The sequence below is a fragment of the Pantoea sp. SGAir0418 genome, assembly GCF_043529865.1.
Window position 1 is genome coordinate 515,989 of the sequence record NZ_CP027911.1, and the last position, 57,123, is coordinate 573,111.

Annotated in this window: 52 protein-coding genes and 1 riboswitch (2 of these 53 cut by a window edge); of the genes, 27 read left to right on the top strand and 25 right to left on the bottom strand. The window is 57.9% G+C overall.

Annotation, left to right across the window (positions count from 1 at the left end; translation table 11 throughout):
- A protein-coding gene (locus C1N84_RS02425) for an SDR family NAD(P)-dependent oxidoreductase (protein ID WP_264441949.1) crosses the window boundary here: on the bottom strand, positions 1–48 show its beginning. It extends 735 nt beyond the left edge of the window; 48 of the gene's 783 nt are visible here — the first part of the coding sequence; it begins with the start codon at positions 46–48; its stop codon lies off the left edge, out of view.
- 137 nt (positions 49–185) lie between these two features.
- Here C1N84_RS02425 and C1N84_RS02430 point away from each other — a divergent pair, with 137 nt between their 5' ends.
- The 3 genes from C1N84_RS02430 to C1N84_RS02440 all read left to right on the top strand — a co-directional run bounded on the left by C1N84_RS02430 (position 186) and on the right by C1N84_RS02440 (position 2,135).
- Entirely contained in the window at positions 186–773 is a 588-nt protein-coding gene (locus tag C1N84_RS02430) for a TetR/AcrR family transcriptional regulator (protein WP_264441950.1), read from the top strand.
- On the top strand, positions 770–1,285 hold the full coding sequence (gene mug, locus C1N84_RS02435) for a G/U mismatch-specific DNA glycosylase (RefSeq protein WP_058771358.1): 516 nt from the start codon (positions 770–772) through the stop codon (positions 1,283–1,285). The genes C1N84_RS02430 and mug overlap by 4 nt, the downstream gene beginning before the upstream one ends.
- Positions 1,286–1,373: 88 nt before the next feature.
- Complete coding sequence (locus C1N84_RS02440; RefSeq protein WP_058759768.1) at positions 1,374–2,135, top strand: substrate-binding domain-containing protein; 762 nt, start codon at positions 1,374–1,376, stop codon at positions 2,133–2,135.
- Between the two features lie 48 nt (positions 2,136–2,183).
- On the opposite strand, the gene rpoD is transcribed toward C1N84_RS02440, so the two are convergent.
- The 3 genes from rpoD to rpsU form a co-directional block, all read right to left on the bottom strand.
- Positions 2,184–4,028, bottom strand: a complete 1,845-nt coding sequence (gene rpoD, locus C1N84_RS02445; RefSeq protein WP_058759769.1) for an RNA polymerase sigma factor RpoD — start codon at positions 4,026–4,028, stop codon at positions 2,184–2,186.
- Between the two features lie 379 nt (positions 4,029–4,407).
- Positions 4,408–6,153 (bottom strand): DNA primase, encoded by a 1,746-nt coding sequence (dnaG, locus tag C1N84_RS02450; protein WP_021509629.1) that lies wholly within the window; start codon positions 6,151–6,153, stop codon positions 4,408–4,410.
- A gap of 118 nt (positions 6,154–6,271) precedes the next feature.
- Entirely contained in the window at positions 6,272–6,487 is a 216-nt protein-coding gene (gene rpsU / locus C1N84_RS02455; protein WP_001144069.1) for a 30S ribosomal protein S21, read from the bottom strand.
- A gap of 281 nt (positions 6,488–6,768) precedes the next feature.
- On the opposite strand from rpsU, the gene tsaD reads away from it, so the two are divergent.
- Entirely contained in the window at positions 6,769–7,782 is a 1,014-nt protein-coding gene (gene tsaD / locus C1N84_RS02460; RefSeq protein ID WP_241798748.1) for a tRNA (adenosine(37)-N6)-threonylcarbamoyltransferase complex transferase subunit TsaD, read from the top strand.
- A 30-nt stretch (positions 7,783–7,812) separates the two neighbouring features.
- Here the strand turns inward: tsaD and plsY are convergent, their stop codons facing one another.
- The gene (gene plsY / locus C1N84_RS02465) at positions 7,813–8,412 is read right to left on the bottom strand and encodes a glycerol-3-phosphate 1-O-acyltransferase PlsY (RefSeq protein ID WP_021509626.1); all 600 of its coding nucleotides are present in this window, start codon (positions 8,410–8,412) and stop codon (positions 7,813–7,815) included.
- A 107-nt stretch (positions 8,413–8,519) separates the two neighbouring features.
- On the opposite strand from plsY, the gene folB reads away from it, so the two are divergent.
- Together folB and bacA are read left to right on the top strand one after the other, a co-directional pair.
- A complete protein-coding gene (folB, locus tag C1N84_RS02470; RefSeq protein WP_394541709.1) occupies positions 8,520–8,879 on the top strand; it encodes a bifunctional dihydroneopterin aldolase/7,8-dihydroneopterin epimerase in 360 nt (119 codons plus the stop codon).
- Positions 8,880–9,070: 191 nt separating this feature from the next.
- On the top strand, positions 9,071–9,889 hold the full coding sequence (gene bacA, locus C1N84_RS02475) for an undecaprenyl-diphosphate phosphatase (RefSeq protein ID WP_031280132.1): 819 nt from the start codon (positions 9,071–9,073) through the stop codon (positions 9,887–9,889).
- An 18-nt stretch (positions 9,890–9,907) separates the two neighbouring features.
- Here the strand turns inward: bacA and C1N84_RS02480 are convergent, their stop codons facing one another.
- Together C1N84_RS02480 and C1N84_RS02485 are read right to left on the bottom strand one after the other, a co-directional pair.
- On the bottom strand, positions 9,908–11,140 hold the full coding sequence (locus C1N84_RS02480) for a multifunctional CCA addition/repair protein (RefSeq protein ID WP_394541710.1): 1,233 nt from the start codon (positions 11,138–11,140) through the stop codon (positions 9,908–9,910).
- A gap of 141 nt (positions 11,141–11,281) precedes the next feature.
- Positions 11,282–11,905 carry a TIGR04211 family SH3 domain-containing protein gene (locus C1N84_RS02485; protein WP_010618709.1) on the bottom strand — a complete coding sequence of 208 codons (624 nt, stop codon included), beginning with the start codon at positions 11,903–11,905 and terminating at the stop codon, positions 11,282–11,284.
- Positions 11,906–12,110: 205 nt separating this feature from the next.
- Between C1N84_RS02485 and C1N84_RS02490 the strand changes: the two genes are divergently transcribed.
- The 3 genes from C1N84_RS02490 to hldE all read left to right on the top strand — a co-directional run bounded on the left by C1N84_RS02490 (position 12,111) and on the right by hldE (position 17,805).
- Positions 12,111–13,421, top strand: a complete 1,311-nt coding sequence (locus tag C1N84_RS02490; protein ID WP_264441952.1) for a CYTH domain-containing protein — start codon at positions 12,111–12,113, stop codon at positions 13,419–13,421.
- A 33-nt stretch (positions 13,422–13,454) separates the two neighbouring features.
- Complete coding sequence (glnE, locus tag C1N84_RS02495) at positions 13,455–16,313, top strand: bifunctional [glutamate--ammonia ligase]-adenylyl-L-tyrosine phosphorylase/[glutamate--ammonia-ligase] adenylyltransferase (protein ID WP_058780507.1); 2,859 nt, start codon at positions 13,455–13,457, stop codon at positions 16,311–16,313.
- Positions 16,314–16,380: 67 nt separating this feature from the next.
- On the top strand, positions 16,381–17,805 hold the full coding sequence (gene hldE, locus C1N84_RS02500; RefSeq protein ID WP_021509620.1) for a bifunctional D-glycero-beta-D-manno-heptose-7-phosphate kinase/D-glycero-beta-D-manno-heptose 1-phosphate adenylyltransferase HldE: 1,425 nt from the start codon (positions 16,381–16,383) through the stop codon (positions 17,803–17,805).
- 39 nt (positions 17,806–17,844) lie between these two features.
- On the opposite strand, the gene C1N84_RS02505 is transcribed toward hldE, so the two are convergent.
- A complete protein-coding gene (locus C1N84_RS02505) occupies positions 17,845–18,150 on the bottom strand; it encodes a ubiquinone biosynthesis accessory factor UbiK (RefSeq protein WP_010618705.1) in 306 nt (101 codons plus the stop codon).
- Between the two features lie 171 nt (positions 18,151–18,321).
- Positions 18,322–18,471, top strand: a riboswitch (FMN riboswitch).
- A 109-nt stretch (positions 18,472–18,580) separates the two neighbouring features.
- On the opposite strand from C1N84_RS02505, the gene ribB reads away from it, so the two are divergent.
- Positions 18,581–19,237 carry a 3,4-dihydroxy-2-butanone-4-phosphate synthase gene (gene ribB, locus C1N84_RS02510; RefSeq protein WP_010618704.1) on the top strand — a complete coding sequence of 219 codons (657 nt, stop codon included), beginning with the start codon at positions 18,581–18,583 and terminating at the stop codon, positions 19,235–19,237.
- 53 nt (positions 19,238–19,290) lie between these two features.
- Here the strand turns inward: ribB and C1N84_RS02515 are convergent, their stop codons facing one another.
- Entirely contained in the window at positions 19,291–19,674 is a 384-nt protein-coding gene (locus C1N84_RS02515; protein WP_021509619.1) for a cell wall hydrolase, read from the bottom strand.
- A gap of 144 nt (positions 19,675–19,818) precedes the next feature.
- On the bottom strand, positions 19,819–20,586 hold the full coding sequence (gene zupT / locus C1N84_RS02520; RefSeq protein ID WP_021509618.1) for a zinc transporter ZupT: 768 nt from the start codon (positions 20,584–20,586) through the stop codon (positions 19,819–19,821).
- A gap of 210 nt (positions 20,587–20,796) precedes the next feature.
- On the opposite strand from zupT, the gene ygiD reads away from it, so the two are divergent.
- Positions 20,797–21,567, top strand: coding sequence for a 4,5-DOPA-extradiol-dioxygenase (ygiD, locus tag C1N84_RS02525; RefSeq protein WP_371815509.1), 771 nt, complete (start codon positions 20,797–20,799; stop codon positions 21,565–21,567).
- A gap of 35 nt (positions 21,568–21,602) precedes the next feature.
- Here ygiD and C1N84_RS02530 read toward each other — a convergent pair whose 3' ends face one another.
- The 3 genes from C1N84_RS02530 to tolC form a co-directional block, all read right to left on the bottom strand.
- Positions 21,603–22,766 (bottom strand): glutathionylspermidine synthase family protein, encoded by a 1,164-nt coding sequence (locus C1N84_RS02530; RefSeq protein WP_166712094.1) that lies wholly within the window; start codon positions 22,764–22,766, stop codon positions 21,603–21,605.
- Positions 22,767–22,774: 8 nt separating this feature from the next.
- Positions 22,775–23,449 (bottom strand): DUF1190 family protein, encoded by a 675-nt coding sequence (locus C1N84_RS02535; RefSeq protein WP_021509614.1) that lies wholly within the window; start codon positions 23,447–23,449, stop codon positions 22,775–22,777.
- Positions 23,450–23,590: 141 nt separating this feature from the next.
- On the bottom strand, positions 23,591–25,063 hold the full coding sequence (tolC, locus tag C1N84_RS02540; RefSeq protein WP_264441953.1) for an outer membrane channel protein TolC: 1,473 nt from the start codon (positions 25,061–25,063) through the stop codon (positions 23,591–23,593).
- Positions 25,064–25,276: 213 nt separating this feature from the next.
- Here tolC and nudF point away from each other — a divergent pair, with 213 nt between their 5' ends.
- From nudF to C1N84_RS02585, 9 genes are all read left to right on the top strand, one after another.
- Positions 25,277–25,912, top strand: coding sequence for an ADP-ribose diphosphatase (nudF, locus tag C1N84_RS02545; protein ID WP_058776538.1), 636 nt, complete (start codon positions 25,277–25,279; stop codon positions 25,910–25,912).
- Positions 25,909–26,334 (top strand): DUF1249 family protein, encoded by a 426-nt coding sequence (locus tag C1N84_RS02550; RefSeq protein ID WP_021509611.1) that lies wholly within the window; start codon positions 25,909–25,911, stop codon positions 26,332–26,334. Before nudF ends, C1N84_RS02550 begins: the two co-directional genes overlap by 4 nt.
- A gap of 64 nt (positions 26,335–26,398) precedes the next feature.
- The gene (gene cpdA, locus C1N84_RS02555; RefSeq protein ID WP_150360394.1) at positions 26,399–27,226 is read left to right on the top strand and encodes a 3',5'-cyclic-AMP phosphodiesterase; all 828 of its coding nucleotides are present in this window, start codon (positions 26,399–26,401) and stop codon (positions 27,224–27,226) included.
- A 3-nt stretch (positions 27,227–27,229) separates the two neighbouring features.
- Positions 27,230–27,811 (top strand): esterase YqiA, encoded by a 582-nt coding sequence (yqiA, locus tag C1N84_RS02560; protein WP_058771368.1) that lies wholly within the window; start codon positions 27,230–27,232, stop codon positions 27,809–27,811.
- Positions 27,812–27,857: 46 nt separating this feature from the next.
- On the top strand, positions 27,858–29,753 hold the full coding sequence (parE, locus tag C1N84_RS02565; protein WP_021509608.1) for a DNA topoisomerase IV subunit B: 1,896 nt from the start codon (positions 27,858–27,860) through the stop codon (positions 29,751–29,753).
- A 263-nt stretch (positions 29,754–30,016) separates the two neighbouring features.
- The gene (locus tag C1N84_RS02570; RefSeq protein ID WP_059009799.1) at positions 30,017–30,916 is read left to right on the top strand and encodes a LysR substrate-binding domain-containing protein; all 900 of its coding nucleotides are present in this window, start codon (positions 30,017–30,019) and stop codon (positions 30,914–30,916) included.
- A gap of 258 nt (positions 30,917–31,174) precedes the next feature.
- Positions 31,175–33,298, top strand: coding sequence for an Ig-like domain-containing protein (locus tag C1N84_RS02575; RefSeq protein WP_058776527.1), 2,124 nt, complete (start codon positions 31,175–31,177; stop codon positions 33,296–33,298).
- Positions 33,299–33,480: 182 nt separating this feature from the next.
- A complete protein-coding gene (locus C1N84_RS02580; protein ID WP_394541711.1) occupies positions 33,481–34,224 on the top strand; it encodes an OmpA family protein in 744 nt (247 codons plus the stop codon).
- 205 nt (positions 34,225–34,429) lie between these two features.
- Positions 34,430–37,558, top strand: coding sequence for an Ig-like domain-containing protein (locus C1N84_RS02585; RefSeq protein ID WP_394541712.1), 3,129 nt, complete (start codon positions 34,430–34,432; stop codon positions 37,556–37,558).
- Positions 37,559–37,629: 71 nt separating this feature from the next.
- On the opposite strand, the gene C1N84_RS02590 is transcribed toward C1N84_RS02585, so the two are convergent.
- A complete protein-coding gene (locus C1N84_RS02590; RefSeq protein WP_021509602.1) occupies positions 37,630–37,938 on the bottom strand; it encodes a putative quinol monooxygenase in 309 nt (102 codons plus the stop codon).
- 36 nt (positions 37,939–37,974) lie between these two features.
- Positions 37,975–38,556 carry an NAD(P)H-dependent oxidoreductase gene (locus tag C1N84_RS02595; RefSeq protein ID WP_394541713.1) on the bottom strand — a complete coding sequence of 194 codons (582 nt, stop codon included), beginning with the start codon at positions 38,554–38,556 and terminating at the stop codon, positions 37,975–37,977.
- A 162-nt stretch (positions 38,557–38,718) separates the two neighbouring features.
- Between C1N84_RS02595 and C1N84_RS02600 the strand changes: the two genes are divergently transcribed.
- On the top strand, positions 38,719–39,483 hold the full coding sequence (locus tag C1N84_RS02600; RefSeq protein ID WP_394541714.1) for a transporter substrate-binding domain-containing protein: 765 nt from the start codon (positions 38,719–38,721) through the stop codon (positions 39,481–39,483).
- 169 nt (positions 39,484–39,652) lie between these two features.
- On the opposite strand, the gene C1N84_RS02605 is transcribed toward C1N84_RS02600, so the two are convergent.
- The 6 genes from C1N84_RS02605 to C1N84_RS02630 all read right to left on the bottom strand — a co-directional run bounded on the left by C1N84_RS02605 (position 39,653) and on the right by C1N84_RS02630 (position 44,974).
- On the bottom strand, positions 39,653–40,516 hold the full coding sequence (locus C1N84_RS02605; RefSeq protein ID WP_264441957.1) for a ketose-bisphosphate aldolase: 864 nt from the start codon (positions 40,514–40,516) through the stop codon (positions 39,653–39,655).
- A gap of 108 nt (positions 40,517–40,624) precedes the next feature.
- Positions 40,625–41,476 carry a class II fructose-bisphosphate aldolase gene (locus C1N84_RS02610; RefSeq protein ID WP_058771376.1) on the bottom strand — a complete coding sequence of 284 codons (852 nt, stop codon included), beginning with the start codon at positions 41,474–41,476 and terminating at the stop codon, positions 40,625–40,627.
- A 9-nt stretch (positions 41,477–41,485) separates the two neighbouring features.
- Positions 41,486–42,577 (bottom strand): PTS fructose transporter subunit IIC, encoded by a 1,092-nt coding sequence (locus C1N84_RS02615; RefSeq protein ID WP_058759786.1) that lies wholly within the window; start codon positions 42,575–42,577, stop codon positions 41,486–41,488.
- Positions 42,578–42,588: 11 nt separating this feature from the next.
- Entirely contained in the window at positions 42,589–42,903 is a 315-nt protein-coding gene (locus tag C1N84_RS02620) for a PTS fructose transporter subunit IIB (RefSeq protein WP_021313325.1), read from the bottom strand.
- 23 nt (positions 42,904–42,926) lie between these two features.
- On the bottom strand, positions 42,927–43,397 hold the full coding sequence (locus tag C1N84_RS02625) for a PTS sugar transporter subunit IIA (RefSeq protein WP_058771379.1): 471 nt from the start codon (positions 43,395–43,397) through the stop codon (positions 42,927–42,929).
- Between the two features lie 17 nt (positions 43,398–43,414).
- Complete coding sequence (locus C1N84_RS02630; RefSeq protein WP_264441958.1) at positions 43,415–44,974, bottom strand: BglG family transcription antiterminator; 1,560 nt, start codon at positions 44,972–44,974, stop codon at positions 43,415–43,417.
- A 408-nt stretch (positions 44,975–45,382) separates the two neighbouring features.
- On the opposite strand from C1N84_RS02630, the gene parC reads away from it, so the two are divergent.
- The 3 genes from parC to ftsP all read left to right on the top strand — a co-directional run bounded on the left by parC (position 45,383) and on the right by ftsP (position 50,125).
- A complete protein-coding gene (gene parC, locus C1N84_RS02635; protein ID WP_021509596.1) occupies positions 45,383–47,656 on the top strand; it encodes a DNA topoisomerase IV subunit A in 2,274 nt (757 codons plus the stop codon).
- A 38-nt stretch (positions 47,657–47,694) separates the two neighbouring features.
- Positions 47,695–48,432 (top strand): 1-acylglycerol-3-phosphate O-acyltransferase, encoded by a 738-nt coding sequence (locus C1N84_RS02640; RefSeq protein ID WP_021509595.1) that lies wholly within the window; start codon positions 47,695–47,697, stop codon positions 48,430–48,432.
- A gap of 265 nt (positions 48,433–48,697) precedes the next feature.
- Positions 48,698–50,125, top strand: coding sequence for a cell division protein FtsP (gene ftsP / locus C1N84_RS02645; protein WP_262257094.1), 1,428 nt, complete (start codon positions 48,698–48,700; stop codon positions 50,123–50,125).
- Between the two features lie 90 nt (positions 50,126–50,215).
- Here ftsP and C1N84_RS02650 read toward each other — a convergent pair whose 3' ends face one another.
- Positions 50,216–51,370: an IS481 family transposase gene (locus C1N84_RS02650; protein ID WP_238561055.1), complete on the bottom strand. Its 1,155-nt coding sequence runs from the start codon at positions 51,368–51,370 to the stop codon at positions 50,216–50,218.
- A 321-nt stretch (positions 51,371–51,691) separates the two neighbouring features.
- Entirely contained in the window at positions 51,692–52,519 is an 828-nt protein-coding gene (gene dkgA / locus C1N84_RS02655; RefSeq protein WP_021509593.1) for a 2,5-didehydrogluconate reductase DkgA, read from the bottom strand.
- 205 nt (positions 52,520–52,724) lie between these two features.
- Here dkgA and C1N84_RS02660 point away from each other — a divergent pair, with 205 nt between their 5' ends.
- Positions 52,725–53,642 carry an AraC family transcriptional regulator gene (locus tag C1N84_RS02660; protein WP_021509592.1) on the top strand — a complete coding sequence of 306 codons (918 nt, stop codon included), beginning with the start codon at positions 52,725–52,727 and terminating at the stop codon, positions 53,640–53,642.
- 21 nt (positions 53,643–53,663) lie between these two features.
- Here the strand turns inward: C1N84_RS02660 and C1N84_RS02665 are convergent, their stop codons facing one another.
- A complete protein-coding gene (locus C1N84_RS02665; RefSeq protein ID WP_021509591.1) occupies positions 53,664–54,323 on the bottom strand; it encodes a DedA family protein in 660 nt (219 codons plus the stop codon).
- A gap of 105 nt (positions 54,324–54,428) precedes the next feature.
- Positions 54,429–55,619: a cystathionine beta-lyase gene (metC, locus tag C1N84_RS02670; RefSeq protein WP_264441959.1), complete on the bottom strand. Its 1,191-nt coding sequence runs from the start codon at positions 55,617–55,619 to the stop codon at positions 54,429–54,431.
- A 466-nt stretch (positions 55,620–56,085) separates the two neighbouring features.
- Here metC and exbB point away from each other — a divergent pair, with 466 nt between their 5' ends.
- Positions 56,086–56,814 carry a tol-pal system-associated acyl-CoA thioesterase gene (exbB, locus tag C1N84_RS02675; RefSeq protein ID WP_031280126.1) on the top strand — a complete coding sequence of 243 codons (729 nt, stop codon included), beginning with the start codon at positions 56,086–56,088 and terminating at the stop codon, positions 56,812–56,814.
- A gap of 5 nt (positions 56,815–56,819) precedes the next feature.
- Positions 56,820–57,123, top strand: partial view of a TonB system transport protein ExbD gene (gene exbD / locus C1N84_RS02680; protein WP_021509588.1) — the 5' portion only. Its footprint extends 119 nt past the window's final position; the window shows 304 of its 423 coding nt (coding positions 1–304); its start codon is at positions 56,820–56,822; its stop codon lies off the right edge, out of view.

Genomic DNA, 57,123 nt, shown 5'->3' on the forward strand with positions numbered 1-57,123 from the left:
GCCGATACCGCTGGAAGCGCCGGTGATTAAAGCCAGTTGATGTGACATGGGAAAAGCCCTCTGTATGATGGTCGTCATATTGGTGTGCTGATAATATGACGACCATCATATCTATCGTCAAGCTGGAATATGACGATCGTAATAATTACACTGATTGCCATTAACGATGAGCAGGGTAACAACCGATGGAAAAGCTAAGCCATAAGGCGCGCACGCGGCAGCGCATTCTGGAAGAAGCGGCGGTAGTGATGCGCGAATGCGGCACCGAAGGCATTGGCGTGGCAGCGCTGATGAAGCGCGTTGGCCTGACGCACGGTGGGTTTTATGCGCACTTTGCCTCGCGTGAAGCGCTGGTCGAAGCGGTGATTAGCGAGATGTTTGCCGACTCGGCGCAGCGTTTTGCCGCCGTGCTGGCGATGGAGGATCCGGCTGAACGGCTGAACCAGTGGATCGATCGCTATCTGTCGGACCAGCACTGTGGCGCGCCGGGCGAGGGCTGTCCGATACCGGCGCTGGTCAGCGAAGTGGCGCATTTACCGCCGGATGCGCGGGCGCTGTTTTCGGCGAAGCGCGAAGCGGTGCGGCGCCAGCTGGTGCAGGCGCTACAGCAGCTGGGACATGCGCAGGCGGAAAGTATCGCCAGCAGCATGCAGGCCGAAATGGTCGGTGCGCTGGCGCTGGCGCGTGCCTGCACCGATGAAGCGGAAGCGCGCCAGATGCTGGAGGTGACGCGTCAGGCAGTCAAACTGCGCGCCGGGCTGGTGACAGCATGAGCGATCACGACATCCGCGACATTATCGCGCCCGATTTGCAGGTGCTGTTTTGCGGCATCAATCCGGGCAAATCCTCGGCGCATACCGGCTTTCACTTTGCGCATCCCGGCAACCGCTTCTGGAAGGTGATCCATCAGGCCGGATTTACCCGCGAACAGCTGCTGCCGGAGCAGGAACAGCGGCTGCTGGAGACCGGCTGCGGCATCACCATGCTGGTAGAGCGCCCCACCATTCAGGCCAGCGAGCTGGCGGGCGCGGAGCTGCGTGACGGCGGCGCGCGTCTGCAGGAAAAGGTGCTGCGCTTTCAGCCGCGGGCGCTGGCGGTGCTGGGTAAGGATGCGTTTCAGAAGGCGTTTCGTCAGCGCAATGTGGCATGGGGCGAGCAGCCGCAGCTGCTGGGCGAAACCCGTTTATGGGTGCTGCCCAATCCCAGCGGATTAAACCGCGCTTCGCTGGAAGAGATGGTCGCCGCTTATCGCCAGCTTCATGATTGGTTACAGAATAAGGCGTGAGCTGGCTCTGTTTCATCAGGTAATAACGTTGTTCATCGTTTTGTTTCTGGCTACACCGGATGCTCCACGCAAAAAAAGGAGCAGGGAGATGAAGCAACGCACCATGGTTCTGGCGGCACTGCTACTGGCGGCGCAACCGGGCGTCCAGGCCGCAACGCTGAAGGTATTCAGTTCCGGCGGTATGTACCCGGTGATTGAAAGCCTGAAGCAGGATTATCAGCAGCAGAGCGGTGACAGCATTGAGCTGGAAGCGGCGCCGTCGATGGGTGATACGCCGCAGGCGATTCCTAATCGCCTTAAACGCCATGAAAGCGCCGATGTGCTGGTAATGGTGGATTACGCCATCAAGCCGCTGGAGCAGGCCAAATGGGTGGACAGCGCCAGCCATCAGGTGCTGGCGCACTCGTATATTGCCATGGCGGTGAAGCAGGGCACCACGCCGCCGGATATCAGTACCGTCGCGAAGTTCAAACAGGTGCTGACCTCTGCCTCAAGTATCGCCGTGTCTGACAGCGCCAGCGGCAAATATATTCAGAGCAAGATGCTGGATAAGCTGCAGCTGGGCCCGAAAACGGCTGCGAAGATCACCGTGATTCCGGCCACGCCGGTGGGTGAGGCGGTCGCGCAGGGCAAAGCAGAGCTGGGCTTCCAGCAGAACAGCGAGCTGAAGGCGGTAAAAGGCATTACTATCGTGGGACTGATTCCGCCAGCAGCACAGCAGGATACGCTGTACGGTGCGGTGATCACGCGCAGCAGCCAGCAGCAGCAGGCCGCGGCGAAGTTCGTGAAATACCTGCAGAGCGACAAAGCGCGCAGCGTGATGCAGGAGAAAGGGCTGACGCCATACTGAAGGCAATAAAAAACCCCGGCAAGCCGGGGTTTTTACTGACCACGACGATTAATCGTCGAGGAAGCTACGCAGCACTTCCGAGCGGCTCGGATGGCGCAGTTTACGCAGCGCTTTGGCTTCAATCTGACGGATACGCTCACGCGTAACGTCAAACTGTTTGCCCACCTCTTCCAGCGTGTGGTCGGTGTTCATATCGATACCGAAACGCATACGCAGGACTTTGGCTTCACGCGCGGTCAGGCCAGCCAGCACATCGTGGGTGGCAGAACGCAGGCTTTCCGAGGTCGCGGAATCCAGCGGCAGCTCCAGCGTGGTGTCTTCGATAAAGTCGCCCAGATGCGAATCTTCATCATCACCAATCGGCGTTTCCATGGAGATCGGCTCTTTAGCGATTTTCAGCACCTTACGGATTTTATCTTCCGGCATCAGCATGCGCTCGGCCAGCTCTTCCGGCGTTGGCTCGCGGCCCATCTCCTGCAGCATCTGGCGCGAAATACGGTTGAGTTTGTTAATGGTCTCAATCATATGCACCGGAATACGGATGGTACGCGCCTGGTCGGCGATGGAACGGGTGATAGCCTGACGGATCCACCAGGTGGCGTAAGTTGAGAACTTATAGCCACGGCGATATTCAAACTTATCCACCGCTTTCATCAGACCGATGTTGCCTTCCTGAATCAGGTCGAGGAACTGCAGGCCACGGTTGGTGTACTTCTTGGCGATGGAGATCACCAGACGCAGGTTAGCCTCAACCATCTCTTTCTTCGCACGACGCGCTTTGGCTTCGCCGATCGACATACGACGGTTGATGTCTTTCACCTGCTCAATGGTCAGGCCGGTCTCTTCTTCAATCTGCAGCAGTTTCTGCAGCGAACGCATGACGTCTTCTTCCACTTCCTGCAGTTTTTCTGACCACGGCTTGTTCATGGCCAGTGCCGCTTTGAACCAGCTCTCACTGGTTTCATTACCGGTAAACAGGGTGATGAAGTTTTTCTTCGGCATTTTGCACAGTTCAACACACAGCTTCATGATCAGGCGCTCTTGCGTGCGCACGCGCTCCATCATTTCACGCATGTTGTTCACCAGGTAATCGAACTGCTTCGGTACCAGGCGGAACTGTTTGAACACTTCAGAGAGATTGTTGATCTCGGCCACGGCGTCCGCATGGCTGCGGCCTTTGGCTTTGATCACGTTGCGCGTAGTTTCGTATTGCGTACGCAGGTCGTTAAACTTCTCGCGCGCCAGTTCCGGATCGATAGAGTTATCGTCGTCGGAGCTGTCGTCGTCGCTCTCTTCGTCTTCCTCTTCGTCGTCGTCGCGGTCTTCTTCTGACAGCTCAGAACCGACGTGGGTCGCGGTCGGTGCCAGATCTTCCTCGGCGTTCGGATCGACGAAACCGGTGATCAGGTCAGACAGGCGTGACTCGCCCGCTTCAACGCGATCGTACTGATCGAGCAGGTAGGTGATTGCTTCCGGGTATTCGGCGACAGAGCATTGCACCTGGTTGATACCGTCTTCGATACGCTTGGCGATGTCGATTTCGCCTTCGCGCGTCAGCAGCTCAACGGTACCCATTTCACGCATGTACATGCGCACCGGGTCGGTGGTACGGCCAATTTCAGATTCAACGCTGGATAATACCTGAGCGGCAGCTTCCGCGGCATCTTCGTCAGTATCGGTGCTGTTTTCATTCAGCATCAGATCATCGGCATCCGGGGCTTCTTCCACCACCTGAATACCCATATCGTTGATCATTTGGATGATGTCTTCGATCTGATCGGAGTCGACGATATCTTCCGGCAGATGGTCATTGACCTCAGCATAGGTCAGATAGCCCTGCTCCTTACCACGGGTGACAAGCAGCTTAAGCTGTGACTGCGGGTTTTGCTCCATAAGACGGTATCCACACTTCTGTTAATTAGATTGGTGTCGGTCGGCAGCGAGCCAACTATAACAGTGAAGGCGTTGTGTTTTTGCCGCTGCCTTCAACGCGGCCAGGGCTTTGGCCCATCGTAAATCGGCACTTAAGCCGCTTAATATTCTGTCCGGCGCTAACTCACTTGCCATTTTCAATGCTGGCAGTGCTCGCAATCCCTTACGTACGCCAGTACGCTCCGGTTGCTGCGTGCTGGCAGCCTTGAAACTGACAGCGACGTTAACGCCTATGGTATGTATGCATTGCTTCCGGCTTCGCTTACAGCGTCCATAAACCAGAAACATCAGGCAAGAAGGGTGGCGTTATCAGCCTTCATCATTCTGACCCGGTAAAATCTTATTTTTTGGCTAATGCCTGGCTTAATGCCCAGAATTCACGGCGTTCGGCGGCGCTCAGGCCCTCAGTCCGATCGCGCGCAATCAGTGCTTCGAGGCGCTGCTCCAGCGCAGCATCATAGATGCTTGCCAGCGAGTCCTGGAACACTTCTTCCGCTTCGTCATCTACGATCATGTGGTTCCAGGTGGCCAGTGTTTCAAGGGGCTGGCTAAATTCTGTCCCGCGATATAACTCTAGTAGCTGTCCGGTGGTCAGGCCAGGATTCTCAGTACAACGGCGGACTAACTCCACAAACAGCGGCAATCCCGCTAATTTAGACTGCTCCAGCCCGTCCAGCGCAGGCACGATGGCGGCAAATTGCGGATTCTGCACTAACAAAGCAATCAGCACGCGCATAGTGGTGCGTTTCATCGGCGGCGCCACCGGCGCGGTACCGCTTTCCGCCTGCTTCGGCATCAGCTTGTCTAACTGGTTATCGTCCAGAATGCCGAGTTTATTACCCAGCGTCTGACGCATATAAATCCGCAGCGTTTCGCCCGGAATCTGGCTGATCAGCGGCAGCGCCAGCGTCGCCAGCTTGGTACGGCCATCGCGCGTACTCAGATCCACCTGCGGCATCAGGCTGTCGAACAGAAACGTGGAGAGCGGCATGGCCTGCTCCATCCGCGCTTCGAACGCTGCTTTGCCCTCTTTACGCACCAGGGTATCCGGGTCTTCGCCGTCGGGCAAAAACATAAAGCGTAGCTGACGACCGTCATTCATGTAAGGCAATGCGGTTTCCAGCGCACGCCATGCAGCTTCACGACCGGCGCGGTCGCCGTCGTAGCAGCAGATCACGTTATCGGTCGAGCGGAACAAAAGCTGGATATGTTCCGCCGTGGTCGAGGTGCCCAGCGAGGCGACAGCATAATCAATGCCGAACTGCGCCAGCGCAACCACGTCCATATAGCCTTCCACCACCAGCAGACGCGCCGGTTGCGGATGATTTTTTTGCGCTTCATACAGGCCGTACAGCTGGCGGCCTTTATGGAAAATCGGTGTTTCCGGTGAGTTCAGGTACTTGGGCGTATCGTTGCCCAGCACGCGGCCACCAAAACCAATCACGCGTCCGCGCTTGTCGCGAATCGGAAACATCACGCGATCGCGGAAACGATCGTAGGTGCGGCCGCTGTCATTGCTGACCAGCATGCCCGCTTCCATCAGCGATTCACGATCTTCTTTCTGCTGACCGAAACGCTTCAGGACGTTGTCCCAGCCGGCTGGCGCATAGCCAATAGCAAAGTGATCGATCACTTGCTGGCTCAGCCCGCGTGTGGCGAGATACTGTTGTGCTGATTTCGCCTGCGGATTGCGCAGGCTCTGCTGATAAAAGCTGTCTAAACCTTCCAGCAGCTGATACAGGCTCTGGCGCTGGTGGCGCTCCATCGGGCTCGGACCGTTGCCCGCTTCGTACGGCACTTCTAAGCCGTGCTGCGTGGCAAGTTCCTCTACGCTCTCGACAAAATCCAGACGATCGTGATTCATCAGGAAGTCGATGGCGTTGCCTTTGGCACCACAGCCAAAGCAGTAGTAGAACTGCTTTTCGCCGCTTACGGTGAAAGAGGGGGTTTTTTCGTTATGGAAAGGACAGCACGCGTGATAGTTCTTACCCTGCTTTTTCAGCTTAACGCGGGCATCGATAAGATCCACGATGTCCGTGCGGGCAAGTAAATCATTGATAAATACGCGTGGAATTCGTCCAGCCATAAGCCCCGGTTTTTCAGCTCATAAACGGCAACAAGCCGCGCTTCCTTTCGGAAAGCACGGCCTCTTACTTGACTCTGTCTGCGTTTAACACGCGGCGGAAGCGAACTTCCGAAAGAAATTAGTACAGACGAGTGCGGCGTGCGTTTTCGCGAGCCAGTTTCTTGGCGTGACGCTTAACAGCAGACGCTTTAGCGCGCTTACGTTCAGTCGTTGGTTTTTCATAGAACTCACGACGACGAACTTCAGCCAGAACGCCTGCTTTCTCGCAGGAACGCTTGAAGCGACGCAGTGCTACGTCGAATGGCTCGTTTTCACGTACTTTAATTACCGGCATGTAACTCTCACCTCGATAAAATTCGGTTTTTGCTGCTGACTGCGGCGCCAGCACTTTTCAAAATGGTGCAGCATTTTACTCCAGGCGCGGCTGGCTTGTAAAGCACCATGGACAATTTAGAACCAACAGGAGCGTTTGCCTGTGCGGCTGCCGGTTTTTTCAGGCCGTGGAGTATAGCGCACTCTTTGCGCGACAGAAAAACACTTTTTCGCGTGCGGAAGGGGGCAGGCGTCAGCCGGCCTGTGCTACACTGCGCGCCGCAAGAAGAGGGTGATAAAGCTATGCGAGTTCTGGGTATTGAAACGTCCTGCGATGAAACCGGCATCGCGATTTATGACGATGCGTCCGGTCTGCTGGCGAATCAATTATATAGCCAGGTAAAATTACATGCCGATTACGGCGGCGTGGTGCCGGAACTGGCCTCGCGCGATCACGTGCGGAAAACCGTGCCGTTGATTCAGGCCGCGCTGAAACAGGCGGGCTTGCAGGCCGGAGAGATTGACGCCGTGGCGTACACCGCCGGTCCCGGCCTGGTCGGTGCGCTGCTGGTTGGCGCCACCATTGGTCGCGCGCTGGCGTTCGCCTGGAACGTGCCGGCGGTGCCGGTGCATCACATGGAAGGCCATCTGCTGGCGCCGATGCTGGAAGACAACCCACCGGAATTCCCGTTCGTGGCACTGCTGGTCTCCGGCGGCCACACGCAGCTGATCAGCGTCACCGGTATTGGTGAATATACGCTGCTGGGCGAATCGATTGACGATGCCGCCGGGGAAGCGTTCGATAAAACCGCCAAGCTGCTGGGGCTGGATTATCCGGGCGGCCCGATGCTGTCGCGCATGGCGCAGCAGGGCACACCGGATCGCTTTAAGTTCCCGCGTCCGATGACCGATCGTCCGGGACTGGACTTCAGCTTCTCCGGCCTGAAAACCTTCGCAGCGAATACCATTCGCGAACATGACGGTGACGAACAGGCGCGCGCCGATATCGCCCGCGCCTTTGAAGATGCGGTAGTAGACACGCTGATGATCAAATGCAAGCGTGCGCTGGAGCAGACCGGCTTTAAACGCCTGGTGATTGCCGGCGGCGTGAGCGCCAACCGCACGCTGCGTGAACGCATGGCAACCATGATGAGCGCGCGCGGCGGCGAGGTGTTTTATGCCCGTCCGGAGTTCTGCACCGATAACGGCGCGATGATTGCCTATGCCGGCATGGTGCGGCTGAAAGGCGGCACGCGCGGTGAGCTGGGCGTCAGCGTGCGGCCACGCTGGCCGCTGGCGGAATTACCGGCCATCTGATGATAAAAAACCGGCCGCGCGCCGGTTTTTTTATTTCTTCTTTTTACGCTTCCACACGCGGTTTTCCTGACCGCGCCACAGGCGCTGAATATTGTCGTGATGGCGCAGTAAAATCAGGCATGACAGCATCGACACCGGAAAGGTGAACTGCGGCTTAAACCACCAGACGTAAAACGGGGCAATCAACGCGCTGACGATCGCGCCCAGCGATGAGTAACCGCTGAGCAGCACCGTCAGCAGCCAGGTGCCGGTCATCAGGCCGGTCAGGTCCCAGCCAATCGGCGCGATGGCCCCAAACGCGGTGGCCACACCTTTGCCGCCGCGAAAGCGGAAAAACACCGGATAGATATGGCCGAGGCAGGCGGCGATGGCCGTGAGACCAAGATACATCGGCGTGACGTGCAGCCACCAGGCGATCCACACCGGCACCATTCCCTTCGCCACGTCGAAAATCAGTACCGCGGCAGCGGCGGCTTTACCGCCAATACGTAACACGTTGGTGGCGCCTGGATTGCCAGAGCCTGCGCTGCGGGGATCGGGTAAACCAGCGAGTTTACAAACCAGGATCGCACTGGAAATCGAGCCGCAAAGATACGCGAAAATAATCATACCAAGCGCGATAGCACTCATAGCTTCGTACCGTTCCTTTTGGGTCGTTTTGTTCTCGATAAGCGTGGATAATACGCATAATCCGCCGGAAGTGGTATCCGGCTAAGCCAAAAACAGAGAGTGACATCATGGATATCGTATTTATAGAACAACTCACCGTGTTCACCACCATTGGCGTTTACGACTGGGAACAGGGCATGCAGCAGAAGCTGGTGCTCGATGTCGAAATGGCGTGGGACAACCGTCAGGCGGCGGTGAGCGACGATGTGAACCACTGTCTGAGCTACGCCGATGTCACCGAAGCGATCCTCAATCATTTACAGGGACAGCGTTTTGCGCTGGTCGAACGGGTGGCGGAAGAAATCGCCGATCTGTTGATGAATCGTTTCAAAACGCCCGGCGTGCGCGTGAAGGTAGGTAAACCGGGGGCTGTCGCCCAGGCGGCGAGCGTGGGCGTGAGAATTGAGCGCGGGACTATTCCTAAATAAATCCTGCGTGATTGCCATCACAATGAAACCAAACCAAATTATGGTGTGTCTCAGTGGAGGCCGCTGCGCTGATGAAGGGGAAGTGACCGAAATCCTTAAGGTTTCCTTCAGCAAGGTGCAGGCATAATTTCAGGCGGTAGCGGTGCGCGACCGCCTTTTTACTGTTTAAAACGGATAGAGGGTAAAATTTGATGGCAGACATTCATCAGCTATGGGTAGCTGCAATCCTGGGGGTTGTGGAAGGCCTTACGGAGTTCCTGCCGGTCTCATCCACAGGCCACATGATTATTGTTGGCCATTTGCTGGGGTTCGAGGGTGAGAAGGCGGAAACCTTTGAAGTGGTGATCCAGCTGGGCTCAATCCTCGCCGTAGTCGTGATGTTCTGGCGCCGGCTGTTTGGCTTGATCGGCATTCACTTCGGCCAGGAGCGCCACGAAGGTGTCGGCAGCGGAAAACTGACGCTGATTCACATCCTGCTGGGTATGGTGCCGGCGGTAGTGATTGGCCTGGTACTGCATGACCAGATTAAAACCCTGTTTAACCCGATCAACGTGATGTACGCGCTGGTGGTGGGCGGCGTGCTGCTGCTGGCGGCGGAATATCTCAAGCCAAAGCAGCCGAAAGCGGTCGGTATCGATGACATCACCTATCGCCAGGCGTTTATGATTGGCTGCTTCCAGTGTCTGGCGCTGTGGCCGGGCTTCTCGCGTTCCGGCGCCACCATCTCCGGCGGTATGCTGATGGGCGTCAGCCGCTATGCGGCGTCCGAGTTTTCCTTCATCCTCGCGGTACCAATGATGATCGGTGCTACCGGACTCGATCTCTACAAGAGCATGGGCTTCCTGACGATGCAGGATTTCCCGATGTTTGCCGTGGGCTTCGTGACCGCCTTTATTGTCGCGCTGCTGGCGATCAAAGTGTTCCTTGAGCTGATCAAACGTATCTCGTTTGTGTCGTTTGCCATCTACCGCTTTATCGTCGCGGCAGCGGTTTACGCCATCTTTATGTAATGCGCGAGGCGCGGCCGGTTACGCTGGCCGCGCGTCGATTAACCCTTCCTGCAACGCCAGCACGCGCCGACGCGTCAGCTCTTCCCGCACCGCCGCGCCTGTGAAACCGGCCTCGACCACCGCTTTGGTGGGCACCGCCTGCGCCAGCGCAAACGCGCGCCGCAGATAATCGCCCTGCGGATAAGCCATGCTCTCCAGCGTCGTACGCCCGCGTGCATCGGCTTCGCTGGTCAATGCCATCTTTTCCACGCGATCGGGCTTGCGCCAGGCGTCGATGCGGTCAAACAGCGCCACCAGCGCGTCAGCCGGCTGGCGTTCAATGGTGTGCACCACATCGTGAAACTCCGTCACCACCAGGGCCAGATCGCGCACCTGGTTCGGCACGCGCAGCCGCTGGCACAGCGCTTCAACAATCGGAACACCGGCCGGGCCGTGGCCATGATGGCTCGGCCATTTCTCTGGCGGCGTCAGCGCTTTACCCACATCGTGGAACAGCGTGGCAAAGCGCACGTCAAGCTGGTCGGAGAGCGCTGCGGCCATGGTCAGCGTCATCAGCGCGTGGACGCCGGTGTCGATCTCCGGATGCCACTTAACGGGGGCCGGAATGCCGTACAGGTTGTCGATTTCCGGGAACAGCACCTGTAATGCATCGCAGTCGCGCAGCAGCTGGAAATAGACCTGAGGATTGCGCGTCAGCAGCGCTTTTTCCGTCTCTTTCCATACCCGCTCTGCGGTGAGGTGCGCCAGTTCACCGCTGTGCGCCATCTCGCGCATCAGCGCCTGGGTTTCAGGTGCCACGCGGAAATTGAGATGGGCGAAACGGGCAGCAAAACGCGCCACGCGCAGCACGCGCAGCGGATCTTCATTAAAGGCTGCCGACACGTGACGCAGGGTGCGCTGCTGCAAATCCTGCTGGCCATGATAAGGGTCGATCAGCGTGCCGTCAGCGGCCTGCGCGATGGCATTGATGGTCAGATCGCGACGCTGTAAATCCTGCTCCAGCGTCACGTCCGGCGCGAACTGGGTCACGAAGCCGGTATAACCGTTGCCGCTTTTGCGTTCGGTGCGCGCCAGCGCATACTCTTCGCGGCTTTCAGGATGTAAAAAAACCGGAAAATCCCGGCCCACCTGCTGATAGCCCTGCGCCAGCATGCTGTCGGGCGTTGCGCCCACCACCAACCAATCTCTATCTTTTACCGGCAAACGCAGTAAGGCATCACGCACTGCGCCACCGACCAGAAACGTCTTCACTCAACCACTCCAGAGGCAATCCACTTTTGCGTGCCGCGCACGCTTGTTACGTTATTGTTGCATACTTTGGCGAAAAAGCGGGCATGCCAAAAGGGGCATCTTACGATCCCCTCCAGGCAAACCACAAATGGCGTGGCGGCTTTAATTCATCCAGCGATCGTTTTTCTTGCGGCGCGGCACCATGTGCGGCAGCAGCAGACCGAGCAGCAGACCGACGCCGAGCACGCCGCCGCCATACATAAACCACTGCATGATGATGGTGCGCTGTTTGTCATCCAGCTGAACGTTAGCGGCGCTGACCTTCTTCTGCGCGACAATCAGCTCGTTGCGCAGCTTCTGATTCTCTTCTTTCAGGCCGTTGATGGTGCCGTCGCTGTTGGCCACCTTGTTCTGCATCTCTGACGTACGCTGATTCCAGCTGTTATCAATGTTCGCCAGTTTGTCGGTCAGCTCTTTGACCTGCTGCTCCAGCTGCGGCACGCGGGTGCGCAGGCTGGGAGAGGCACTGAGCTGCGACAGCGGAATCCAGTTAGTTTTGCCTTCTGCATCGCGGATTTGCGCGTACTGCGAGTCATTATTGGTTTGCAGCAGTGTGACTTCTTCCCCGGCATTCAGCTTGCCAACCAGGCGATACTGATCGCCAGGGCCGCTGCGTACCCAGGTGGATAATTCGTCGGAGATATAACGTTTTTCATCGGCCGCGTGGGCCGGTGCGATGGCGCTGAAAGCCAGCAAAGAGAGAGCGGCAAGTGTGATTTTTTTCATTCGATATCGTTTTTTCATGATGGGCGTAAATTTACCGGCACAGTCTGGAGTCGCTTCGCATAAATCTGAATGAGAACTATCCTGGTCTCAATGCGGTGCGAAAAGGGTCGTAAAAGCACAAGAAAGCAGAGACAGCAGGCTTGCGGTGCATTACTCTTCGCCAGATTAAACTCGTAAGTGCCAGCAGCGTATTGAATAAAAAATTATGACCATCGAAATCGAATTAAAGTTCATTGCCACCCCGCAAGCCGCCGAAAAACTGGTGCAGACGCTTGCCGCCTGGCCACATCAGCACCACGCCGCGCGTGAGCTGACCAACATCTATTACGAAACCGATGACAACCAGCTGCGCCGCTGGGATATGGGCCTGCGGATTCGCGGCGTGGATCAGCGCTATGAAATGACGCTGAAAACCGCCGGCAAAACGCTGGGCGGCCTGCATCAGCGTCCGGAATACAATGTCGACCTCAGCGAACCGCAGCTGGACATTGCCCGCCTGCCGGCAGAGATCTGGCCGCAGGGGACCGATATTGCCGCGCTTCAGCCGCGTTTGCAGCCGCTGTTCAGCACCCATTTCCAGCGTGAAACCTGGCTGGTGAGCGTTGGCGACAGCGAAATTGAAGTGGCTTTCGATTGCGGCAGCGTTGCCGCAGGGGAGCTGAGCGAGCCGCTGTATGAAGTGGAGCTGGAGCTTAAGCGTGGAGCGCGCAGCAATATGCTGACCTTCGCCAGCGCGCTGATCGCTACGGGCGGCCTGCGCCTTGGCAGCCTGAGCAAAGCGGCACGCGGTTATCAGCTGGCGCAGGGCAACGCGCCGCGACCATTGCGCGCGCTGCCGCTGCAGAAAATTGCCGCCAAAGCCACGGTGGAGCAGGGCATGGTTCATGCCATGAGCGCGGCGCTCGGCCACTGGCAGTACCACGAAGAGGTCTGGCTGCGCGGTAACGAAGACGCCCGGGCACGGGTAATTGAAGCGCTGGAAACGCTGCGTCAGGCGTTTTCCCTGTTTGGCACACTGGTGCCGCGCAAGGCCAACAGCGAACTGCGTCAGAAGCTGACCCGGCTGGAAGAGCTGCTGGCGGACAGCGAGGCCAGCGCAGAAACCGTCTGCTTCTCACCGACCTCAGTAGAAGCCCAGTTAGCACTTACTCACTGGCTGGTAGAGTCGCAGTGGCAGCCGTGGCTGGACGAGAAGAACAAAAGCAAGCTACAGGGCTCGTTTAAACGCTTCAGCGACATCATGCTGGGGCGCATCGGCGCGGATCTGCGTGAAACCTTCGTCGACGTGCAGCTGTTTAATGAATTTCAGGACAAAGCCACGCGCCTGAACCGCCAGTTGCTGGCGGTGCACCTGCTGGCGGGTGCGTATCCGGCTGAAGAAGTCAGCCAGTGGCTGGCGGGCTGGCAGGAGTTGCAGCACGCCATTCGTGAAAAACAGGAGCGCGGTCTGATTCAGCTGGTCAATCTGGCGATCCGTCAACCGCCGTTCTGGCTGAATAACGGTGCGAAACGCTAAGGCTACGGCACCATCAATCATCAGGGAGGGAAGATGTCGTTACCGTTACCGACGCTGATGCAGGCGCAGCTCGCCAGCGTGGCAGAACGTCTGGGCCTGCCGCTGACGGCCATCACGCCGCAGCAGGCTGGCGCACTGACCTTTAGTGACTTTATCGTAGACAACCTGCAGCAGCATCCGGCGTGGTGGCAACAGCTGCAGCAGCAACCGCCGCAGCCCGAAGAGTGGCAGCACTATGCGGCCTGGCTGGCAGCGGCGCTGCAGCCGGTGGATAACGAAGCCTCCCTGATGCGCGAACTGCGCCTGTTCCGCCGTCATATGCTGGTGCGCATCGCGTGGATGCAGGCGCTGGAGCAGGCCAGCACCGGGCAGAGCCTGACGCAGCTCAGCACGCTGGCGGAAGTGCTGATTACCGCCGCGCGCGACTGGGTGTGGCAGGATTGCTGCCGCGATTTCGGCACGCCGTGCAACGCCGCCGGTGAAGCGCAGCCGATGCTGATTCTGGGTATGGGCAAGCTGGGCGGCGGTGAACTCAACTTCTCTTCCGATATTGACCTGATCTTTGCCTGGCCGGAAAACGGCGTCACCCACGGCGGCCGGCGCGAGCTCGACAACGCCCAGTTCTTCACCCGCATGGGGCAGCGCCTGATCAAGGTGCTGGATCAACCTACCGTCGATGGCTTTGTTTATCGCGTGGATATGCGCCTGCGCCCGTTCGGCGACAGCGGTCCACTGGTGCTGAGCTTTGCCGCGCTGGAGGATTACTACCAGGAGCAGGGCCGTGACTGGGAGCGCTACGCGATGGTGAAAGCGCGCCTGATGGGCGACGACGGCGGCCACTGGAGCCAGGAGCTGCAGCAGATGCTGCGCCCGTTCGTCTATCGCCGCTACATCGATTTCAGCGTGATCCAGTCGCTGCGTAACATGAAAGGCATGATTGCCCGCGAAGTACGGCGGCGCGGCCTGAAGGACAACATCAAACTCGGCGCTGGCGGCATTCGCGAAACCGAATTCATCGTCCAGGTGTTTCAGCTGATTCGAGGTGGACGTGAGCGCTCACTTCAGCTGCGCTCGCTGCTGCCGACGCTGCAGGCCATCGGTGAGCTGGCGCTGTTAACACCGGAGCAGGTTGATCATCTGCGCGCCGCCTACCTGTTTTTACGCCGGCTGGAGAATCTGCTGCAGAGCATCAACGATGAGCAGACGCAGACGCTGCCGGAAAATCCCCTCGACCGCCAGCGCCTGGCCTGGGCGATGGGCATGGCGGACTGGGCGACGCTGCTGGCACAGCTGGAGCAGCACATGGCCGGCGTGCGCCACATTTTCGACGAGCTGATAGGCGATGATGCGCCGGATGTCGACGATCAGCCGCAGCTGGCGGAGTTCGCCAGCCTGTGGCAGGACGCGCTGGAAGAGAGCGATTTGCTGCCGGTGGTACCGCAGCTGCAGGCGGAACAGCGCCATGCGCTGTATCGGGCGCTGAATGATTTCCGTCAGGATGTCAGTCGCCGCACCATCGGTCCGCGCGGCCGGCTGGCGCTCGATCAATTAATGCCGCGCCTGCTAAGCGAAGTGTGCGCACGTGACGACGCCGATGTGGTGCTGGCACGCCTGACGCCGCTGCTGCTTGGCGTATTAACGCGCAGCACCTATCTCGAGTTGCTGACCGAGTATCACGGCGCGCTGCGCCACCTGATTCGCCTGTGTGGCGCTTCGCCGATGATTGCCAGCCAGCTGGCGCGCTATCCGCTGCTGCTGGATGAACTGCTCGATCCGGCCACGCTGTATCAGCCCACCGCCACCGACGCTTATCGTGACGAACTGCGCCAGTATCTGCTGCGCATTCCCACCGATGATGAAGAGCAGCAGCTGGAAGCGCTGCGCCAGTTCAAGCAGGCACAGCATCTGCGTATCGCCGCCGCCGACATCGCCGGAACCCTGCCGGTGATGAAAGTGAGCGATCACTTAACCTGGCTGGCGGAAGCGATCATTGAATCGGTGGTGCAGCAGGCGTGGCAGATGATGGTGCAGCGCTATGGCCGCCCTTCGCACCTCACCAGCGACAGCGAGCGCGGCTTTGCCGTGGTCGGCTACGGCAAACTGGGCGGCTGGGAACTGGGTTACAGTTCGGATCTCGATCTGGTGTTTCTGCATGACTGTCCGGACGATGCCGAAACCGACGGTGAACGCGTTATCGACGGGCGCCAGTTTTACCTGCGTCTCGCTCAGCGCGTCATGCATCTGTTCAGCACCCGCACCTCGTCCGGCATTTTGTATGAGGTGGACGCGCGCCTGCGCCCTTCTGGCGCGGCCGGCATGCTGGTCAGCACCTTTGCCGCCTTTGACGACTATCAGCGCCATGAAGCCTGGACGTGGGAACATCAGGCGCTGGTGCGCGCGCGCATCGTGTTTGGCGAACCGGCGCTGTGTGAGCGCTTCGATGCGATCCGGCGCGGTATTCTCTGCCTGCCGCGTGAAGGCGCGAAGCTGCAAACCGAAGTGCGTGAGATGCGTGAGAAAATGCGTGCGCACCTCAGTAACAAGCACAAAGGCCGCTGGGAGATTAAAACCGATGAGGGCGGTATCACTGATATTGAATTCATCGCGCAGTATCTGGTCTTAGGTTACGCCGCCAGCCAGCCGGCGCTGACGCGCTGGTCGGATAACGTGCGCATTTTCGAACTGATGGCGCGCCACGGCATCATGGCTGATGAGGAAGCGCAGGCGCTGACGCACGCTTACGTCACGCTGCGCGATGCGCTGCACCATCTGGCGCTGCAGGAACTGCCGGGTCATGTCGATCCGGCATCGTTCGCTGACGAACGCGCCGTGGTGCACGCCAGCTGGCAGCGCTGGCTGGCCGCGAGCGATGCGGATGACACGGAGCAGTGAGCCTGGCGGCTTCTATGCTATTATCCGCGCATTATTTTGACTGAACGTTGAAGTCTGGAGTCTCTGCATGAAAGTAACACTGCCCGCGTTTGGCAAGGCCGCTGTGCTGGTTGTCGGCGATGTGATGTTAGACCGCTACTGGTACGGCCCGACCAGCCGGATCTCACCGGAAGCCCCGGTGCCGGTGGTTAAAGTGGATACCATTGAAGAGCGTCCGGGCGGCGCGGCCAACGTGGCGATGAATATCGCTGCACTCGGTGCGGACTCGCGCCTTATCGGTCTGACCGGTGCAGATGACGCTGCGCGCGTGCTGCGCGAAACGCTGGCGCAGGTGAAGGTTGAGTGCGATTTCGTCGCCCTCGATAGCCATCCGACCATCACCAAACTGCGCGTGCTGTCGCGTAACCAGCAGCTGATTCGCCTCGACTTTGAAGAGGGCTTTGAGCAGGTCGATCCGCAGCCGATTCACGATCGACTGCGTCAGTCGCTGGCACAGGCGGGCGCGCTGGTGCTGTCTGATTATGCTAAAGGCGCGCTGAGCAGCGTGCAGACCATGATTCAGCTGGCGCGTGCGGCGCAGGTGCCGGTACTGATCGACCCGAAAGGTACCGATTTTGAACGCTATCGCGGCGCGACGCTGCTGACGCCCAATCTGTCCGAGTTCGAAGCGGTGGTGGGCAAGTGCAAAAGCGAAGAGGAGATTGTCAGCCGCGGTATGCAGCTGATTGCCGATTACGATCTCTCCGCGCTGCTGGTGACGCGTTCGGAAAACGGGATGACGCTGCTGCAGCCGGGCAAAGCGCCGCTGCATCTGCCCACTCAGGCGCAGGAAGTGTATGACGTCACCGGTGCCGGCGATACGGTGATCGGCGTGCTGGCCGCAGTGCTGGCTGCCGGTGAAAGTCTGGAAGATGCCTGCTTCCTCGCCAACGCTGCGGCTGGCGTGGTGGTCGGCAAGCTCGGGACTTCAACCGTCAGTACCGTGGAGCTGGAGAATGCGATTCACGCGCGGCCGGACAGCGGTTTTGGCGTGATGACCGAAGCCGAGCTGAAAGTGGCGGTGGCGCAGGCGCGCCAGCGCGGTGAGAAAGTGGTGATGACCAACGGCGTGTTCGACATTCTGCACGCCGGCCATGTCTCTTATCTGGCCAACGCGCGCAAACTGGGCGATCGCCTGATCGTGGCGGTCAACAGCGATGCTTCCACCAAACGTCTTAAGGGCGAAACCCGCCCGGTGAACCCGCAGGAAAACCGCATGATCGTACTGGGTGCGCTGGAAGCCGTAGACTGGGTGGTGCTGTTTGAAGAGGATACGCCACAGCGGCTGATTGCCGAAGTGCTGCCGGATCTGCTGGTGAAAGGCGGAGATTATAAGCCGGAAGATATCGCGGGCAGTAAAGAGGTGTGGGCCAACGGCGGTGACGTGCGCGTGCTCAACTTTGAAGATGGTATCTCCACCACCAACATCATCAAAACCATTCGCAATCAGTAAACACGTAGCCGGCGGGAGCGAACTCCCGCCGCGTAAACCTTATTGAGGCGTATCGATTTTGCCTGCCGGATCTGGCGTGATCACCGCCGGAGCCGGGGCCGCCGGACTTTCACTTTCCAGCTTCGCCAGACGCTGCTCCAGCGCCGCCAGTTTTTCACGCGTGCGCAGCAAAACCTGGGTCTGCACGTCAAACTCTTCACGATTAACCAGATCCATGCGGGTTAACTGCGCCTGCAATACCTGACGAATTTTCTTTTCCACATCGTCGCCAAAGTCGCGAATACCTTTTGGCATCGCTTCGTGCACCTGGCGCGCCAGTTGTTCAATTTTTTTCGTGTCGATCATGGTTGTTTCCTGGTTACGGTGGCTGATAACAGCGCGTGTTCCGACTCATCAAACATTAAGTGTAATGCCAGAAACGAAAAGGTTAAACCCGAAATCCGCAACGCATGAAGTGCAAAAGCATTTGCACTTTTGTTGATTGCCCGACCAGGTGATTGGCGCTATAGTAATTTCGCTTATTCTCAGGGCGGGGCGAAATTCCCCACCGGCGGTAAATCAGCTTCGGCTGAAAGCCCGCGAGCGCTTTCGCTGTACAGTGAAAGGTCAGCAGATCCGGTGTAATTCCGGGGCCGACGGTTAAAGTCCGGATGGGAGAGGGTAACGACATCAGCCGGGCTGCGCCCGCGTCACGTTATTGCCATGTGTTTTCTACGCACTCCTAAGCTCGCCCTGGTTCTGGTAACTCATATTTTATTAATAAGGTTTTTTTACCATGAATCAGACGCTTCTTTCTGAATTTGGCACGCCGGAACAGCGTGTAGAACGCGCCATCGATGCGCTGCGCAACGGGCGCGGCGTGATGGTGCTGGACGATGAAAATCGCGAAAACGAAGGCGATATGATCTTCGCCGCCGAAACCATGACCGTTGAACAGATGGCGCTGAGCATTCGTCACGGCAGCGGCATTGTCTGCCTGTGCATTAACGAAGCGCGCCGCCAGCAGCTGGATCTGCCGATGATGGTAGAGAACAACACCAGCTCTTACGGCACCGGTTTCACCGTGACTATTGAAGCGGCCAGCGGCGTGACGACCGGCGTATCGGCCTCCGACCGTATTACCACCATCCGGGCGGCGATTGCCGATGACGCTAAACCGTCCGATCTGAATCGTCCCGGCCACGTATTCCCGCTGCGCGCGCGCGACGGCGGCGTGCTGGCGCGCGGCGGCCACACCGAAGCGACGCTCGATCTGGTGACGCTGGCGGGCTTCAAACCTGCGGGTGTGCTGTGCGAACTGACCAATGATGACGGCAGCATGGCGCACGCGCCGGAAGTGATTGCGTTTGCGAAGCAGCACGCCATGCCGGTGGTGACCATTGAAGACCTGGTGGCCTGGCGCCGCCAGCATGAAACCCGTCAGGCCAGCTAAGCCGACGTGAAATAAATAAGGCCGGATGTGATGCATCCGGCCTTTTTTTATGATTAACGGCTGGCGTAAAAAACGTGATTGCCTATCACCACGGTACGCTGGAAGGCGTGGCGCCACGCCGGTCTGGCGCTGTGCGCATGAAAGAAGGTCGCGCCCTTTGTCACATCCGCCAGCTTACCCTCGACAATCCGCTGGGCCAGGCGCTGCGCGCGCTGCCAGCTTTTGTCATGCTGCGGCGGATGGCGATGGGGATGTTTGTGCAGAGACGTCCAGGAGAACTGTTTGGGTGCGTACACCACCGGACAGATCTCTTTGACGTCCCAGTTAGCCCGGTTCATGGTGACAGTGCCGACGGCAATCTGTCCCTTTACCGGTTCGCCGCGCGCTTCATGATAGATATTCATCGCCAGGCATAAAATGGCTCCCTGAATTAACATAACACTCCACTGCTTTCTAAGAGTCGCGTGGAGTGTAATGAGCCCGCCGTCGGGTGTTAACAAGACCCGTCTCGACTACGCCTTAACAAGCCTAATCAATTGATAGATAAGGCCTAATTTGTGGCGAATGAGACGAATCTCGCGTCAGCCTACCCCGCTGGTTTGCAGCAACGTCAGGCTCAGGCCCATCACTGTCATGCCGCACAGCACGCCGTAGCTGGGATTGTTATGCGGATCGATTTCGCGCGCCAGCGGCATCAGTTCATCCACGGACAGCGCCACCATAATGCCCGCCACCGCCGCCATAATCGCCGCAATCATCACCGGTGAGACCGCCGGCCCCAGCAGCAGAAAGGCGATGATGCCACCAAGAATCTCCGCCATGCCGGACAGGCAGGCCCAGAACAGCGCTTTGGCTTTCGAGCCGGTGGCGGCGTACATCGGTCCGGCCACCGCCAGCCCTTCCGGAATATTGTGGATCGCGACGGCCAGTGCGATGCCCAGCCCCAGCTCCATATCGCTGCTGGCGGTGACAAAGGTGGCAATGCCTTCGGGAAAGTTATGCAGGCTGATACCGAGCGTCAGCAGGATCGCGGTACGTTTCAGGTTAGTGGGGCGGCGATTGACCGCCATCAGATCCTGCGGATGCTGGTGCGGCAGCAGGCGATCCATGGCGAAATAACCCAGCAAACCGAGCATGAACATGCCGTAGCCGAGCACCGGCGACATGCCTTCCGCATGCAGCGCGGCGGGCAGCATCTCCATCAGGGAAATCAGCAACATGATGCCGGCGGCAAAGCCGAGCGCAAAGGCCAGTACGCGGTTCGACGGCTTTTGACCGAGCACGCCAAAAATCGCGCCGACGAAAGTGGCACCGCCAGCCAGGATGGTTAGCAGCAAAGGTACTGACATGATGGGCTCCTTAATGATAATGATTACCAGTTACAATATAGTTAACCCCATAAAATATCGAGTTATTTAGCGTAAAGTTATGTCGGCAAAATCTTGTTCAAATTTGCTGATAAACATCATCACGCTTATCAGCGTTTTTCCCCTGGCGAAAGCGCGTATCGTGACAGTCATTAACGCGATCCCGACGCCAGAGGATGAATAATGACCCGCATGCCCGCTCTGTTTCTCGGCCACGGCAGCCCGATGAACGTATTAGAAGACAACCGTTATACCCGCGTATGGCAGCAGCTGGGCGAAACCCTGCCGCGTCCGCGCGCTATTCTCGCCATCTCGGCGCACTGGTACACGCGCGGCACGGCGGTGACGGCGATGAGCAATCCGCGCACCATCCATGATTTTGGAGGCTTCCCGCAGGCGCTGTTCGACGTACGCTATCCGGCGCCGGGTTCGCCTGCGCTGGCACAGCGCGTTATCGATCTGCTGGCGCCGGTGGCGGTGCAGGCCGATCAGCAGTGGGGCTTTGATCACGGCTCGTGGGGCGTGCTGGCGAAGATGTATCCACAGGCGGATATTCCGCTGATTCAGCTCAGCATCGATGGCACCCAGCCGGCGGCGTGGCATTTTGCGCTGGGACGTAAACTGGCGGCGCTGCGTGACGAAGGCGTGATGCTGGTGGCCAGCGGCAACGTGGTGCATAACCTGCGCATGATTTGCTGGCAGGGTGCGGAAAGCGCTTATCCGTGGGCGGAGAGCTTCAACCAGTTTGTGCGCGATAATCTGGACTACGAAGGCGAGGCGGCACAGCATCCGTTGGTGAATTATCAGCAGCATGAAGGCGCGCAGCTGGCTAACCCGACGCCGGAGCACTATCTGCCGCTGCTGTATATTCTCGGCGCGCGAGCTGAAGGTGAGGCGGTGAGCATCCCGGTGGAAGGCATGGAGATGGGTTCGATCAGTATGCTGTCGGTGCAGGTTGGCTGACACCTGTGCCGCCCGCAGACCGGGCGGCACGTGCGTTACGCAATAAAGGTGTGCGGATAGAAACGCGACAGATCCTGGGTGATCAGCGCGCGATCTTCACGCAGACCGATACCGGCAGGCTGATCGTCAATCAGCCAGCTGCCAATCAGCGTATAGCTGTCACCAAACTTCGGCAGCGGCCAGAACTGCTGGACGATCATGCCCTCTTCGCCATAGGGGCCGTCGGCGCGCGCGATTTCCTGACCGTTTTCCACGATGGTGATGTTGGCACCTTCGCGGGAAAAAAGCGGTTTCACCACATATTTTTCCATCTGCGGCGCGCTGGCATCATCGGCAAACCAGGCGGGCAGCAGGTTAGGATGGTTGGGGAACATCTCCCACAACAGCGGTAGCAGCGCTTTGTTGGAGAGAATGCTTTTCCACGCCGGCTCCAGCCAGCGCACGCCGGCATCGGCCAGCTTGGTCGAGAACATCTCGCGCAGCATGAATTCCCACGGATAGAGCTTGAACAGGTTACTGATCACCTGATCGTGCTGATCGGTAAACTGACCTTTTTCGCCCAGCCCGATCTCATCAATGTAGAGAAATTCACTCGGCAGACCGGCTTCAGTGGCGCAATCCTGCAGATACTGTACCGTGGCGCGATCCTCTTCCGTATCGCGACAGCAGGCAAAGTGCAGCCAGTTAAAACCGTGCTGCTGGTGCAGCGTGGCGAAGCGCTCAATCAACTGCTCCTGCAGGCTGTTGAATTGATCGCTGCCCTGCGGCAGGTTGCCGGCGTTGAGCTGATCCTCCAGCCAGATCCACTGGAAAAACGCCGCTTCGTACAGCGAGGTTGGCGTATCAGCGTTGTTCTCCAGCAGCTTGATCTCGCCTGTGCCATCCCACGCCAGATCGAGACGTGAATAGAGCGACGGCTGACGCTGCTGCCAGGATTCGCGCACAAAATCCCAGGTGTGTTTCGGAATGCAGAAACGGGTGAGCAGCGCTTCGCTGTTCACCACTTTTTCTACCGCCTGCAGGCACATCTGGTGCAGTTCAGCGGTGGCCGCTTCCAGCTGTTCAATTTGCGCCAGAGTAAACTGGTAATAAGCGTCTTCGCACCAGTAGGGTTCGCCATACATGGTGTGAAACTGAAAGCCGTACTCGGTCGCCTTTTCGCGCCAGTTCGGACGTTCGCTGATAGCAATACGTTGCATGCGCGGGCTTAGCCTCCCAGCGAGCGGCTGCCGGTGCTGGTGGCACTGCTGCGCTGCATGGTGTTCTGTTTGGCTACCGTCTCACCAAAGCCGCCACGGGTGATGGTGGACGTAGTGGCCGGTTTCGGCGCCAGCGCGGTTTTCGGCACGTTTACCGTCCGGCCGGAGGTGGCCGCACCGTAGTTCTTACCGGAAGCATCAACAAACTGGCCGTTTGCCGGGCTGTTAGGGGTTTTTGGCGAGAACAGCGGCTGCTGCGCAAAGCCGGCACCGCCGCCCATCAGACGACCCATCATGTAGCCGGCCATCAGAGGCATCCAGAAGCTGCCGCTCTGCTGCGCTTCAGCGTTGTTCGCCGTGGTACCGACGCCCGCCTGTGCCGGGGTTTGCTGACACTGGTTTTCGCCGAATTCCGCGACGCAATCTTCACGCGTGGCGTATTTTGGCGCGGTGCGCTCAGCCTCTTTCAGCGCGTTGTTGTAAGCGGTGGTGCACTGAGCGCTCTGGCCCGGATTGGCTTTCGCACAATCATCGGCGTTCTGGTACATCGAAACCGTTTCATCGCTCTGTTCGCAGCCTGCCAGCATAAACACGGCGGTGACCGCCAGTGCGACCGGCGTTAAATGGCGTGCCTGCCAGCTTTTACGGAAAGCGGCATGACGAATATTTTTTGTCCGTTTCATTATCTTCATCCTGTGCCCAAAGGTGGGGCTTAGGATAGGTGATGAGTGGTGGAAAATGAAGCGGGAAGCCGGGTGGCAAGGGGATCTTTACGTTGTTATACGTTTGAATGCGAAAGGGGCCGCAAGCGGCCCCTTGAAGGCTTAATTAGCGAAAGGATTGGCACTGTTACGTGCCGCGGCCGGACGGGCCTGAGCGGCGGCGGAAGCGGAGGTCGCTTTCGGACCATTATCCACTCGCGTGGCCTGCTGGCTGTTTTCCGGCGCGACCACTTCTGGCGAGGTCGTCACTTCTTTGCCCAGCGTGCTGTTCAGCTGCTGCAGATCCTGCTCGTTCAGCGTGCCCAGCGCATATTTGATGTTCAGCTGGTTGATCAGGTAGCTGTAACGCGCATTCGACAGCTGCTGTTTAGCGTTAAACAGCGTGGTGGTCGCGTCTAACACGTCAACGATGGTACGCGTACCCACCTGATAACCGGCTTCCGAGGCATCTAATGAGCTCTGCGCCGAGATTACCGACTGTTTGTAAGCGTCGATGCTGCTGATCGAAGCGTTCACGTTATTGAACGAAGAACGGACGGTCTGGATCGCGCTACGATGCGCGCCTTCCAGCTGCTCGCTAGCGGCGACAAAGTTATACTGCGCCTGTTTCACCTGCGAGGTCACTGAACCGCCGCTGTACAGAGGCAGTGAGAAACTCAGGCCAACCTGGTTGGAGCCGGTGATCGAGTCGGTGGTACCGGCGCTCTGATTAGCGCGGCTGCCGCCGTATTTGCTGTTCGACAGACCGGTAGAAGCGGTCAGATCCAGCGTCGGCATGTGGCCGGACTCGGCGGAGCGAATCTGCTCACGCGCCAGATCCTGGCTCAAACGGGCAGACAGCAGGTTGAGGTTACGGCTCTCAGCCTGTTTCAGCAGACTGGACACCGCTTCCGGACGCGCCGTTTTGAAACGATCGATATTCAGTGACGCCAGCGACAGATAATCCATGCCGGTGATCTGACGCAGCGATTCCACCGCGTTATCCAGATCGTTACGCGCTGTTACTTCGTTGGCCAGCACGCTATCGTATTGAGCACGGGCGTTCTGCACATCGGTGATGGCCACCAGACCGACGTTAAAACGCTGAGTGGTCTGATCCAGTTCGCGGTAGATCGACTGTTTCTGCGCTTCAGTGTAAGAAAGCGTATCAATGGCCTTCAGCACGTTGAAATAGGCGGTTGCGGTGTTCAGGATCAGATCCTGCTGCGCTACCTGATAAGTAACGTCCTGAATGCCGGCCGTTTTTTCCTGCAGCGTCAGCGCACGCCATTTCGACATGTCGAAAATCGTCTGCGTTAATTGCAGCGAGGCGCTGGTCGTGTTGGAATGGAGACCGCTGTTGTCGCGATAGCCGCTGTTATAGGTATAATCTGCACCCAGACCCAGCTGCGGCAGCAACGGGCTACGCGCTTCGTTAATTTTCTCAAAAGCAGCGTCGCGATCGGCGGCTGAAGCACGCAGATCCGGGTTGCTGAGGCGCGCCTGCTGGTAGACCTGCAACAGGTTTTCTGCCTGGCTGGCAAGGCTGAAACCGCCCAGGCTCAGTCCAATAAAAAGTGGGAGCAGTTTTTTCATTTGCATTCCTTGTGTTGCAGCAAATGCACAGAGAGTGTGCTGCAGGTAAGCCAAAAAATAATCGCCGATTCTACAGAGGCGGCGTCAGAGATAAGTTGGCTGAACGTGCCTTCTCCCCCTAATTTACGTAAATAATTCAGAAAGAACCACTCGGACGGAGCACAAGGGTTGGCTTTTCTTCGCTCCATCCCAATCTGCATAAGGAACCAGATGATGGCGGGTGAAAAAAAATCCCCTGTGACTTTCACAAAAAACGATGTAGAAATTATTGCACGCGATACTCGCTACGATGGTTTTTTTTCCATCGTCAGCTACCGCTTCCGCCATCGCCGCTTTAACGGCGAGATGAGCGGTGAAGTGGTGCGCGAAGTTTTTGAGCGCGGACACGCTGCCGTGCTGCTACCCTATGATCCCCTGCGCGACGAAGTAGTGCTGATCGAACAGATCCGCATCCCGGCCTATGATTCCAGCGCCACGCCCTGGCTGCTGGAGATGGTGGCCGGCATTATTGAACCGGGCGAAACGCCGGAAGATGTGGTGCGTCGTGAAGCGGTCGAAGAGGCTGGCCTCAAGGTTGGCCGCGTCAAACCGATAGTGAATTACTTAGCCAGCCCCGGCGGAACCTCTGAGCGTTTGTCGGTGCTGGTGGGCGAAGTGGATGCCAGCCAGGCAGAGGGAAATCACGGGCTGGAGGAAGAGAATGAGGATATTCTTGTGCATGTGGTAAGCCGCGAACAGGCTTATCGCTGGGTGGAAGAGGGGATTATTGATAACGCGGCATCTGTCATCGCTCTGCAATGGCTGGCGTTGCACCATGAGAAACTAAGAGAAGAGTGGAAGCCAACATGAAACAGCGCTATACCCCTGATTTCCCCGAAATGATGCGTCTGTGCGAAACCAATTTCGCTCAGCTGCGCCGCCTGCTGCCGCGCAGTGACGAGGCAGGTGCGTCGGTGATGTATCAGGTGAACGGCGCCAGTTATCAGCTGACTATTGAAGAGTCGACGCGCTATACCACGCTGGTGGAGATCCGCCAGGTGGCACCCGCAGTGAGCTACTGGAGCCTGCCGTCCATGTCGGTGCGGCTCTACCATGATGCGATGGTGGCTGAAGTGTGTTCCACTCAGCAGATCTATCGCTTCAAAGCGCGCTATGATTATCCTAATAAAAAATTGCATCAGCGCGATGAAAAACATCAGATTAACCAGTTCCTTGCCGACTGGTTGCGGTACTGCCTGGCGCACGGCGCGATGGCCGTGCCGGTGTGCTGATAGCGATACCCTGAATCCGCACGGGTATATAACGCAACGATAGCGTGGAGAGAAAGGAAACGCTTTGGATAGCCTGCTAACTCTTCCTGCGGCAAATGGGTCCGATATCAGGATTTTACAAATTACGGATACCCATCTTTTCGCGGGAAAACATCAATCGCTGCTTGGAGTGAATACCTGGTCGAGTTTTGATGCGGTGCTGGACGCCATCGCGGCGCAACAGCGCGATTACGATCTGATTATCGCCACTGGCGATCTCGCCCAGGATCACACCGTCGAAGCTTATCAGCATTTTGTTGCGGGCATTGCGCGTCTGCCGAAGCCGTGCGTCTGGCTGCCGGGCAATCACGATTTTCAGCCAGCGATGGTGGATACGCTGGCACAGGCCGGCATCGCCGCGGACAAGCATGTGCTGCTCGGCGAGCACTGGCAGCTGGTGCTGCTGGACAGCCAGGTTTTTGGCGTGCCGCACGGCATGCTGAGCGACTATCAGCTGGAGTGGCTGGACCGCACGCTGCGTCAGTTCCCCGATCGCTACACGCTGGTGCTGCTGCACCATCATCCGCTGGCCTGCGGCTGTACCTGGCTTGACCAGCACAGCCTGCGCAATCCGCATCAGCTGGATGCGGTGCTGCAAAACTTCCCGCTGGCGCGCCACCTGGTGTGCGGCCACATTCATCAGGAGCTGGATCTCGACTGGCACGGCCGCCGCGTACTGGCATCGCCTTCGACCTGCGTCCAGTTTAAACCGCACTGCACCAACTTCACCATTGATACCGTGGCGCCCGGCTGGCGCTGGCTGACGCTGCAGGCGGATGGCACGCTGCACACCGAAGTGAATCGTCTGCAGAGCGATCTATTCCGTCCGGATCTGGATTCCGAGGGCTACTAAACCATGGCGGCGCTGATTTATCTGCACGGATTCAACAGCTCACCGCAGTCGGCTAAAGCGACGCAGTTACAGCAGTGGTGTCAGGCGCAGCATCCGCACATTGAGGTGCTGGTGCCGCAGCTGCCGACTTTTCCCGCTGAGGCTGCTGCGCTGCTGGAAGAGTTGGTGATGCAGTATGCCGGGGAACCGCTCGGGCTGGTGGGGTCATCGCTCGGTGGTTATTTTGCCACCTGGCTGTCGCAGTGTTTCATGCTGCCGGCGGTGGTGGTGAATCCGGCGGTGCGGCCGTTTGAACTGCTGGTGGATTATCTGGGTGAAAACCGGAATCCCTACACCGGCCAGCAATATGTGTTAGAGTCTCGCCACATTTACGATCTGAAAGTGATGCAGATTGACCCTCTGGAAGCGCCCGATCTACTCTGGCTGCTGCAACAAACCGGCGATGAAGTGCTCGACTATCGCCAGGCGCTGGATTACTACAGCGCGTGCCGTCAGACGGTAGAAGAGGGCGGCAATCATGCCTATATCGGATTCGAACGCCATTTTGCGCAGATGATTGATTTTCTGGGACTAAATACTCCCTGATGCTGCGGGATGGGCCCATTTTCCTATTGCTAATCAGACTGTTACGATGAGCCAATCTAGCTATAATGCTGACGCCATTGAGGTTTTAACCGGCCTCGAACCGGTACGTCGCCGTCCGGGCATGTACACCGATACCACACGCCCTAACCATCTGGGCCAGGAAGTGATCGATAACAGCGTCGATGAGGCGCTGGCCGGTCACGCCAAACGCGTGGAAGTCATCCTGCACGCCGATCAGTCGCTGGAGGTGATCGATGATGGCCGTGGTATGCCCGTCGATATCCACCCGGAAGAGGGCGTGCCAGCGGTCGAACTGATTCTCTGTCGCCTGCACGCCGGCGGTAAATTCTCCAACAAAAACTACCAGTTCTCCGGCGGCCTGCACGGCGTGGGGATTTCGGTGGTCAACGCCCTGTCGAAGCGTGTGGAAGTCACGGTGCGCCGCAACGGTGAGATTTACCAGATCGCCTTCGAAAACGGCGATAAAGTGCAGGATCTGGCGGTGATTGGTACGGTAGGTAAACGTAACACCGGCACCAGCGTTCACTTCTGGCCAGACGAAAGCTTCTTCGACAGCCCGCGCTTCTCGGTCTCCCGCCTCAAGCATCTGCTGAAAGCCAAAGCGGTACTGTGCCCGGGCGTCGAAATTGTCTTTAAAGACAAGGTGAACGATACCGAGCAAACCTGGCTGTATCAGGATGGCCTGACGGATTACCTGAGCGAAGCGGTGAACGGCCTGCCAACGCTGCCGGAAAAACCGTTTGTCGGCAGCTTTGCCGGCGATGTGGAGGCGGTCGACTGGGCACTGCTGTGGCTGCCGGAGGGCGGCGAGCTGCTGACCGAAAGCTACGTCAACCTGATCCCGACTATGCAGGGCGGAACGCACGTTAACGGCCTGCGTCAGGGCTTGCTCGACGCGATGCGCGAATTCTGTGAATACCGCAATATTCTGCCGCGCGGCGTGAAGCTGTCGGCGGAGGATATCTGGGATCGCTGCGCCTATGTGCTGTCGGTCAAAATGCAGGATCCGCAGTTTGCCGGACAGACCAAAGAGCGTCTCTCCTCACGCCAGTGCGCGGCGTTTGTCTCGGCGGTAGTGAAAGATGCCTTCAGCCTGTGGCTCAACCAGAACGTGCAGGCCGCCGAAATGCTGGCCGAGCTGGCGATCTCCAGCGCACAGCGTCGTATGCGCGCGGCGAAAAAGGTGGTGCGTAAAAAGCTGACCAGCGGACCGGCGCTGCCGGGCAAGCTGGCCGACTGTACCGCGCAGGATCTGAATAAAACCGAGCTGTTCCTGGTGGAAGGGGATTCTGCGGGCGGCTCCGCCAAACAGGCGCGCGACCGTGAATATCAGGCGATCATGCCGCTGAAAGGCAAGATCCTCAACACCTGGGAAGTGTCGTCGGATGAAGTGCTGGCGTCGCAGGAAGTGCATGATATTTCGGTGGCGATCGGTATCGATCCGGACAGTGAAGATCTCAGCCAGCTGCGCTACGGCAAAATCTGTATCCTCGCGGATGCCGACTCCGACGGCCTGCACATTGCCACGCTGCTGTGCGCGCTGTTTGTGAGGCACTTCCGCTCGCTGGTGCAGCAGGGCCACGTCTATGTGGCGATGCCGCCGCTGTACCGCATCGACCTCGGTAAAGAGGTGTATTACGCGCTCGATGAAGACGAAAAAGAGGGTGTGCTGGAGCAGCTGAAGCGGAAAAAAGGCAAGCCGAACGTGCAGCGCTTTAAAGGTCTGGGTGAGATGAACCCGCTGCAGCTGCGCGAAACCACGCTCGATCCCAACACCCGCCGTCTGGTGCAACTGACGGTCGACGAAGAAGACGTCGAGCAGACGTTACGGATGATGGACATGCTGCTGGCGAAGAAACGCTCGGAAGACCGCCGCAACTGGCTGCAGGAAAAAGGCGACCTCGCCGACCTCGAAGTGTGATGCAAACGGGACGCTGCGGCGTCCTTTTTTATGCCGGCAACCGTGCCATCGCTGCCCGTCCCGATCTGTCCCATCGCCGCATGCCCGTTAATAAAAACCGCGTGTGCGCGGCACAACCAGGCCGCACCCGGGTCAGTGATAATCCCTGGGTTTTACTGCATTGTGGTATCCTGCCGCTGCTGAACGTGGAGCAATCTACCTCAGCAGCCGTGAGAACGAGGCTAAGACCGGTCTCGAAGTAGCAATGCGCTGAGGTAGGAAGAGTGAAAATCACACTGGAAGAGTTACGCGCCTGGGTCGCGGTGGTGGACACCGGTTCGATTACCGCCGCAGCGGAACAGCTGGATCAAACCAGCTCCGGCATCAGCCGGGCGCTGAGCCGCCTCGAAAGCAAACTGCAAACCACACTGCTGCACCGCACCACGCGTCGCCTGGCGCTGACCGAAGAGGGGCTGATTTTTCTCGATCACGCGCGGCAAATCCTCGCGTCGGTGGAGCAGGCCGAAGAGCATATCGCGCAGCGGCGCGACATTCCCTCCGGACGGCTGCGCGTCAACGCCAATACGCCATTTACCCTGCATGTTATCGTGCCGCTGGTTGCCGAATTTTGCGCGCGCTATCCGCAAATTCAGCTGGAGCTGAACACCGATGACATTGTCATCGACCTGCTTGAGCAGCAAACTGATATCGCTATTCGCATTGGTGAACTGCGCGACTCCACGCTGCGCGCGCGCGTGCTGGGCAGCAGCGCGATTCGCCTGCTGGCCAGTCCGGCCTATCTGGAAAAAGCCGGCGCGCCACAGAGCGTGAAAGATCTGCTGACGCACCAGCTGCTGGGATTCAGCCAGCTGGACGCGCACAATGTCTGGCCGGTATGGCAGCGTGAAGGCGAGTTTTTGCGCATCAAACCCACGCTGTGCGCGTCGAGCGGCGAAACCCTGCGCCAGCTGGCGCTGGCCGGCCAGGGCATTGTGCGGCTATCGGATTTTGTCAGCCGCGAGGATCGCGCCAGCGGCCGGCTGGTGCAGGTGCTGGAAAATGACACGCGCGAACTGCGCCTGCCGATTCACGCGGTGTACTATCGCAACCAGTCGCTCAGTTCCCGCATCACCTGTTTTCTGGATTTTTTACGGGAAAAAATTCAGGAAAATCATCTGTTATAGTCCTGTTCTGTTTGAATAACCTTTCCTGTTATGTTCTGCCCTCATCGATAAAAACGCTTTAATTCAATCGGTTAATGATTTAGCTATCTTTCGGCCGCCCATTTAAGAATTTTTTCCTAACGGGACATTTCTTATGTCTCGGATTTATCTCTTTCCGGATTATGTCGCAACTTTGAGCCCATCCGTGGGCAGAGCCAGGGAGATTGCGGCGCTTGCCTGCAAACGCGCAGTCAAAATTAATCGACGGAAGGAAGAATCATGAACGTTTCACCCGTAAGTGTGGCGGTTATCGATAAGAAAACCATAACCAAAGCGGAAGTGCTGCGCGCCGGTAAAGACGGCAAAGCAGTGAAGATTCAGGCAATTACCAACGGTAAATATCTGCTGACGCAGAACCAGGACGGCACCGCGCCTGAAAACATCACCGTTAAACGCGCAGGGAAAAACCTGCTGGTGATGCTGGAAGGCTCAGACGCCAGCAAGCCGGATCTGATTATCGAAGATTTCTTCGCTAAATCCGGCACCTTAGTGGGTAAAGCGGAAGACGGCGAAATGCACGCTTACGTCGCGACGGACGGCAATGCCGACCACGAAGCGGCCGCGCTGGCCGACGGCGAAACCACCGCGCTGGCGCTGGGTGAAGGCAGCGTTGATGATAATTCCGGCTACGCACTGGCCAGCGGCTTTGAATGGTCGCCGGCACTGATTGCGCTGGGTGGCCTGGCGGCTATCGCAGCAGCAGCGGGCCTCGGCTATGTCGCGGCGAAACACCACTACGACAATAACGACGGCAGCCACAGCGGCAAAGGTGAAGGCGGCGGTGGCAGCGGCGGCGGCGATATCAGCAAGCCCACCATCAGCGATGTGATTGATGATATCGGCGACGTGACCGGTTCGGTAGCTAACGGCGGCCGCACCGATGACACCATGCCCACCTTCAACGGCACCGGCACGCCGGGTAACACCATTGAAATATGGGATGGTGAGACGCTGCTGGGTGAAGTGCTGGTGGATGACGAGGGTAACTGGACCTTTACGCCGGAAAAACCGCTGGCGGCTGGCAATCACAGCATCGTTACCGCCGAGCGTAACGCCGAAGGCGTGGTGGGTGAAGAGAGCGATCCGTGGGAATTCATCATCGATCTGACGGCGCCAGCCAAAGGCACCATCGGCAGCGTGATGGACGATATGCAGGATCCGCCGGTGCTGATCGAAAAAGGCGGCGTGACGAAAGACAATACGCCAACGCTGACCGGTAAAGCTGAAGCGGGCTCGACGGTAGAAATCTGGAACGATGGCGTGAAGCTGGGCACCGCAAAGGTGGACGCCGAGGGTAACTGGACCTTTACGGCTCCGGCGCTGCAGGATGGGCGACACGAGCTGAGCATCGTGGTGGTCGATCAGGTGGGTAATAAATCACTGCCATCCGATCCGTTCATCGTTGATGTGGACACCGTGGCGCCGGAAAATCCGGGCATTGGCGTGATCAAAGACAGCGAAGGTAATCCGCTGGAAGACGGTTCCACCACAAAAGATCTGCGTCCGACGCTGGAAGGCACCGGTGAAGATGGCGATATCGTGGTGATTATCGACAACGGCAAGCCCATTGGTTCGGTGATTGTAGAAGACGGCAAGTGGACCTTCACGCCAGAAAACAATCTGAAACCGGGCGAGCACGAGCTGGAAATCGTGGTGCGCGATCCGGCCGGTAACGAATCGCCGGCCTCAGAAAAGGTCACGATTGGGTTTGAAGGCGATACGCAAGAGCCGGGCGATCCTGATCCTGTCGACGGCCTGCCCGATCCGGACGTTCCGGTTTCTGGCATGATTGAGCATATCTTTAAAGACAACAACGACGCCGGCGTGCGTACGCCAATCGAAAACGGCGGCGCGATGAACGATCCGAGCATTATTGTCGCCGGTAAAGGCGTGCCGGGCGAGCTGGTAACCATCTACATTGTCGGTCTGGAGAATAGCTACAGCTTCACTACCACGATTGGGGCTGACGGCAAATGGGAGCTGACGACGCCGGATCTGGCGGATGATGTTTATCAACTGCGCGGCGTGTTCTCCAGCGATGGCGAAGTGACCGGCAAAACAGACATTTATGAAGTGGAAGTCGACACCATTCCACCGCCGCCGCCGGAGATTAATGCGCTTGAGCTGGCCGGTCTTGATATTTCCGCTCTGCTTTCCCTGGACAATCATGAACTGTTCAATGAGGCCGACGATCAGCCGCAGCCGATTAATGCGGAATTACTGCAGCTTAATAACGATGCGTTTAATGACTGGAATAATCAGGAAAGCCAGAGTGGTGTGATAGCTGAAAATAATTCCCAATCAGATGCGCTGTTCTTACAGAACGAAATCGAACAATTCTAATTTATCTGGAGCATACAGGTGCAATTTATTGCACCTGTGAAACTTAAATGAAAATTGCAAAAAAATTACTTTTAGCTTCACTGGTGTGTGCGCCAGTATTCACGACTTTTTCAACCCAGGCGCAAAATTCATTTGGTGCCGCATGGCGTAGTTTATCGCCGGTATCGGCAGAGCAGGCGCGGGTGGTTTATTATCGTCCGGCTTCATTAACCGGGGAAAAACCGGCGAATATTTATGTCGACGGTGAATTCCATACGTCGTTACTGGCCGGTGGCTATACGGTGTTTTGTGTTGCGCCGGGAACGCATTCGCTGGGCAGTTATGTCAACGACGCGCCAGATTATCAGGGTAAACGCGCGCAATCGTGGACTGATAAACTGGCTGCCGGTAAAACCTACTACATTCGCGCTAACCTCGATAACAGCGGTCGTCCGCTGGTGGTCAGCCAGCAGCAGGCGCAGCAGGAATTGCTGAGCACCAAACGTCAGGCTCATCTGCTGTCACGCGCATCGTCGGTACAGCGCTGTCAGGAAGGAACAACTGAAGCTTATGATAACTATGCGTTTTCATCTGACCTGCTGTTCCGCTTTGGCAGCGCCAACAGTAACGACATCTCCGCACAGGGGCGCGAAGCACTCAGCAGCTTTGCCGGCATGCTGAAAAAGGAAAATGCCGCTCAACGCCACATCATCGTCACCGGCTTTACCGATCCGATTGGCAGCGACAGCAGCAATATGGCGCTCGGCCAGCGCCGCGCCGAGGCGGTGAAAGCACTGCTAATCGCTCAGGGGATGAATGCGGCTAATATCACCGCGCAGAGCATGGGTGAGTCTCAGGTCGAAACTAATTGTTCAGGCAGCCTGCAGGAGCAGAAAGCATGCTATGCCAGCGAGCGCCGGGTTATTATCAGTGTAGAAAATAAGTGATCTGATTTAATTATTTTAGCAGCACATTCTCACATCTCATATTGATGAGGTGTGAGGCACTGTGCCTCGATAAAGTTATTAAGGGTTCATATAACTTAATCGATTAAGACGTTTCTCGTATTGTCTGCAGGCATAAAAAGCGAAATTAAACCTGTATTCGGCTGGAAATCCCGAAACATTATTTAACGTAAAAGGAATGCACATCATGGCTAATATTCAAGGTAAATTAGAGAACGCCCGCGTTATCTCGACCAAAGATCAGTTTTATAATTGGATCGATAAGGAAGTAAAAAATGCCAACGGCGGCAAGCTGGAAATCACAATTGATGGTGAAGTGCACATTGTTGATATCAGCGAGGACGGCAAATGGTCATTCGACCCGAAAACCAGCTGGTTAGACGGCACCCATGTCATTCAGCTGGTATCGATTGATAAAGCGACTAATCCGAGCGACCCGGCTATCTATATTCTTGATATGGATACAACGCCTCCGGCGAAACCGGAAATCTGGCGCGTAATTGATAATGCGGCGGAAGATCACTATCTGACGCCGGGTGATGCCACCAGCGATAAAACGCCGGCGCTGTCCGGTGTGGCAGAGCCTGGCACCATTGTTACCCTGTACGATAACGGTGAAGAGATCGGTTCAGTGGTAGCAGACAAAATGGGTGCATGGAGCATCACGCCGGAGCTGGCAGACGGCGAGCACAAACTGACCGTGATGGCGAAAGATAAGGTTGGCCATGAAAGCCCGGTTTCTGATGCTTTCAACCTGACGATTGCCGACGGTGTGATCACTAAGGCAGTGAACGAAGCGGTATCTGAAACGCCGGCAGAATCAATCACTATGGACGCGGATCCGTTTCCGGGTAAACCCATTAAAACCATCAATAAAAACATTATCTCGTTGAGTGCTGATAATGCTGAACCCAATGCATTAGTACAGATCGTTATTGATGATACAGTTTACACTACCCGTGCTGATGCCAGCGGCAAATGGCAGTTTGAGTCACCGGAGCTGAAAGAGGGTTTGCACGTTGCCGGCATTCGTTATCTGGACCGTGCGGGCAACTGGGGACCATCGACTCAGCTTATCCGCAATATCGACACCTCTGCACCAGAAGCACCGCAGATTATGCGCGTGATCGATAATGAAGGCAGCGCGGATAGCTATCTGACGCCGGGCAACTACACCAACGACAAAACACCAACCCTGTACGGTGTTGCTCAGCCGGACAGCGTAGTAAAAATCTACGATATTCGCTCCAATGTGATTGGCAGCGTAAAAGCCGGTGCCGATGGCCGCTGGAGCTTCACGCCGGAACTGACCACCGATGGCACCCACGTGTTTAGCGCCAGCTACACTGACCGCTTCGGCGCCGAGAGCCCGCGTTCTGACAACTTTACGCTGTCGCTGGATACTTCCGTACCGGGTACGCCAGAGCTGGCTCAGGTTTACGATGATGAAGGACGCGTTACCGGTCCGCTGAAGTCAGGTGACATCACCGATGACAAAACCCCAACCCTGTCGGGCGTGGCAGATGCGGGCGTGATTGTGCGCGTGTGGGATGGCGACAAACTGATTGGCTCTACCGTGGCGAACAACCGCGGTCAGTGGAGTCTGGATATTGAGCTGGGTGAAGGTGAGCACTCGCTGGTCGTGGATTCCATCAGCAAAGGCGGCACCGTTTCTGAGAAAACCGATCCGTTCAAACTGGTTATCGACAGCAACATCCTGCCGGCACCGGTGGTGGATGAGATGGTCGCCAACAACGGTGATGAAGAGCGTGTTCTGCAGCCAGGCGATTCCACTAACGACACCACGCCAGTGCTGCGCGGTGAAGGCAACGACGGCGACATCATCTATGTAATTGTTGACGGCGAAAAAGAGCCGGTGGCTTCAACTGTCGTTAAAGATGGTAAATGGGAAATTGAATTGCCAGAGCTGGCGGAAGGTTCACACGATATTGAACTGATCGCTAAAGATCCATCCACCGGCAAAGAGTCACCGACCTCAGATCCAATTAACGTGATTATCGATATTACGCCTCCGGATCAGCCGCAACCACCAACGATTGTCGATAACGAAGGTGACAACACCGGTCCGGTTGAACCAGGTAAGCCAATTGATGACAACCGTCCAGGTTTCGGCGGCGAAGGCGGTACCCCTGGCGACAAAGTGGAAGTCATCATTGATGACGGTAAAGGTAATCCGGTGGTGATTGGTACCGGTATCGTGGGCGAAGACGGCAAGTGGGAAGTGAAACCTGAGAACCCAATCGATGACGGTAACTATCAGGTTATCATCGAGATCACCGATCCGGCCGGTAACGAATCGCAGCCATCCGATCCTATCGATCTGATCATCGACACCAAAAAACCAGGCTCAATGGAAGGTTCGTACATACTGGAGGATAACGTCGGTCCTATCCAGGGTGAGATCGAAAATGGCACGGTCACCGATGACAAACAGCCAACGCTGAAGGGCACGTCACCGGATCTGTCGCAGGTCATCATCTACATCGACGATCGGGAACCTGTCGTGGTTGATGTTAAGGATGGCAAGTGGAGCTACGAGCTGCCAGAACTGGGCGAAGGCAACCATAAAGTTGAAGTACAGCCAGTGAGCCAGTCCGGTGTGAAAGGTGATAAAGAGGCCGCCATTAACTTCGAAGTTGATACCACCATTCCTGAGCCGGTTGAAGGTGGCGCAGGTGCTAACTTTGAAGGCGTGTTTGCAGATAAAACCGGCACTGAAATCCCGGTGCGCCCGGACACCAACGATGACACCCTGATCTTCAAAGGTAAGGGCTCAGAAGACGGTACTATCGTGATGATTTGGGGCGACGAAGCGCGTACCCAGCTGATCGGTTCTACCGTGGTAGAAAACGGCGTGTGGCGCTATGAGTCAGACAAACTGGCAGAAGGAGATTATGCCTTTAACGTCACGGTTCGCGATGCAGCCGGAAACGAACTGGTCATCGACCATACCGTTAAGACCAACGTCGACGTCACCCCGCCGCCGCCGCCAGAAATCAACTCGATCTTCGCTGCGGGTGCTACGGATGTAGAAGGGCTGATGAGCATGTCGCTCAACGACATCATGACGCAGGGTCAGGATTCACTGTTTATCGACAACGGCAAGTCACAGCTGGTAGTGAACGCTAAACAGGGCGAGGCGCTGACGCTGGAAGACATCCTGCCAGCCGGTGAAGATGCCAGTTCCTGGCAGCAGGCGACCGGTACCGTCACCGTCGGCGGCACCGAGTACAACGTCTACAGCAACGGTGATGCGGAACTGCTGGTGCAGAACCTGCACAACGAACAGCACTGATCATTGATTAGCTGCTAAACAAAAGCCCCGGTCGCAAAACCGGGGCTTTTTTTATGCCTGCAGCGGAAAAATCAGGCGGTCGGTTCCAGCACCAGAATTTTCACGTCCACCACGTCATCTTTGATGGTGGCGCGGTGCGCATCCATGTGCGGCATCTGCTGATGCTGCTCCAGATGGCGCAGCGATTCCCACTGCTCAAGCATAAAGATCGAGTCTGGCGAGTTCTGCTTCCACGGCACCTGCGCCTGGTGATCGACCAGCGCATCGTACTGATGGCAACCCTCTTCTTCCAGCACGACAGGGATCAGTTTATTAATCGCCTCCAGTACCTGCTGACGGCGGCCCGGCTTAACGCAAATTTCTGCAACCACAGTTAACATAACGCTTCCTTCTGTTTTTTCCCGGTGTGCTTATAGTTAAGCAAAGATCTGGCTGAGATGAGTCCGATAACGTGCGATATCGCGCGGCACGTCCGGCTGTTTAATCACGTCGTTACAGATAAAGGTCGGCAGACTTTCCATACCGAGGAACTGATTGGCTTTATGGAAGTGCAGGTACAGGCCGTCCACGCCGACGCCTTCAAAAAACTGGTCGGGGTCGGTAAAGGCTTCCAGCGGGGCGTTCCAGGTCAGCGACAGCATATATTTTTTGCCCTGAATCAGGCCGCCGGAACCGTATTTTTTGCTGGCATCGCTGCGCGAACGGCCATCGCTGGCGTACAGCGCGCCGTGGCCCAGAGTAAACACCTCATCGATGTACTTTTTCACCGTCCACGGCTCGCCCATCCACCAGCCCGGCATCTGATAAATCACCACGTTGCTGTCGAGGTATTTCTGCACTTCGTCCGCCACGTTGTAGTCGCTATCAGCAACGGTCACCTGAACCTCATGGCCCAGATCGCGCAGCTGGCTGGCCGCCACTTCGGTCAGGGTATGGTTCAGCTCGCCTTTGGAATGGGCAAAGGTCTTGCCGCCGTCGATAATCAAAATCTTGCTCATGGATAATTCGCTCCGTTTCTCGTAGATGCCGCCCACTCTACGCGCGCGCGCGGGGCAAAAAAATGCGTGATTGATCACAAGACTTTTGCTCTCAAAGCAATAATGCCGTCACTTATGCAACAATCCACACGCAAACCAACATCCACTTAAAAAGAACACACCATGAAAACTGTGATACTGAGTGCTTTACTTCTGATGGCCGGCGCGGCTCAGGCGCAATCCCACCTTGATGACGTTCGTCAGAGCAAAACCCTGAAGGTCTGCACCACCGGCGATTACAAGCCTTACACCTTTCTGCGCAGCGACGGCCAGTATGAAGGGCTGGATATCAGCATGGCGCAGTCGCTGGCCGCCAGCCTCGGCGCAAAAGTAGAGTGGGTGCCGACCACGTGGAAAACCCTGAGCGAGGATTTCTTAGCGAAACAGTGTGATATCGCGCTGGGCGGTGTCTCCGTGACGCTTAAACGTCAGCAGATCGCCTGGTTCGCCCAGCCGCTGGGCGTCGATGGCAAGATTCCGCTGGTGCGCTGCGCGGATAAAGCGAAGTACCAGACGGTTGAGCAGATCAACCAGCCGCAGGTGCGGGTAATCGAGCCGGCCGGTGGCACCAACGAAGCGTTTGTGCACAGCCATCTGCCGCAGGCCAGCCTGCAGCTGGCGGAAAACACCGGGATTTTCCAGCAGCTGGTGGATAACAAAGCCGACGTGATGATCACCGATGCTTCCGAAGCGCTGTTCCAGCAGCAGCACTATCCGTCGCTGTGTGCCATCAATCCGCAGCAGCCGATGCAGTATGGCGAGAAGGCTTACATGATCCCGCGTGATGATATGAGCTGGAAGCTGTATGTCGATCAGTGGCTGCACCTCAGCACTTCCACCGGCGAATATGCGCAGATCGCCAGACAGTGGCTGGGCGTAGTGAAGTAATCGTTAGCGATAAAGGGTATTACGACAGGCGTTACCGTCCCGTAGCGGCGCAATTTATTGCGCAATCAGCAGCAGTGCGGCGGGTGAATACGCGCGATAAATAAAGCCGCTACGGCATGTGCAACTGACATCCTGTACTTGCGTAGCGGCCCTATTTATTATTTTGAAATCAACGATACAACCCGGCTTTACCCAGCCCGCCAAACAGATTCATCTTGTAGCGAAGCACCGCTTTCGCGGCGGCGATGGCGTCCGGATAAATCACATTCGGATCCCACCAGCTCTCCCGCGCGAGGATCTCGCGCAGTCGGGCGAAATAGGCAAACTTCATGTCGCTGGAGATATTGATCTTGCCTACGCCTAGCGTCACCGCCTCGGCGATCTCCGCGTCCGGATTGGCCGAACCGCCGTGCAGCACCAGCGGAATGTCTACGCGCTGGGAGATATCCTTCAGAATGTGCATCTGCAGCTCGGGTTTCATATCTTTGGGATAGATACCGTGCGCGGTGCCAATCGCCACCGCCAGCGTATCGACGCCGGTGCGCTGCACAAAATCTTCCGCCTGCGCCGGTTCGGTGTAGATCACCTTGCTCACGCCGCCTTCCACCGTGGTGCCGGTATCGCCGATGGTGCCGAGCTCGCCTTCCACCGACACGCCCACCGCGTGCGCCAGCTTCACCACCTCTTTGGTCAGCGCCACGTTCTCTTCGTACGGCAGCAGCGAGCCGTCAATCATTACCGAGGTAAACCCGCACTGAATAGCGCGCAGCACCTGCGCAATTGAAGCGCCGTGATCGAGGTGAATGGTAAACGGCACGCGGCTTTTCAGAGTGCGTTCGCGCACGTAGCCAAAAAATTCATCAGTGACAAATTCCAGTTCGCTCGGATGGATAGAAATAATGGCGGGCGTGTTGGTGGCTTCGGCTTCTTCCACCACGGCCCGGATAAAGCAGCTGTCAGCGACGTTAAATGCGCCGATGGCGAAGCGATGTTCACGGGTCGGGGCCAGCATCTCTTTCATTGAAATCAACATGTTTATGTTTCCTTAGCGTGAGTTTTACCAGAGCCGGCGCACGCGCCGGCCCGATGAGGGATAAGAAGAAACAGTTGGAAATTGCGCCGCGATCGGGGCGGCGCGCCGTCAGTAGCGGTTTGCCGACCCTGACCAGCTCAGATATTCAATAACCACTTCGCGACAGGCGGATTCCATCAGCGCCAGCACATCAGCCAGCTCAGCCTGCGGGTGCTGGCGCAGCGCCTGCTGCACCGCGTGCTTACCGGCATCGAACACCGCAGCGCCGACGTTGATCTTGGCGACGCCACAGGCGCTGACGCGGCGTATATCCTCCGCCGAAGTGCCCGAGCCGCCGTGCAGTGCCAGCGGCCGCGTCGTCACCGCGTGCAGCTGCTGCAGTCGCTCGAAGTCGATCTTCGGCTTTACGCCCGGCGGATAAAGCCCGTGCGCGGTACCGACCGAAATCGCCAGCAGGTCGATGCCGGTCTGCTCAATAAACGGCAGCACGTCTTCCACCCGCGTCATCTTCACGGCGGCATCGGCCAGTTCATATGTGGGCGCATCGGCGATATGCCCCAGCTCGCCTTCAACGCACACGCCAGCGGTATGCGCCATCTTCACTACCGCTGCGGTCTGACGAATATTGTCCGCCAGCGGCTCGGCCGATGCGTCAATCATCAGCCCGGTAAAGCCGGCACGAAACGCCTGACCAATCAGCGGAAAAGCTTTGCCGTGGTCGAGCGCCAGAGCCACCGGCACCGCAGCCTGAGCCGCCAGCGCCTGTACCAGCGGCGCCGCCACCGCCGGCGGAAAATGCGCGCTGTGTCCCTGATACACGTTGAGAATCAGCGGCGCGCGCTGCTGTTCCGCCGCCTGAATCGCCGCGCGGGCGGTTTCGAGGTTGAAGCAGTTGATCGCCAGCACCGCGTACTTGTGCTGGAAGGCGGCCTGAATCAGGTCATTCATCATGGCAAACATGCGGGCTCCTTATTCCAGAGTGAATTTGATCTCTTCATCGCGGACGCCGGGCGCTTCCACGTCATCGAACTCTTCATCCTGCTGCGTGACCGGTTTTTTCATCACCGACAGCATCACGCCGCACACCACGGTGCCGATGCCGAGCGCCAGGCAGAACAGCCACGGTTTGGTGAACAGCGGCACCACAAACATGCCACCGTGCGGCACCGGCGCTTCCACGCCCCACACCATAATCAGTCCGCCGGCCAGCGCTGAGGCCACCACGCAGCTGGCTACCACGCGCAGCAGGTCGCGTGCCGCAATCGGAATCACGCCTTCGGTAATCATGCAGATGCCCATCGGGAAGGCGGCTTTCAGCGCCTCTTTCTCTGCTTTGGTGTATTTGTGGCGCGTCAGCAGATACGAGAGAGTGATGCCGAACGGCGGAATGATGGAGCCGACAAACTTCACCGCTTCCGGACCGTAAATGCCGTCGACCAGCATGCCGTCGGCGAACAGCGACATGGTCTTATTGATCGGCCCGCCAAAGTCGAAGGTGGCCATCGCGCCGAGGATGGCGCCCATCACGAACTTTGAGCCGCCCTGCATGGACTCCAGCAGATGAATCAGCGTCTTTTGCAGCCAGACGATCGGCTGGCCGATAAAGGTCATCATCAGCAGCCCGGCGATAATGGTGCTGAGCAGCGGCAGCACCATGATCGGCATCAGCCCCTGCATCGACTGCGGCAGCCTGATCACCCGGCGCAGCAGCAGCACGGTATAGCCGACGAGGAAACCGCCCAGAATGCCGCCGATAAAGCCGGTGCCGATCTGGCCACAGATAAAGCCGACGATCAGGCCAGGCGCAAAGCCGGGACGATCGGCAATTGAGTAGGCGATGGCGGCGCTGATCAGCGGCACAATCAGCCCCATGCCCCAGCCGCCGATCTGGTTCAGCATCCACGCAATGCTGCCGGTCTGCTTGCCGACGTCCGGCCCGCCAATCACCTGGCCGAGCGCAATGCAGATGCCGGCGGCGACGATCAGCGGGATCATCCATGAGATGCCGGTAAGCAGGTGGCCTTTGATCTCCTGGCCGTACTGACGTTTGTGATCGCTCATGATCGATCTCCTCAGGCGCGCGCCAGTGAATCCGCCACTTTTTCGAGGAATTTCACCGGTGACTTGATCACCACTTCGGTTTTCACTCGCACGATGGGTTTGCCCTGAAAGCGCTCTTCGCCGTTGATCTTGACGTCAACCGCGAGGATCACCACGTCAGCGGCGTCGATCTGCTCACGCGTCAGCGGCGTTTCAGTGCCGATGGTGCCCTGGGTTTCGACGTGGATGGTGTGGCCCAGCGCGTGAGCCCCCTTAATCAGTTTTTCGCGCGCAATGTAGGTATGCGCGATGCCTGCGGTGCAGGCCGCTACACAGACGATATTCATGTGGCACCTCAAGGTGTTGGGTGTTAACAGAGGTCGGTTTCGGCGTACTGACTAAACAGCCGGATGATATTGCCGGGGTCATTCTCCGCCAGCAGTCGGGCTATCACCTCATCATCGGCCAGCGCGCTGGCCACCTGCGACAACAGGCGAATATGGGTGGTGTTCTGATCTTCCAGCCGCACGGCGAACAGGATGATGCAGCGCACCTGGCTGCCATCCAGCGTTTCCCACGGAATATCCTGCTGGGTGCGGCCGATGGCGAGCGTGGTTTGTCTGACCGCCGACGATTTGCCGTGCGGAATCGCGATATGGTTTTCGAAGCCGGTCGAGCCTTCTGCTTCACGCAGCCAGACATCGGCAATAAACGCGGCGCGATCGCTGATGGCGCCGTCGCTCACCAGCAGATCGGTGAGTTCGTTGATCGCCTCTTCTTTACTGGTGGCGCTGAGCGCCAGGTTAACGCGGCGCGGCGTCAGAATGCGGGAAATGTCCATGGTTGCTCCTCATTCAATCAGTGTGCGGCCAACGCGCAGGGCGTGCCGTTGGGCAGCTGGCTGCCAATCATGGCGTCAGTGACCCGCCGGATATCGTCATCATTAAAAAAAGCGCTGACATACACGGCCGGAATGGCACCGGCGTCGAGGTGGATGGTGGTGATCACCAAATCCACCGCGTGGTGCTGACAAAACGCCGCCTGATTGCTGGCTGACACCACGCCGGCAATTTCCCAGTCCGGAAAAGCGCGTAATATGCGGCTCTTGAGCAGGTGCGAGGTACCCACGCCGCTGGAGCACACCACCAGGATGCGTTTGTGGGCGATCTGCCGCTCCAGTGCCGCCTGGAAATGGACGCACAGATAACCAATTTCATCCTCAGCCACCGGCGACAGGGCGAAGGTGCGCGCGGTCAGCTGCATTGCCTGCTGGGTCAGAGAAAATATCTCTTTCATTTCCTGTTTAATATCATCCAGCAGCGGATTGCGAATATGAATGTGATATTTAAGCCGGTTTAATAATGGCTTTATATGCACCAGTAAACCGTCAAATAATAAACGGTCCTGAGATAAATCCTGCTGAATAAACGCCGAGAAACGATCAATTAATTCGCAGGTTATTTTAACCGACTCGGCAGTGGAAAATTGATTATGCAGCGTCACCTGATCGCCACGCTCTTCCACCACAATGCCGGAGGAGACGATATATTGATAAATAAAACCGACTTCATCGGCCGGCAATGCACAGCCGATGCGTTGCTCAATGCGCGCCACCATCTGCCGGGCAATGGTGAGAATCGACTGATCCAGATCGTGCGCGGTGGTGAGAATGTTCAGCGCCAGCGCGTTGCCCTGCGCCATGCGGTGCATCATGATCAGGATGTGCGTGCACAGATTGAGATACCAGGCATCGCCCAGCGGATAACTCAGCTGCTGCTCCATCTGTTGCAGCAGCGTCTGCACAAAAGCCACATCCTCTTCGCCAAAATAGTGCACCAGCGCCTGCTGGCTGCCGGGATCGAGCCGCGGCAGCAGTGGCGTACCGGCGACCTGTTGCTGCATCACATCATTGATCAGCGACACCATCGCCTGACGCAGCGCCTGCTCATGGCCCTCTATATGCGTACCGCCCGGGCCGCGCTGCAGCGTTAATCCCAGCGGCTGCAGCCACTCTTCTATCACTTTCAGGTCGTTCACAATCGAGGCGTGGCTGATAAAGTAGCGCTCGGACAGCTTGCTGATTGATGTGGCACGCGGCGCATCGCTCAGTAGCTGGGAGGCGATTTTTATCCGCCGGCTGTTATGACTGAGCGCGTCGCCGGCCTCGTCGCCGTTCAGCTGTTGCTCCAGCTGCAAACGCTGCTGCATATCCTCAACCCTCAGCCGCACACCGCGGCCAGGGGTTTTCTCCAGCGTCAGCGCCCAGTTGCTGAGCCAGCTCTCCAGCCACTGCAGGTCGCGCTGAATGGTCTTTCCGGAGACACCGAGCTGTAACGCCAGCTGACCAATCGGCTGCGGCGCCGCCTGTTGCAACAGCAATTTCACTAACCGGTGTTGTCGCGAAGTTAGTATTTGCATTCGGTCACCCTTTATTTTGGTAAAACCTAATGGGATTTTTCCTTGTGGCATTTATTTCATTGCCAGCAAGCCGTCGCGAAAAAGGTGTGTCTTATGGAGTATGAATTTAGGAAAGGATGGCGGCTGCAACAATACTAAATGTTGTCCCGTCAGGCGGACAGTATTAATACACCGAGATGACAGGAAATTAAATGCGAGTTTGCTCACACAATAACGCGCTAAATAAGTGTGATGATGCTCTCAATCCTTTTTATTTTTTCAACCGGTGTCACGTTATTTAAAGTCGGGAGATTCTTTCTCTCCTCAACGGCTTCCCTGTGACTAAATCCCGCGAATAAGGTACTATCCTCGCCAAATGACCGCCGGATGACCCGCCGTTGCGGGCCACGAAGTGAGGATGCCAGCTTAATGAGTGAAATGACACAGGATGGCGCAGAGCGTCTTGCCCTGCACAAGTTTACTGAAAACGCGTACCTGAACTACTCCATGTACGTGATTATGGACCGTGCGCTGCCGTACATCGGTGACGGTCTCAAGCCGGTGCAGCGCCGCATTGTTTATGCCATGTCCGAGCTGGGGCTTAACGCCAGCGCAAAATTCAAGAAATCAGCGCGTACCGTGGGTGACGTGCTGGGTAAATACCATCCGCACGGCGACAGCGCCTGCTACGAAGCGATGGTGCTGATGGCGCAGCCGTTCTCCTACCGTTATCCGCTGGTGGATGGTCAGGGCAACTGGGGTGCGCCGGACGATCCGAAATCCTTTGCGGCGATGCGTTACACCGAATCGCGCCTGTCGAAATATGCCGAAGTGCTGCTCAGCGAACTGGGGCAGGGCACGGTGGATTACATCCCGAACTTCGACGGCACGCTGCAGGAGCCGAAAATGCTGCCGGCGCGCCTGCCGAACATCCTGCTCAACGGCACCACCGGCATCGCCGTGGGTATGGCGACCGACATTCCGCCGCACAACCTGCGCGAAGTGGCCGAAGCCGCAGTGCGCCTGATCGACAAGCCCAACACCACGCTGGATGAGCTGCTGGAGATCGTGCAGGGGCCGGACTTCCCGACCGAAGCCGAGATCATCACGCCGCGCGACGAGATCCGCAAGATCTACCAGAACGGCCGTGGTTCAATCCGCCAGCGTGCGGTGTGGAAAAAAGAAGACGGCGAGGTGGTGATCACCGCGCTGCCGCATCAGGTGTCGGGTGCGCGCGTGCTGGAGCAGATCGCCAGCCAGATGCGCAATAAAAAGCTGCCGATGGTGGAGGATCTGCGCGATGAATCGGATCACGAAAACCCGACGCGGCTGGTGATTGTGCCGCGCTCCAACCGGGTGGATCTCGATCAGGTGATGAACCACCTGTTTGCCACCACCGATCTGGAGAAGAGCTACCGCGTTAACCTCAACATGATCGGGCTGGATAACCGTCCGGCGGTGAAAAACCTGCTGGAGATCCTCTCGGAATGGCTGGTGTACCGCCGCGATACCGTGACGCGCCGTCTCAATCATCGTCTGGAACGCGTGCTGCGTCGTCTGCATATCCTCGAAGGTTTGCTGGTAGCGTTCCTCAATATTGATGAGGTGATTCACATCATCCGCAGCGAGGATGAGCCGAAGCCAGTGCTGATGTCGCGCTTTGACATCAGCGAAACCCAGGCCGAAGCGATTCTGGAACTGAAACTGCGCCATCTCGCCAAACTGGAAGAGATGAAGATTCGCGGTGAACAGGCCGAGCTGGAAAAAGAGCGCGATCAGCTGCAGGCGATCCTCGCCTCTGATCGCAAAATGAGTAACCTGCTGAAGAAAGAACTGCTGGCGGATAGCCAGACCTACGGCGACGATCGCCGTTCACCGCTGCACGAACGTGAAGAAGCGAAAGCGCTGAGCGAGAACGAGCTGGTGAGCGCTGAGCCGGTCACCATTGTGCTGTCGCAGATGGGCTGGGTGCGCAGCGCCAAAGGTCACGATATCGATCCGGCAGGATTAAGCTACAAAGCCGGCGACAGCTACCGTGCCGCCGCGCGCGGCAAGAGCAACCAGCCGGTGGCGTTTATCGACTCCACCGGCCGCAGCTATACGCTGGATCCGACCTCGCTGCCGTCGGCACGCGGGCAGGGCGAGCCGCTCACCGGCAAGCTGACGCCACCGCCGGGTGCGGTGATTGAGCAGGTGCTGATGGAAGCGGACGATCAGAAGCTGCTGATGGCCTCCGATGCCGGCTACGGTTTCATCTGTACCTTTGCCGATCTGGTGTCGCGCAACCGCGCTGGTAAAGCGCTGCTGACGCTGCCGGAAAACGCCAAAGTGATGACGCCGCTGGCGGTGCACTCTGGCGACGACATGCTGCTGGCCATCACCCAGGCGGGGCGGATGCTGATGTTCCCGGTGGCCGATCTGCCGCAGATGTCGAAAGGCAAGGGCAACAAGATTATCTCGATTCCGTCCGCAGACGCCGCCGCAGGCGTGGACAAGCTGCAGTGGCTGCTGATTCTGCCGCCGGGCAGTTCCATCACTATCTACGTCGGCAAGCGTAAGCTGATCATGCGTGATGAAGATCTGCAGAAAGTGCGTGCTGAGCGCGGCCGTCGCGGTAGCGTATCGCGCGGACTGCAGCGGATCGATAGCGTGGAAGTGAATGCGCCAGCGCGGCCAAAAAGTGACGCGAATAGCGAAGAGTAAGACTGAAAAGGCGAAGGACTGCCACATTTGAGGAAGCTATGTTACTAATTTTACGCACGTTGATCGTTGTGATTTATTCGATTCTGGTTTGTATATTTGGCAGCATCTGGTGTCTGTTTTCACCGCGTAATCCGCGCCACGTGGCGACCTTTGGTCACATGTTTGGTCGTCTGTCGACGGTGTTTGGCGTCAAAGTCGAACTGCGTAAACCGGCGGATGCCGAAAGCTACGGTAACGCGATTTACATCGCTAACCATCAGAACAACTACGACATGATCACCGCTGCCAATATCGTGCAGCCGACCACGGTCACGGTGGGCAAGAAAAGCCTGCTGTGGATCCCGTTCTTCGGCCAGCTCTACTGGCTGACCGGTAACCTGCTGATTGACCGCGATAACCGCGCCAAAGCGCACGGCACCATCGGCGAGCTGGTGGCGCAGTTTAAAAAGAAGAAAATTTCCTTCTGGATGTTCCCGGAAGGGACGCGCAGCCGCGGACGCGGTCTGCTGCCGTTCAAGACCGGCGCGTTCCATGCGGCGGTGGCGGCGGGCGTGCCGATCATCCCGGTGGTGGTCTCTAACACCCACGGCAAAATCAAACTGAATCGCTGGAACAATGGCTTAGTGATCGTGGAAATGCTGCCGCCAGTGGATACCACGCAGTTTGAAACCACGTCGGTACGTAAACTGGCGACCCACTGCCGTGAATTAATGTCTGCTAAGCTGGAAGAGTTGAACGCTGAAGTCGCCGAACGCGAAAAAAACGGTAAAATCTAGCCGGCAAAAAATGGCTCACCCGCAGCGCTATGGCTCGATCTGTCGGGTGCATTGATGTGCTGCGGATCCCGCCATTTGTAGGGTGCGCATTGATATGCAGCAGGTCTCGCCGTTTGTAGGGTGCGCATTCATGCGCACCGGGTCCCGGATGCGCATTGACCTAACCCGGACACACAGCCGCGCCTGTCGGGCGCTTCACAACACGATTAAAAATAACAACATGGACACGGCGTCTTCACGCCACGCTCAAAAGGTCTGAAGTTTTATGTCTTGCAGCAGACGTCAGTTTATTCAGCTTTCTGCCGGTATGGCGCTGGCTTCCAGCGTTATGCCTTACGCCGCCCGCGCCGCCGCGCCATTGGGCGATGTGCCTTTGCCGGTGCCGCCGCTGATCGAATCACGCCGCGGTCAGCCGCTGTTCCTCACGCTGCAGCGCAGCCACTGGTCCTTCAACGGCAACAGCAACAAAGTGCCGGTATGGGGCATTAATGGCCTGTATCTCGGCCCGACGGTGCGCGTTTACAGCGGCGATGATGTCAAACTGATCTACAGCAACCGCCTCAATGAACCGGTGGCGATGACCGTCAGCGGTTTGCAGGTGCCGGGCGCGCTGATGGGCGGTGCGCCGCGCATGATGTCCGCCGGCGTAGACTGGGCGCCGGTGCTGCCGATTCGTCAGGGCGCGGCCACGCTGTGGTATCACGCCAACACGCCGAATCGCATGGCGCCGCACGTCTACAACGGCCTGGCGGGCATGTGGCTGATCGAAGATGACGTCAGCAAAGCGCTGCCGCTGCCGAAGCATTACGGCGTCGATGATTTCCCGCTGATTATTCAGGACAAGCGCCTCGATAACTTTGCCACGCCGGTTTATAACCCACCGTCGGACGGCGGGTTCCTCGGCGATACGCTGCTGGTTAACGGCGTGCAAAATCCGTATGTCGAAGTGTCGCGCGGCTGGGTGCGTTTGCGCCTGCTTAATGCGGCCAATGCGCGCCGTTTCGATCTCAGCTTTAGCGACAACCGGCCGTTTACGGTGATTGCCAGCGATCAGGGCTTCCTGCCCGCGCCGGTAGCGGTGCAGACGCTGTCGCTCGCGCCGGGTGAACGTCGCGAAGTGCTGGTGGACATGTCGCAGGGCGATGAAGTGTCGATCACCGCAGGCACGGCGGCAGGCATTATGGATCGTCTGCGCGGGCTGTTTGAGCCGTCATCGATTCTGACCAATACGCTGGTACTGACGCTGCGCCCGACCGGCCTGCTGCCGCTGGTGACCGACAACCTGCCGATGCGCCTGCTGGCGGATCAGATTCTCGATGGCGTGGCGGTGCGCACGCGCGAATTCCGCCTCGGCGACGGCACGCCGGGCATTAACGGTGTGCTGTGGGACATGAACCGCATCGATACGACGGTGCAGCAGGGCACCTTTGAGCGCTGGATCATTCACGCCGACCGTCCGCAGTCGCTGCATATTCAGGGCGTGATGTTCCTGATTAAGAGCGTCAACGGCGCGCAGTCGATGGGAGAAGATCGCGGCTGGAAAGATACGGTGTGGGTGGATGGCGATGTCGAACTGCTGGTGAGTTTCCCGCAGAGTTCGTCAGAGCATTTCCCGTTTGTCTATTACAGCCAGACGCTGGAACTCGCCGATCGTGGCACGGCAGGGCAGATGGTGGTGAATCCGGTCGGGTGAGGTGCGTTTCTTTTCCCTCACCCTAACCCTCTCCCGCTGTACAGTCCGGGGACATGGCAGACAGGTGTTCGGGGACATAGTGAACACTTTTTAACATCCTTTACCCATGGTGATCGACTTTTTCTTCAGGTCGATCACCCCCACTTTTGTGCTGTACCACCACACCTCGTAATAACCGTCTTCCCCCGTCTCCTTCAGCCCGACACGCTCTCCCCTGAACGCCTTTCCCGCCTTCAGGCTGAGTCCTTTTACGCTCAGCTTCCCGCTGATATCCACCTTCCTGACCATCACGCCCTCGTCGTATTCCGGTGGCGCTACGCGGACGCTGTACTGCCGCGATGAGGGCTGATAGCGCGACGCCGGCACCGCCATCTCCAGCGCCTCATGCGGGCGCTCGAGATTGTAGACCGTCCGCCAGTGGTCGAAGGCGCGCTGCAGCTCACCGCTGTCCGCGAACCACTTCCCCTGCAGCACTTCCGCCTTCAGGCTGCGGTGAAAGCGCTCCAGCTTCCCCTGCGTCTGCGGATGATACGGCCGCGAGTGCCCCACCCGGATGCCGTGGCGCATCAGCCACAGCTCCACTGCCGTCCAGGTGCCGGTGGTGTCGCCCCACGGCGAGCCGTTGTCCATCGTCATCCGGTCCGGCAGGCCGTAGCGCTCAAAGACGCTGACCAGCTGCTCCTGTACCGTCTCACGCCGTTCGTCAGCGCAGTGCACCAGGCACAGCGAGAACCGGGAGTGGTCGTCCAGCAGGGTAAGCGGGTGGCAGCGGCCGCCGCCAAAGGGAAAGTGGCCCTTAAAATCCATCTGCCAGAGCCGGTTCGGGGCCGCATGCTCAAACCGGCCGGTGGCCGGGACGCCCGGCGCTGCGCCCGGCAGCAGGCCGTGGCGGGCCATCAGGTTGTGGACGGTGCTGAAGGCCGGCATGCCGTGCCCGCGGTCTTCGAGCCAGCGCTTAATCTTGCGGGCCCCCCAGTGCTGATGAAGCTCGTGCGCCATACGCAGAAGGTCAGTGATGTCGTCAGATGAGCGGCTGGGTGAGTGACGGGGCGCGCGGGAGCGGTCCTGAAGGCCGGACGGTCCTTCCTCCTCCCAGCGGCGAAGCCACTTGTAGCCGGTGGCGGGAGATATGCCGTAGCGGCGGCACAGCTCGCGGATGTTCGCCCCGTCTTGCGAGGCGAACAGAACAAACTCAGTACGTAATGACATGGTATCTCTCGCATCCCAGGGCATAAGCGACTCCATAAACGGGTTCTTATGCCTTAGTTGTAAGTGTCTACCATGTCCCCGAACAAGTGTTCACGATGTCCCCGGACTGTACACCCGCCAGCGGGAGAGGGAACCGTTTTGTGCAATATTACACACTGGCACACCGTTTCAGATTTGCGCGGACATCTCCCTCTCCCGCGTGCGGGAGAGGGCCGGGGTGAGGGTGCCTGGTTGCACAGTGTTACCCACTGGCACACCGCTTCAGACTCGCGCGGACATTTCCCTCTCCCGCGTGCGGGAGAGGGCCGGGGTGAGGGGGCAAACCGCACCCTTCACCCATCGCATCCTTAACCCACGTCACCCATTAAACTCTTCCGGATCCGGTCCCAGTCGCTTGCCTTTATCCAGCTTCGCGATCTCGCTCACTTCTGACTTATCCAGCCGGAAATCAAACACCTGGAAGTTCTCCTGAATGCGTGCCGGCGTCACCGACTTCGGAATCACCACCAGGCCGCTGTCCAGATGCCAGCGAATTACAATCTGTGCCGGCGTCTTACTGTACTTCTTCGCCAGCTCGCGAATGATCTCCTGATCAAACACGCCTTCACCGCCCTGCGCCAGTGGGCTCCACGACTCGGTCTGAATCTGATGCAACGCATTCCACGCATGCAGCGTGCGTTGCTGCAGCATCGGATGCAGTTCGATCTGATTCACCACCGGCGACACGCCGGTTTCATCAATCAGCCGCTTGAGATGCGCTTCATGGAAGTTACACACGCCGATGCTTTTCGCCAGGCCCTGCTGCTGCAGTTCCACCATTTTCTTCCACGCATCGACGTAGTGGTCTTTCTGCGGGCACGGCCAGTGCATCAGATACAGGTCCACCTGCTCCAGCTGCAGCTTCTTCAGGCTGGTCTCCATCGCCTGCTCAACGTTCTGCTGGTCATCATTCCACAGTTTGGTGGTGATAAAGATCTCATCGCGCGCCACGTCGGTTTCCTGCAGCGCCTGGCCAATCGCCTCTTCATTTTTATACGCGGCGGCGGTATCGATGGAGCGATAGCCGACCTTCAGCGCTTCCAGCACGGCATTGCGCGCTTCATCAATGCTGGCCTGCCAGACGCCAAGGCCGAGTTGCGGCATCATGTTGCCGTCGTGCAGTTTAATCCGGGGTTGCTCTGCCATAGTGACTCCTTATCGGTTGCAGTGACTTACCGTAAAAACGATGTGCTTAAGTCTAGTCAACAAACCTGACCTGAGGATCATTGTGGCAACCGAACGGCACTTTCGCCCGGTGCAATCCTGCAAAAATCTTGCCTGATTCTCCAGCCATCTGGAGCTTTATGCAGCAATGCGGCACACTGCGTTTTTTGCTGCCCGAGAGAGTGCCATGCCGAACGATGCCCTTTGCCGCCAGCTGGCGCAGCGCGTGATCACGCTGATGCGCGAGCCACAAAAGCCGCTGTGTGCGGTGGAAAACGTGCGGTTGATCTATGCAGAGGAACCGCTGCCGCGTACGCCGATGTTGTATCCGGCGGGCATCGTGATCCTGTTTCAGGGACACAAAACCGGCTACCTCGGCAGCACGGTGTTTCGCTACGACGCCACCAAATACCTGATGCTCACGGTCACGCTGCCGGTCGAGTGCGAAACTGACGCCACGCCGCAGCAGCCGCTGGCCGGCATGAGTCTCACCGTGGATCCGGCCAGTTTGCAGGATCTGCTGTTAAGCATCGGCGATGACGAGCAGTTTCAGCCGCAGCCGCAAACCTCCGGCATTCACTCTGCGTTCCTGAGCGAGGAGATGCTGTGCGCCGCGGAACGGCTGCTGGATGTGATGGATAAACCGCGTGATGCCCGCGTGCTCGGCCCGCAGCTGGTGCGTGAAATCATCTATTACGTACTGACCGGGCCGATTGGCGGCGCGCTGCTGTCGCTGGTCAATCGCCAGACGCAGTTCAGCCAGGTGGCCCGGGCGCTGCGCCGCATCGAGAACCACTTTGCTGAAAGCCTGAGCGTGGAAATGCTGGCGGCGGAGGTCAACATGAGCGTCTCGGCGTTTCACCATAACTTTAAGGCGGTGACCCAGACCTCACCGCTGCAGTATCTCAAGCGTTACCGGCTGCATCAGGCGCGATTAATGATGCTGCAGGATGGGCTGAAGGCCAGCGCCGCCGCCGTGCGCGTTGGCTATGAAAGCCCGTCACAGTTTTCGCGGGAGTTTAAACGGTACTTTGGCGTGACGCCGGGAGAAGAGGCGAGCCGCGCGCGCCAGACCGGGGCGCTGCTGCCGTTTGACGCCGCCTGAAGCGGCGGCGCTTTACAGAGGTCAGGCTTTCTGGCGACGCTTTTTCCAGATCACCACAATGCTGCCGCCGAGGCCGAGAAACAGCAGCACAATAGGCAGCACCATCAGGATCGCCATCACCTGATCTTCGTGGCGCTTGATAAACGGCACCTGGCTGATGCCGTAGCCCATCGCCACTACAATCCCGACCCACAGTGCGCCACTCAGCCAGTTGAAGAACTGAAAACGCCCGTTCTGCAAACCCGAAATGCCCGCCATGGTCGGCAGCAGCGTACGCACAAAGGCCAGAAAGCGGCCAACCAGCAGTGCCATCAGGCCGTGGCGGTTGAACAGGTGCCAGGCGCGCTGATGGTACTGCGCTGGCAAATGCATCAGCCAGCTTTTGACGATTTTAGTATTACCAAGCCAGCGCCCCTGCAGATAGCTCAGCCAGCAGCCGAGGCTGGCAGCGGTGGTCAGAATCACCATGGTCGGCACAAAATCCATCACGCCTTTGGCGATCATCGCGCCTGCCAGCAGCAGCAGGCTGTCGCCGGGCAGGAACGAGGCAGGCAGCAAACCGTTTTCCAGGAACAGCGTCAGAAACATCACGCCGTAGACAATCCACACTACATCCGGATTGGCCAGCGCGGCAAAATCCTGATGCCACAGCGCCTGGACAATCTCATGTAAAACACCCATCAGCTATCCCATCGAGTCACAAGGCTTGTATTTTAACCGTCCGGGACGGCGTAATCGTTGATCTCCGCTACGCCGCACCGGATGGTTTAAGTTTGGTTTATCTTTTTACGCTTTCAGGCGGGCAAAACCGGCTTTCAGGTCATCCAGCAGATCGTCAACGTGCTCGAGACCGATATGCAGACGCACCAGCGTGCCGTCAAAATCCACGCCGCCCGCCGGACGAATTGCCGCCAGCTCTTCCGGCTGGTTCGCCAGAATCAGCGATTCAAAGCCGCCCCACGAGTAGGCCATACTGAAATGGTGGAAGCGATCGAGATAATTTGCCAGCTGCGCCGGGGTGAGTTTTTCATGCAGGATGAATGAGAACAGCCCGCTGCTGCCGCTGAAGTCGCGCCGCCAGAACTCGTGGCCTTTGCACTGCGCCAGCGCCGGATGGTTGACGCGCGCCACTTCCGGCTGCGCCGCCAGCCACTCGGCCACGCGCAGGCCGCTCTCTTCGTGCTGACGCAGACGCGTAGCCAGCGTGCGCAGGCCGCGGCTGGCCATGTACGCGGTGTCTGCATCCACCATCTGGCCCATCAGGTAGGAGTTTTCGCGCAGCTGCGCCCAGCAACGTTCGTTGGCCACCGCAGTGCCGATCATCGCATCACTGTGGCCGATGATGTATTTGGTGCCGGCCTGGATCGAAATGTCGATGCCATGCTCCAGCGCGTTAAACAGCACGCCCGCCGCCCAGGTATTATCAATCATGATCACCGCGTCTGGCGCTTTGGCGCGCACCGCCGCGACAATCGCTGGGATATCCTGCACTTCCATGGTGATGGAAGCCGGTGATTCGAGGAACACCACGCGGGTGTTCGGCTGCACCAGTTCGCCGATTTCACTGCCGATGCAGTGCTCGAACCAGGTGGTGGCGACGTTAAGCTTCGCGAGAATTTTGGTGCAGAAATCCTGGGTGGGTTCGTACACCGCGCCGCTGACCAGAATGTGATCGCCGCTGGTGACAAACGCGAGGATGGCATTGGCGACCGCGGCCGCACCGCACGGATAGAGCACGCAGCCGGCGCCGCCTTCCAGTTCGGTCATCGCATCCTGGAAGGAAAAATGGGTGAGGGTGCCGCGCCGGCCATAAAACAGTTCACCGCTGGCGCGTCCGGCGGTGGCGCGTTGTTTGTCCGCGACGGAGTCAAAAACCAGTGAGGATGCGCGCTGAATGACGCTGTTAACCGAGCCCTGAGTGTAACGTTTGCTGCGTCCCGCGGTGACAAGCCGGGTATCAATTTTTTTCGTTGCCATCACTGCCTTTCCTGACACGTCTCACAAAGCATTCAACTTACCACGAATCGCGGCGCGGGGTTGAGCCCGTTTGCCGAATATCAGAGTGACGCCAGCACAATCGCGGAAAGAGGCTGGTTGTGGCTTTTATTACGCGGCGGAAAAGCAAAGCGCAATAAATTGCGCCGCTACGACCCGTGCGGGATGTTCGTCCGCGCCAGTTGCTCAATTCCGCAAACCGCACCAAACCGTAGCGGCGCGATTCATCGCGCAACCGTGCCTGCTGCTCCATCCCACAGACCGCACCAAACCGTAGCGGCGCGATTCATCGCGCTAAACATTGCGCCGTATCAATTCAGCGGGTTACAGCTTTGTAAATAGTAATGAGAACCACTATCACTTCGGTCGGTTTTTTTGCTATGATCCGCGCTTCAATCGTGAACGGTGCAACAGAAGTCGGAGACGCAGCGTGGTAGCCAGTGACTTGATGCAAACGGACCTCTCCGTTTGGGGCATGTATCAGCATGCCGATATCGTGGTAAAAATTGTGATGATCGGCCTGTTGCTGGCCTCGGTCGTTACCTGGGCGATTTTCTTTGGCAAATACGCGGAGCTGAGCGGGGCAAAACGTCGCCTGAAGCGCGAACAGCTGGCGCTGGGCGAAGCGCGCTCACTGAATGACGCGTATCGCGCTGCCGAAAACTTCAAAGCCAACAGCCACAGTGCCGTGCTGCTTGCCGACACGCGTAACGAACTGGAACTCTCCGCCGGCAGCGAAGACCTTGACGGCATCAAAGAGCGCACCAGCTTCCGCCTTGAGCGTCGCGTCGCGGGCTTCAGCCGCCACGCCGGTCGCGGTAATGGTTTCCTCGCCACCATCGGTTCCGTCGCGCCGTTTATCGGTCTGTTCGGCACCGTGTGGGGTATCATGAACAGCTTTATTGGTATCGCGAAAACCCAGACCACCAACCTCGCGGTGGTGGCACCGGGCATCGCGGAAGCGCTGCTGGCGACGGCGATTGGCCTGGTAGCGGCAATCCCGGCTGTGGTGATCTATAACGTCTTCGCCCGCATGATCGCCAGCTACAAAGCGTCGCTCGGCGACGTGGCGGCGCAGGTACTGCTGCTGCAGAGCCGCGATCTGGACCTCGGCAACGTCGATACCGCAAAAGAAGTTAACCGTCCGGCGGCGGCCCAGAAACTGCGCGTAGGGTAAGTATTATGGCGATGCGTTTAAACGATGATGCGGTCGGCGATGGCGAAATGCACGAAATCAACGTAACGCCGTTTATCGACGTCATGCTGGTGCTGCTGATCATCTTCATGGTCGCCGCGCCGCTCGCCACGGTGGATGTGCGCGTCAATCTGCCTGCTTCCACCAGCGCGCCACAGCCGCGTCCGGAGAAGCCGGTTTATCTGTCGATCAAAGCGGATAAACAGATTTACATCGGTAACGATGCGGTGACCAAAGAGACGCTGGTGAATGCGCTCACCGCGCAAACCGAAGGCAACAAAGAGACCACCA

Bases quoted from the DNA above. Each gene is read 5' to 3' on its own strand.
- C1N84_RS02430 (WP_264441950.1), top strand. From the start codon at position 186: ATGGAAAAGCTAAGCCATAAGGCGCGCACGCGGCAGCGCATTCTGGAA.
- mug (WP_058771358.1), top strand. From the start codon at position 770: ATGAGCGATCACGACATCCGCGACATTATCGCGCCCGATTTGCAGGTG.
- C1N84_RS02440 (WP_058759768.1), top strand. From the start codon at position 1,374: ATGAAGCAACGCACCATGGTTCTGGCGGCACTGCTACTGGCGGCGCAA.
- rpoD (WP_058759769.1), bottom strand. From the start codon at position 4,028: ATGGAGCAAAACCCGCAGTCACAGCTTAAGCTGCTTGTCACCCGTGGT.
- dnaG (WP_021509629.1), bottom strand. From the start codon at position 6,153: ATGGCTGGACGAATTCCACGCGTATTTATCAATGATTTACTTGCCCGC.
- rpsU (WP_001144069.1), bottom strand. From the start codon at position 6,487: ATGCCGGTAATTAAAGTACGTGAAAACGAGCCATTCGACGTAGCACTG.
- tsaD (WP_241798748.1), top strand. From the start codon at position 6,769: ATGCGAGTTCTGGGTATTGAAACGTCCTGCGATGAAACCGGCATCGCG.
- plsY (WP_021509626.1), bottom strand. From the start codon at position 8,412: ATGAGTGCTATCGCGCTTGGTATGATTATTTTCGCGTATCTTTGCGGC.
- folB (WP_394541709.1), top strand. From the start codon at position 8,520: ATGGATATCGTATTTATAGAACAACTCACCGTGTTCACCACCATTGGC.
- bacA (WP_031280132.1), top strand. From the start codon at position 9,071: ATGGCAGACATTCATCAGCTATGGGTAGCTGCAATCCTGGGGGTTGTG.
- C1N84_RS02485 (WP_010618709.1), bottom strand. From the start codon at position 11,905: ATGAAAAAAATCACACTTGCCGCTCTCTCTTTGCTGGCTTTCAGCGCC.
- C1N84_RS02490 (WP_264441952.1), top strand. From the start codon at position 12,111: ATGACCATCGAAATCGAATTAAAGTTCATTGCCACCCCGCAAGCCGCC.
- glnE (WP_058780507.1), top strand. From the start codon at position 13,455: ATGTCGTTACCGTTACCGACGCTGATGCAGGCGCAGCTCGCCAGCGTG.
- hldE (WP_021509620.1), top strand. From the start codon at position 16,381: ATGAAAGTAACACTGCCCGCGTTTGGCAAGGCCGCTGTGCTGGTTGTC.
- C1N84_RS02505 (WP_010618705.1), bottom strand. From the start codon at position 18,150: ATGATCGACACGAAAAAAATTGAACAACTGGCGCGCCAGGTGCACGAA.
- ribB (WP_010618704.1), top strand. From the start codon at position 18,581: ATGAATCAGACGCTTCTTTCTGAATTTGGCACGCCGGAACAGCGTGTA.
- C1N84_RS02515 (WP_021509619.1), bottom strand. From the start codon at position 19,674: ATGTTAATTCAGGGAGCCATTTTATGCCTGGCGATGAATATCTATCAT.
- zupT (WP_021509618.1), bottom strand. From the start codon at position 20,586: ATGTCAGTACCTTTGCTGCTAACCATCCTGGCTGGCGGTGCCACTTTC.
- ygiD (WP_371815509.1), top strand. From the start codon at position 20,797: ATGCCCGCTCTGTTTCTCGGCCACGGCAGCCCGATGAACGTATTAGAA.
- C1N84_RS02530 (WP_166712094.1), bottom strand. From the start codon at position 22,766: ATGCAACGTATTGCTATCAGCGAACGTCCGAACTGGCGCGAAAAGGCG.
- C1N84_RS02535 (WP_021509614.1), bottom strand. From the start codon at position 23,449: ATGAAACGGACAAAAAATATTCGTCATGCCGCTTTCCGTAAAAGCTGG.
- tolC (WP_264441953.1), bottom strand. From the start codon at position 25,063: ATGAAAAAACTGCTCCCACTTTTTATTGGACTGAGCCTGGGCGGTTTC.
- nudF (WP_058776538.1), top strand. From the start codon at position 25,277: ATGGCGGGTGAAAAAAAATCCCCTGTGACTTTCACAAAAAACGATGTA.
- C1N84_RS02550 (WP_021509611.1), top strand. From the start codon at position 25,909: ATGAAACAGCGCTATACCCCTGATTTCCCCGAAATGATGCGTCTGTGC.
- yqiA (WP_058771368.1), top strand. From the start codon at position 27,230: ATGGCGGCGCTGATTTATCTGCACGGATTCAACAGCTCACCGCAGTCG.
- parE (WP_021509608.1), top strand. From the start codon at position 27,858: ATGAGCCAATCTAGCTATAATGCTGACGCCATTGAGGTTTTAACCGGC.
- C1N84_RS02575 (WP_058776527.1), top strand. From the start codon at position 31,175: ATGAACGTTTCACCCGTAAGTGTGGCGGTTATCGATAAGAAAACCATA.
- C1N84_RS02585 (WP_394541712.1), top strand. From the start codon at position 34,430: ATGGCTAATATTCAAGGTAAATTAGAGAACGCCCGCGTTATCTCGACC.
- C1N84_RS02590 (WP_021509602.1), bottom strand. From the start codon at position 37,938: ATGTTAACTGTGGTTGCAGAAATTTGCGTTAAGCCGGGCCGCCGTCAG.
- C1N84_RS02595 (WP_394541713.1), bottom strand. From the start codon at position 38,556: ATGAGCAAGATTTTGATTATCGACGGCGGCAAGACCTTTGCCCATTCC.
- C1N84_RS02600 (WP_394541714.1), top strand. From the start codon at position 38,719: ATGAAAACTGTGATACTGAGTGCTTTACTTCTGATGGCCGGCGCGGCT.
- C1N84_RS02605 (WP_264441957.1), bottom strand. From the start codon at position 40,516: ATGTTGATTTCAATGAAAGAGATGCTGGCCCCGACCCGTGAACATCGC.
- C1N84_RS02610 (WP_058771376.1), bottom strand. From the start codon at position 41,476: ATGTTTGCCATGATGAATGACCTGATTCAGGCCGCCTTCCAGCACAAG.
- C1N84_RS02615 (WP_058759786.1), bottom strand. From the start codon at position 42,577: ATGAGCGATCACAAACGTCAGTACGGCCAGGAGATCAAAGGCCACCTG.
- C1N84_RS02620 (WP_021313325.1), bottom strand. From the start codon at position 42,903: ATGAATATCGTCTGTGTAGCGGCCTGCACCGCAGGCATCGCGCATACC.
- C1N84_RS02625 (WP_058771379.1), bottom strand. From the start codon at position 43,397: ATGGACATTTCCCGCATTCTGACGCCGCGCCGCGTTAACCTGGCGCTC.
- C1N84_RS02630 (WP_264441958.1), bottom strand. From the start codon at position 44,974: ATGCAAATACTAACTTCGCGACAACACCGGTTAGTGAAATTGCTGTTG.
- parC (WP_021509596.1), top strand. From the start codon at position 45,383: ATGAGTGAAATGACACAGGATGGCGCAGAGCGTCTTGCCCTGCACAAG.
- C1N84_RS02640 (WP_021509595.1), top strand. From the start codon at position 47,695: ATGTTACTAATTTTACGCACGTTGATCGTTGTGATTTATTCGATTCTG.
- ftsP (WP_262257094.1), top strand. From the start codon at position 48,698: ATGTCTTGCAGCAGACGTCAGTTTATTCAGCTTTCTGCCGGTATGGCG.
- C1N84_RS02650 (WP_238561055.1), bottom strand. From the start codon at position 51,370: ATGGAGTCGCTTATGCCCTGGGATGCGAGAGATACCATGTCATTACGT.
- dkgA (WP_021509593.1), bottom strand. From the start codon at position 52,519: ATGGCAGAGCAACCCCGGATTAAACTGCACGACGGCAACATGATGCCG.
- C1N84_RS02660 (WP_021509592.1), top strand. From the start codon at position 52,725: ATGCCGAACGATGCCCTTTGCCGCCAGCTGGCGCAGCGCGTGATCACG.
- C1N84_RS02665 (WP_021509591.1), bottom strand. From the start codon at position 54,323: ATGGGTGTTTTACATGAGATTGTCCAGGCGCTGTGGCATCAGGATTTT.
- metC (WP_264441959.1), bottom strand. From the start codon at position 55,619: ATGGCAACGAAAAAAATTGATACCCGGCTTGTCACCGCGGGACGCAGC.
- exbB (WP_031280126.1), top strand. From the start codon at position 56,086: ATGCAAACGGACCTCTCCGTTTGGGGCATGTATCAGCATGCCGATATC.